Here is a 57,671-nt window from a genome sequence, read left to right as displayed (position 1 = left end):
TTAGATCATTTCCTCGGCGCCTTTGCCGCCAAGCACGATCTCTCCGGCTTCGGCCATGCGTCGGGCAATGGTGAGGATTTCCTTCTGTGCCGCTTCGACATCGCTGACGCGAACCGGCCCCTTGGCCTCAAGGTCGTCACGCAGCAGCTCCGAGGCACGTTTGGACATGTTCTTGAAGACCTTGTCCTTGACCCGCTCATCAGCACCTTTGAGCGAAACCACCAGCACGTCGGAGGACACTTCGCGCAGCAGCGCCTGGATACCACGGTCGTCGACGTCGGCAAGGTTGTTGAAGACGAACATGAGGTCTTCGATCTGCTCGGACAGGTCGCCATCCACATCGCGGATCGCGTCCATGAGCTGGCCTTCGACGGAGCTGTCGAGGAAGTTCATGATGTCCGCAGCACGCTTGATACCACCCAGCGTTGTCCGGGCAGCATTGGAGTTGCCCGAGAACTGCTTCTCGAGGATCTGGTTCAGTTCCTTGAGCGCCGCTGGCTGAACCGTATTCAGTGACGATACGCGCAAGATGATGTCCAGGCGCACCTTGTGGTCGAAGTTGCTCAGCACCTCGCCAGCCTGATCAGGGTCAAGGTAGGCCACGACAATGGCTTGAATCTGCGGGTGCTCGTAACGGATCACATCGGCTACCGCACGCGGCTCCATCCACTTCAGGCTGTCCAGGCCACTGGTGTTGCCGCCCAGCAGAATGCGGTCGATCAGGCCGTTGGCCTTGTCTTCGCCCAACGCCTGGGTGAGCATCTTGCGAATGTAGCCGTCGGAGCCGACGCCGAGGCTGGTCTGGTCGCCGACGATCTCGACGAACTCGCTCATCACCTGCTCGACTTGCTCGCGGTGCACGTTGCCCATTTGCGCCATGGCCACACCGACCCGCTGGACCTCTTTGGGGCCCATGTGCCGCAACACTTGCGCTGCGTCAGTCTCACCCAATGACAACAGCAGAATAGCGGCCTTGTCGACACGGGTCAGTTTGGCGGTAACCGCTCTGTTATCACTCATCGGCGTTGATCCACTCTTTCACGACCTGGGCCACGCGACCCGGGTCTTCGGCCACCAGGCTCTTGATTGCATTGAGCTGAGCATCATAGCCCTCGCTCGGGCTCGGCAAGAGAATGCTTTGCGGACCGCCAAGGGTTACCCGGTCATTGGCCAGTTCGCCATCCAGACCGATCATACCGCCCAGTTCCATGTCGCTATCGCCAGCGGCTTGCTTGCCATTACCGGTGATGTTGTTGAGCACAGGGCGCAACACACCAAATACCAGCACCAGGATAAAGAGCACGCCGAGCACCTGCTTGACGATGTCCCAGAACCAGGGCTGTGAGTAAAACGGAATATCGACGACTTCTTCACCACGGTCGGCAGCGAACGGCACGTTGATCACACTGACGCTGTCACCACGGCTGGCATCAAAGCCCACCGCGTCCTGGACCAGTCGGGTAAAGCGCGCCAAATCTTCGGCACCCCAAGGCGTGCGCGTGGCTTCGCCGGTGGCAGGATCGAGCTTGACCTGATCATCGACCACCACGGCTACCGACAGGCGCGTCAGACGCCCCTGCTGCTGACGGGTATGGCTGATGGAGCGGTCCAGCTCAAAGTTCTTGGTGGACTGCTGACGCTTGTCTGCCGGGTAAGGCGCGAGCATCGGCTGACCGGTTGCAGGGTCCATGACCTGCTGGCCGTTGGCATCAAGCAGCGGCTGCCCTGGTTGAATCATGCCAGCGGCGGCCTGTGCCTGGCCGGTCTGCTGTGGCGCAGAGGCCGGGCCGGGCGGCTGGTTGCTCAGCGCCCCAGGTACGCCTTGCGGCCCCATGCTGCTGGAGCGCTGTTCGTTGACCGACTGCTCGCTGCGCAGGGCGGGCTGGTCCGGATTGAACTGCTCGGAGGTCGACTCGACAGCACTGAAGTCGACGTCGGTGGACACTTCAGCCTTGTAGCGGTCATTGCCCAGCACCGGGTTCAGGATGTTGTGTACGCGCTGGGTCAGCATGCTTTCCATGCGGCGGCTGTAATCGAACTGCTTGCCGGCCATGGTCAGTTCAGAGTTCTGCACCTGATCGGAGAGCAGGTTGCCCTTCTGGTCAACCACGGTGACCTGAGACTTTTCCAGCTCCGGTACGCTGGTTGCTACCAAGTTGATAATGGCCATCACCTGGCCAGGCTCCAGGCCACGCCCAGGGTACAAATCAACCAGAATCGAGGCACTGGGCTTGCGCTCATCGCGCACGAACACCGAGCTTTTCGGGATGGCCAGATGGACCCGCGCACCCTTGACGTTGCTCAGGCTGGAAATGGTCCGTGCCAGCTCACCTTCCAAGCCGCGACGGTAGCGGGTCGCTTCCATGAACTGGCTGGTCCCCAGCCCTTGTTCCTTGTCGAGAATTTCGAAACCGACATTGCCATCGCTCGGGGCTACGCCCGCAGCAGCCAGTTTCATCCGGGCACGGGAAATGTCTTCGGCCTTGACCAGCAATGCGCCCGAATTGGGCTCGACGTTGTACGGAATGTCAGCAGCGGCCAGTGTTTCCATGACCTGCTTGGTGTCCATGCCGGTGAGGCTGCCATACAGCGGACGGTAGTCGGGCTGCTGCGACCAGAGCACCACGGCAAAGCCAATCGCAACGCTCGCGGCAAGGCCGACCAGCAAGCCGACCTGACGCAATACCGGCATCTGCGAAATATTTTCCAGAAACGACAAGCCGAACAGGGGCGGCTTGGGTGCTGGTGGCCTGCTGTTGGCTGGCACGTTATCGACGACTGCTTCGGCCATGACTCAATCTCGCCCTTAAACCGGCATCTGCATGATGTCTTGATAGGCCTGCACCAGCTTGTTGCGCACCTGGGTCAAGGCTTGAAAGGAAACACTGGCTTTCTGCGAAGCGATCATGACGTCGGTGAGGTCGACGCCGCTCTTGCCGACTTCAAACGCGTTGGCCAGTTGCGTAGACGCGTTCTGGGTGTCGCTGACCTTGTTGATCGCCTGGCCGAGCATGTCGGCAAAATTGCTGGAGCCAAGCTCAGACGCTGGCGCAGCAGCCTTGGGCATGGACATCGCGTCCATTTGCATGGCGCGCATGTCCAACATCAATCGATTAAATTCAACACCTTGGCTCATGGACTTCTCTCTCCGACGGCCCGCATTTTTTTGACACTCACGCAGCGGATACGCTGGACTTAGCAACAAGAGTGCCAGCTACGTATGCGAGCCGAATAAAAACTCTAAATAACCGCGACTTTACCCGCCCGAGGCGTACAGGCTGGCCTCGACATCCATCCCCGCATCACGCATTTGCGCAAGCTTGTAACGCAGGGTTCGCGGGCTGATGCCCAATCGCTCGGCGGCCTCTTTGCGGCGACCGCGCTCGGCGCGAAGGGTGTCGATGATCATCTGGAACTCATGCCGACGCAAGTCATCACCCAACCCAGTAGCTTCGGGCGTGCTCAGCGAAGGCGCGCACGACTGCGGCTCGACTGCACTTGGCGTCAGTGCGGGCAAAGCACCGGCCAGGCAAAAATCCTCAGCCTCAATCACGCCACCCTGCTGCAGAATCAGCGCACGCTGGATGGCATTGTCCAGTTCCCGAACGTTGCCAGGCCATGGATACGCTTGCAGGCACGCTTGCGCCCGGGGCGACAGCACCACCGCAGCGTGTTTCATTTTATTGACGTGGCGCGCCAGCAGGCGCTCGGCCAGCGGCAGAATATCGGCGCTGCGCTCACGCAAGGGGCGCCAGGCCAGGGGAAACACCGACAAGCGATAGTAGAGGTCTTCGCGGAACCGTCCAGCCGCCACTTCACCGGCCAAATCACGGTTGGTGGTTGCAACTACGCGAATATCCAGCGCAATCGGCTTACGCCCGCCAACCCGCTCCACCTCGCGCTCCTGCAGCACACGCAAAAGCTTGGCCTGCAGGCCAAGCGGCATTTCGGAAATCTCATCGAGCAGCAAAGTACCGCCATCCGCCTGCTCGAACTTCCCCGCCTGAGCGGCAATGGCCCCGGTAAATGATCCCTTCTCATGCCCGAACAAGGTTGCTTCAAGCATGTTGTCGGGAATCGCCGCACAGTTGATCGCCACAAACGGCTGACTGGCCCGGGGCGACTGCTGATGAATGTAGCGCGCCAGCACCTCTTTGCCGGTACCGGACTCACCAGAAATCAGCACCGTAGAATCACTGCGCGCAACCTTGGCTGCCAACTCCAGCAGTTGCGCACTGGCGGGCTCACGCGCTACCGGGCCATCGCCCTCTGCCTTGTCGAACGCACCCACGGCATGGCGCCCCACCAGATCAAGCAGGGCGCGAGGCTCGAATGGCTTGACCAGGTAATCGACAGCCCCTTGGCGCATGGCCTGCACCGCACGCTCAACAGCGGCATGCGCGGTCATCAACAGTACGGGCAACTGGGGCTGGCGCGCCCGCAACAGCTCCAGCAACTGATGACCATCCATGCCCGGCATGTTCACATCACTGACCACCAGGCTGAAGGCCTGTTCAGCAACCACCGCCAGCGCTTCCTCTGCCGAGCCTACCGCCAGATAGTCGAAACCACCGAGCATCAGGGTATCGCCAAGCGCTTGGCGCAGCACCCGATCATCCTCAACCAGCAACACCTTGATCGCCGTCACGCCATACCCTCCTGCGCACCGATCAACGGCAAGCTGACGCGGGCACAGGTGCCTCGCCCGGGACGAGAGCGCAACTGCAACTCACCCTGGTGCGCTCGCGCCACCGCCTTGACCACCGCCAAGCCCAAACCGGTGCCGGTCGCCTTGGTGGTCAGAAACGGCTCACCCAAGCGAGTGAGCAGCCCCGAATCGATACCAGCCCCGGCATCACTCACGCACACATGCAAAAGTTGCTCTCGGCGGTACAGGTGAATTTTCAAACGGGCCTGGCCCGCACTGGCCTGCACAGCGTTTTCAATCAGGTTGAGCAACGCCCCCACCAAGGTGTCGCGATTGCACAATAGATCGCCCAGATGGCTGTCGCACTGCCAGCGCACAAGATGCCCCTGAACGTGGGGATGTGCCGCCTGCTGCAAGGCCTGAAACAGCGCCTTGGGTGTGAGGCGATCGGTTAACGGCAACTCGCCCCGCGCGAACACCAACATGTCGCGCACCTGATGCTCGAGCTCGTGCAAACGTTCCTTCAGCGTACTGGCGAAACGCTGCTGGGTTTGCGCCGGCAAGGTCTGCTCCGCCAAGTGACTGGCGTAAAGCAGGGCTGCCGACAACGGGGTACGAATCTGATGAGCGAGCGAAGCAACCATGCGCCCCAGCGATGACAGTCGCTGATGACGTGCAAGTTGGTCCTGAAGGTGGCGGGTCTCGGTCAGGTCGTTGAGCAGCACCAACTGACCCGGCTCGGCGTCCAGCGAGCGGGTGGCGATCGACAGACGCCGACCATCACGCAACGATACCTCGTGACCGTCATCTTCACGCGGCGCAAAGCTGCGAGCGATCACGTGACGCCATAGCTCACCGCCCAACGGCTCGCCCAGCAGTTCACGTGCGGCCGGGTTGGCTTCACGCACACGCCCCGCCCCATCGATGACAATGACGCCACCCGGCAGCAAATCCAGGAGATTCTGCAGGCGATTGGCCAAACGCTCTTTCTCGGCCAACTCTGCCATTCGCTGGGCACTGACCACCGCCAACTCACCCTTGAGTTCGGTGACGCGCGCCTCAAGCAGGTTGTAGGATTGACTGAGCTGTGTCGACATCTGATCGAACAGGGCAAAGGCCTGCTCAAGACCATTACGACTGTCCTGCTCAGAGGTGTTCGCTCCCTTCAGCTCAGGGAGACTGGAGATGGTAGCGGCGTGGGGCATCGTGCTCTCTCGCGTGGCTCACCGTCATAAAACGGTATGTTGCCAGCGGTATAGCAATAGCCGTGCCGGATAATTTTCACGACAAGACCACGAGCCCTGAGAGAAACGGCAGGAGCCAACGGTAACGGGCACCACAGCCCTGCAAAAAATAGGGGCATTGGTGGCGACAGCAGGTGCTCTGCCAGTGTCACCACCCGACAGGCGTCAATCTTCTGCCTGCTCGTCCCCCTCACGTCGACTCATGCCGTACTTGCGCATTTTTTCGACCAACGTGGTACGCCGGATACGCAAACGCTCCGCAGCACGTGCCACCACGCCACTGGCATCGTCCAGCGCCTGCTGGATCAAACCCTGCTCGAGGCTGCCGAGGTAATCCTTGAGGTCCAACCCTTCGGGCGGCAGCATGGCGTGATGGGAGAAGTTTGGCGTGTGCCCATTGATTGCCACGCGCTCCTCAAGATCAGAGCGCAAACTGTCGACCAGATGCTCGTCTTCATCATCGACATAACGGAACTTCTTGGGCAGCTCGGAGACCCCGATCACCCCATAAGGGTGCATGATCGCCATGCGCTCGACCAGGTTGGCCAGCTCGCGAACGTTGCCCGGCCAACCATGACGACACAGCGACATGATCGCCGCCGAGTTGAAACGGATAGAGCCACGCTTTTCGTGCTCCATGCGCGAGATCAACTCGTTCATCAACAACGGGATGTCTTCGACACGCTCTCGCAGGGGAGCCATCTCGATCGGGAAAACGTTAAGCCGGTAGTACAGGTCTTCGCGGAAGGAGCCCACCTCGATCATGCTCTCGAGGTTCTTGTGAGTCGCCGCAATGATTCGCACGTCGATGCTCTGGGTCTTGTTACTACCTACGCGTTCGAAGGTTCGCTCCTGCAACACCCGCAGCAACTTGACCTGCATCGGCAGCGGCATGTCGCCAATTTCATCAAGGAACAGGGTGCCGCCATTGGCCAACTCGAAACGCCCGGCACGACTGGTGATAGCGCCGGTGAAAGCCCCCTTCTCATGACCGAACAATTCGCTTTCCAGCAGCTCTGCCGGGATCGCACCGCAGTTGACCGGCACGAAAGGCGCTTCGCGGCGCTTGGAATGATAATGAAGGTTGCGTGCAACCACTTCCTTGCCGGTGCCCGACTCGCCCAGGATCAATACACTGGCGTCGGTATCGGCCACCTGCTGCATCATTTGCCGCACATGCTGGATTGCACGGCTGGTGCCGACCAGGCTGCGAAACAGGTTCGGCTCACGCTGTCGGCCACGCTCACGGGCAGCATCGTACATCTCGCGATACACCTGGGCACGGTGCAACGAGTCCAGCAATTTGCTGTAGCTGGGCGGCATTTCAAGACTGGACAGCACGCGGCGGCGCAACTCTTCGGGCAGGTCGACCGAAGAAATTTCGCCCAATAACAACACGGGAAGGAACTCATCCCAGGCTGCCACTGTCTTAAGCAAGCCCGAAAGACTTGCCGGAGCATTCACAGCACCAATCAGGACGCAAAGTACTTCACGACTGGATGACAACGACTCGACGACCTGCTGCCAGTCCTGGCTTGAGCAGGGCAAATTGTCTTCGCCGAGAAAATTCAGGACCACCGCCAAATCGCGGCGGCGGACACTGTCGTCATCGATCAGGAGAATTTTGGTTTCACGCCACATGCAATAGCAACTTCCCTAGTCAACTCAGCGCCCCACTTTCAGGGCTTGCTCGACATCATTCCGACTGAACTGTCAGTGCTTGGACGTCAACATTTAGAAAACAGCCACTAGTTAAGTCAAAAAGCCGCACACAGTCAAATTTATGGCGCACTTCTTTCTCGAATCGGCCAGCGTCAAGTGAAGAGATGGTATACCTTTGCCGCGTTTTTGGCTTGTCGGATCTGTGCCAGTTCATCGACTATTGTTTGACGCTCACCACTTGCAACCTCAATTAATTGCCGGTAGACACCGAGCAACTCCTCAAGTTTGATGCGCAGCACAGCTTCATCCAGCTCTGGCTCGCCCAGCACATCATCGACGCAAAGACGGCAATTCACATCCAGATCACTGATCGCATCCCAATCACGGTTGGCCAATGCACCCAGCAATGCATCGCGGGTTTGTTCAATACGCTCGAGCACGGCGCTCATCACAACCTCCTCGGCGCAAGCGAATTATTCGCCAATTGCGTCCCAGCCTTCCTTGACGGTAATCAGCAAACGAGCGACCTCGTTGAGGATTTCCGGATCGTTCTGCACATTGGCCTCGACCAGACGCTTGCTCATGTAAGCATACAGGCTGTCCAGGTCCGCCAATGAATCGGCATGGTTTTCCAGATCCAGACCTTCGCGCAAGCCACCGACAATACCGATGACCTTGCCGATCAGGATGCCTTTCTGGGCGATATCATTGCGCGCCATGGCGCCCTTGGCCTGAGCGATACGGTCCAGGCCGCCCTGCATCAACATTTGTACCAAACGGTGCGGGCTAGCCTCGGAGGTTTGCGCCTGGCCGTTAACTTTCTGGTACTGCCGAAGGGCCAACATAGGGTTCATGTTCTACCTCGTCACACAAAAGGGTTCGTATACCGGCTGTATCGACAGCGTGTCAAAAAACTTTAGCCACAACGCAAAAAGCCCGGCACACCCCAAGGGTGACGCCGGGCTTTTGGCACCGCCAATCGATCAGGAGTTCTTCTGCTGCGCAGTGATCGCATCAAAGATCGAGGTGATGCTGTTGGCTTGCGCCTTGAGCTTGCCCACCACGGTATCCATGGCGATGTACTTCTTGGTCAGCGAAGCTGTCAACTGCTCGACACGGCGGTCAAGGTCCGACTGCTGCTGATCGAGTCGTTTCTGCAGCGTATTCAAATTATTGGTACGCGAAGTCAGAATGCCATCGGTCTTGATGTAGGGATCAATGGCCTTGTTCATGCGCTCGAAGACGCCGTTGGTACCCGTGAAGAGCTCCTGCACCTCACTGCCCAGCTTCTTGTCATTCATGGCAGCGGTGAACTTGGTGCTGTTGAACTCAAGCGTGCCATCTCGCTGGGTATTGATGCCCAACTGACTCAACGTGGTCAGACGATCACCAGACCCGACGTTTGCCAACTCCGCACGAATGCCGGACAACAGCGAACGCGTAGTCGGGTCGCCCGTGAGAGAACCGAGTACCGTATTGCCATCGGCGTCCGTACTGGTCGCCGTCAGCGCGTTTACCGCCTTGACCATCGTATTGTAGGCATCGACGAACTGCTGTACAGAAGCCTTCAGCCCGTCATTGTTGGCACCGACCGTTACCTTGGTGGTGGTGGCTGCATCAGCGCTCTTCGCAACGAGATCAAGTGTGATACCGCTGATGGCATCCTTGACGGTATTGGACTTGCTGGTGACTTCCAGGCCATCAATGGTCAGCTTTGCGTCCTGAGCCTTCGCATTGATAAACCCGGCACCGTTCGGGCTGGTCGCCATCGATTGGGTACCATCGATATCAATGCCGGTAGTGCCACCCGTCACCTTGATATCAGAACCCGCACCTGTGGTGGTAGAACCCAGCACCAGGCGCGCACCGCCAGACTCATTGATGATGTTCGCACTGATGCCGTTCACTGCAAGGGCGTCGTTGATCGAGTCACGCACGCTCTGTAGCGTGGCGCCATCACCGATGCTTACCGTATAGGTCTTGCCGTTCTGCTCAATGGTCAGGTCGCCCTTCGGAATCGGGGTCGCAGCACCACCTTCGGCCGTCGTATACAACCTGCTGGCCACCTTGGAGCCCGTCGCCAATTGGGAGACATTGACTTCATAGGTACCGGGAACTGCAGTATTGCTTGCCGTAGCCTTGAGAACACTCTCATTGGCAGACGTGGCAGCATAGGCATTGAATGCAGGCGCCGTGCTGTCATTCAGCTTCTTCATGGAAGCCTGATAAGCTGCCAGCGCACTCTTGAGCGCACCTACACCGGAGATATAGGCCTTGTTGTTGGTCGTCTGCCGGGTAATCTGGGCCTGCTTGGCGGCCGTGTCGGAGTTGACCAGCGCCTCGACGATCGAACTGATATTCAGCCCCGAGCCGATGCCTGTAGTGGAGGTAATTGGACTTGCCATTCTTAATCCCTCTAGGTTTCGCGCTTCCCTAGCCCAGCGAGACTAGCGAACACATGGTAAGTCTGCCAGTTCAGGCCTTCGCGTTGAACAGCAGGCTATTTACATCGCTGAGGCTATTAGCAATCTTCAAGACTTCTTCCGAGGGAATCTGGCGAACCAGTTCACCTGTCTCGCTAGCGATGACTTTGACCACAATCTTGCCGGATTCTTCGTCCGTGGAGAATTCGAGATTTCGTCGGTTTGAGGCCAGGAATTTTTCGATTTCCTTGACAGCGCTCTTCACCTTATCGGTATCGGGCACACCCTTGTCGGCTGTATCCCGCGACGGCTCACTCTGTTTTGCCGTGGCTTTTTCGGCGACCTGCTCGGTGGGTCGCACCGCCGGGTAAGACTGGTTCAGCTTCACGCTCATATCCATGTCTGTCACCTCTTAATGCAAAAGGCGGGGGAGCGCCAAAAACGCACTCCCCCGCCGATAACCATCAGGCGATTACTGAAGCAGCTTCAGTACGGCAGATGGCAGCTGGTTGGCTTGAGCCAGAACCGAAGTCGACGCTTGTTGCAGAGTTTGCTGCTTGGTCAGCTGAGCAGTCTCGGCAGCGAAGTCGGTGTCCTGTACGCGGCCACGAGCAGCTTCGGCGTTTTCGTTGATGTTTTGCAGGTTGTTGATGGTGCTGGTCAGACGGTTCTGCGAAGCACCCAGGTCAGCGCGCTTGTCGTTGATGGTCTGCAGTGCGGTGTCGATTGCAGCGATAGCAGCTTTGAAGTTGGTTTCAGCTTCAGCGCTGTCTGCACCACTGACCGAGATCTGGGTACTGTCAACGTTCAGAGTGGTAGCGTCGAACGAAGTGTCCAGCTTGATGGCGATCTGGTTGTCTGGACCGGAGTTCGAACCAACCTGGAAGGTCATGGTGCTGGCAGTACCGTCGAGCAGGTTCTTGCCGTTGAGCTGGGTGCTCTTGGCGATACGGCTCAGCTCGTCGGACATTGCCTGGAATTCTTTGTCCAGAGCGGTACGGTCGGTGCTGCTGTTGTTGTCGTTTCGCGACTGGACAGCCAGTTCACGCATACGCTGCAGAATGTTGGTCTGCTCTTGCATCGCGCCTTCAGCGGTCTGGGCGATGGAGATACCGTCGTTGGCGTTTTTGATAGCCATGGTCTGACCGCGGATCTGCGAGGTCATACGGGTAGCGATCTGCAGGCCAGCAGCGTCGTCTTTGGCGCTGTTGATTTTCAGGCCGGAAGACAGACGAGTCATCGAGGTGCTCAGCGCGTCGGAAGCACGGTTCAGGTTCTTCTGAACGCCCAGCGAAGTGACGTTGGTGTTTACGGTTAATGCCATGACGAATTCCTCGTTTGTGGGATACTGCGGCTTCCGGCCTTGGCAACCGCCGGGTTTGGCCTAGAGAACCTTCGTAATAGTTATCGTCGTCAAGGCACGTTGCTTTAGGGATTTTTTGAAAATTTTTACTGGCATCGTGCCAGCCCAATGAAATCAAGGGTTTGACGCCATAAAAACAGCGCCGCCCTCCCTCCATCACACCACCCAACGCCCCCGTGAAGCGCTCGCAAGCATGCAGCACCTGCATCGCTGGCAAGCCTGCGCCAGTAAACCTGGAACCCGAAAAAGAACGCCCTGAAAAAACGAACCCCCGCTAAAAAGCGGGGGTTCGTCAACAGTCGCAGTGCTTAGTCTGCACGCTGGAGGATCGCCGACCCCCAGGACAGACCAACACCAAAACCACTCAATGCAACACGTTTGAAACCCGACTCAAGCACGTGCTTTTCCAGCAACAGCGGAATGCTCGACGACACGGTATTACCCGTCTCGACCATGTCTTTGATGAACTTCTCCGGGTCGTCCTCGAAACGTCGCGCAACCGCATCGACGATGGCCGCGCTGCCCTGATGAATACAGAACGCATCGATATCTGCCGGCTGCAGGCCGCTTTCACTCAGCAACTCATGCAGGTGGGCCGGGACCTTGAGCAAGGCAAAGTTGAACACCTGACGCCCGTTCATGAAAAACACACCGTCAGTGACCTTCAGGTGTGCTGCACCAGAACCGTCGGTACCGAACTTGGCTTTACCCAACTGCCACGGTGCATCTTCGCCCATCCAGGTAGCAGTGGCCGCATCACCAAACAGCATGGTGGTATTGCGGTCTTCCGGATCGACGATCTTCGAATAAGGGTCAGCCGTGATCAGCAGGCCGTTCTTCAGGCCTGTGGCTTCCATGAAGCCCTTGAGCGCGTAGATACCATAGACGTAGCCCGAGCAGCCCAGCGAGATATCAAACGCAGCCACATGAGTCGGCAGGCCCAGTTTGTCCTGAACGATGGCAGCGGTATGCGGCAAGCCTTCTTCGTCACCATTCTGAGTGACGACAATCAATGCATCGATGGATTCACGCGAAAGCTGCGGGTTGGCCGCAAACAAGGCATTGGCAGCTTCTACACAGAGGTCCGAGGTTTCCTGAGCGACGTCTTTGCGTGGCAGGAAAGCGGAACCGATCTTGCCCAGGATGAAAGCTTCATCCTTTTCGAATTTTGCGCCTTGAGCGTAGTTGTCCACGCCAGCGGCCGGCACGTAACTGGCGATGCTTTTAATGCCAATCATATGGCTTCCCATTAATTAACAACTGAATACCCGCCGCTCGCACAGTGGAGAGGCACCGACAATCAGGGATGTTTGCCACCAAAAAACGCGGCGAAGCAGGCTGCCAGGCATGCCTGGCAGGCACATACCGGATGGCAGGGCGATTCCCGGTCCTGACAATATACAGTGAAGATGCGCGATATGACTCGCAGGTCACGCTTAATTTGCCGAATTGCTGACAAGCCAACAACACCCAGACCAATGGATTACACATCGAAAAAGCCGAAATTGCCGGCGATGCTTTTCCTTTCTATCGAGATTCAGTCGCTAAAGTCAGCCACCTCGAATCCTTCCGATCCTTCACTTGAATACCCTTCCCAACCTCGCTAACCTTCGCCCTGTCACTGCAAATTCAGTGACCGGGCGTCGCGGCCCGTATAGCAAAAGGCGCTACAGCGCCCCACCAACACAATTCCAGGCGCTTTTTTTGTGCCCGTTTTCTGTGCAATGGCGGCTGTGCGTGGGAGACCTTCGGGTCTGCCGAGTTCCTTTTGCCTCGGTCCGCGAACCCGCGCACAGCTGCCACCCTATCGTTTCGCGGCGATGACTGGCAGCTCCATTGCAAAAGGAGTTCACCATGCACAAAGTCGTCCCTGACCCTCCACCCACCTGCACCTTGCAAAGAACCGCCAGCGCCACTTTCGGCTCTTGCGAAGGTAGCCATGACCCGCTATTCAGCGTTCGCCCCGGCATCAATGCAGAAGATGCGCTGATACACCTGTCCATTCTTCTACGTTCCGCCTACGCCACCAACGCAAAAGCCTGTGAGGTGGTCGACAACCAAACCCGCAGCGTGCTCTGGTCCACCCGCACCAGCATTGAGATGGCACTTGGACTGGTAGAAGCGCTACTCGATGGCATAGAGGTACAACCGCCTCACCCACTACAGAGCGGCTGAGCGCTCTATATGCCCGATCGGAGAGCCGCATTGCATGGGCCATCCGCTCACGCAGTGCAGGTGACTCCGAGCAAGGCCGCTTAGGTCACACCCAGGGCACGCCTATAAAAAAGCCACGAGCGCCCTTAGGCGCTCGTGGCTTTTGATCAGTGGCTTACTGGGCGGTTAACCGACCAGCACCTCCCACTCCACAGCCGTTGGAGCACCCAGGCCAAAGGTTTTGCCCATGCGCGCATGGTTCGCGTTATAAGCCGGATCGTTTTCCAGATAACCCGGCCACTTCTCACGCAACGCCTGCAGAGCCGCTTCCTCATGCATGACCGTGCCGTGATGAATCACCTGCACCTGTGGCGTCCATACCGTCAGGTAACCCGCCTGAGCGGACTTGAGGCACAGATCGACATCGGCGTAATGCGCCATGAACGCGGCTTCATCCAGGCCTTCAAGCGCCAGATAAAGTTCCTTGCGGATCATCAGGCACGCGGCGGATACGGCCGAAACGTTATGTTCGACCTGTAGCCGTCGCATATAGCCTGGCGCCTCCTTGCCTTCACCTGCCAGAGCCGGCGCAACCCCCGGCCCAAAGCCCAACACCAGGCCGGCCTGAGTGACCGTGCCGGCAGCGTCGAGCAACTTGCCACCCACGATACCGACCTCTGGGCGCTGCGCTTGGTTAAGCATGCTTTCCAGCCAATTGGCATTGACCACCTCGCCATCGCTGGCCAGCAACACCAGGTACTCGCCAGCAGCTTGTTGACAGGCCAGATTGGTCATTGCCGACGGGCTGATGGTTCGCTCGCTGCGCACCACCCGAATACGATCACCACCTGCGCTCAGGCTCGCCAACCACGCCAGCAATTGCGGCGACTGGCTGTTGTTGTCGGCAATGACAATCTCGTGACTCCGGTAACGGGTACGCTGCAGCACACTGACCAGGCAGGTCTGCAACTGCTCCATATTGTCCTGGCAGTAAAGGACAATCGATACCAGCGGACGCGCTTCATGACGGTAGTCGATCTGGTAAGTGCCAGGTTTCGCCGAACCGATCTGCGCGGCATAACCACGCTGCGCCACTTGGCGCGCCAGGCTTGCACGCTCATGCTCACTGGCGTCAAAATCTCGCGCTTGGCTGATCAGCAGCGGCTCTGCCAGGTGCGCCAGCCCGGCCAAGCCGTCCTGCCCGATCAGACGGAGCAACAGGTCGAATTCCAGCGCCTGAGCGAACTCGGCGTCATAACCGCCCGCCTCAAGCAGCAACTCGCGGCGCACCAGCCAATGCCGTGCCATCAGCCCAGGCACACTCTGCAGCATGTCGAGGCTGGCGCCTGGGCGCAACACCTCCACCAAGGTTCCGTCGGCCTGACGCATGACCTCGTCCATTGCCACTGCACGGCAGCCGTCGGCCTCCAGCAACTCCAGACTGGCGCGCAGCAGGCCGCCAGCGGTGAAGCGGTCGCCAGCCTCGGCAAGGATCACCCAATCGGTGCCCAGCGTAGTGATCGCCCGGTTGAGTTTGTCGACATGATCCTCAGCCGTGACCTTGACGAAGTGTACGGTCTGCTCCGGTGTCGTGTTGGCGGGCAAATCGCCCGTGGTCAGCACCACAACCTTGAAAGCCTTGCAATGGCCCGCCATCAAGCTGTCGAAGGTCGCCTGCAGCTTGAACATGTCGGCATCCAGGTCCAACAGCAGAATGCCGAAGGTCGGACCACCAGCATGACGAGCCAGACGCTTATTGGCCAGACGAACCTGGACAGCTGTTGGATTGCGCGCTTCCAGCCAGTTCAGCAAACGCCCAGACGCCATGCTGTCGAGCAGCACGCTGCGATCATAAGCGGGCACGCTGCACAAACGCTCAAGCCAACATTGAAGCGGTGCAATTTCTTCATCATCGCCGATGGCACGCAGCGACGTCAGCAAACGCTCTACCACCGTACGGTTGAACGGGCTCAACCCCAAAGCTTCCCATAAGCGACTCGTGATCGTGCGTTCGGTGTCATTCGCATGAACCTGCATCAGTTCCGACTGACGCAGCAAGATCGGCTCCAGCTCCTGAAGCTGCAAGCGACCCGCCGGCATGGAATGAATCAGGAACTCAATACGTGCAAGCAGATCGAACATCGTCTTGTTATAGAACGGCATCTCGACGAACTGTTTCTCGCCAAAGAAGCGCACAGGTTCCGCCCCCGGCTGTGACCACTCGGAACGAACGATCATGCAGGCTTCCAGCGCCCGCCCGCTTTGCAAGCCACTGGCCATTGCGGTGAAGCTCATCAGCGCGATGTGCTTGATCTGATCTGGCGTCTTGTTGCGAAAGCCCATCGGTGTCGACGCCAGGAACTGAGCAAACGCCTCACGCTCGGCCACGGACTTGGCGTCGGTGTAGGTCAATACGGTCAAGACATTGGTATTGTGCTCGGAGCCACCGTAGTTGACCTCTCGCACAGCATAGGGAATGGGCAGGATCCTGGCCTTGGCACAGGCAAGCAGGTAGAACGCGTGACCAATTTCCTGCCATTCAAAACTGGTATTGGCCGGCAACACGGCATACCACTGCTGCAGCAGGTCGGTGCGCGTCACCGCATAGAACGGCGGCAAGAACTGCCCGAGGAAGTCCAGCACCCGCTCTTCGGAAAGATCAGAGTTGTAGTCTTCACAAACCCGCTTGTCTCGGCGATAGAAATTCACCTCGGTGCCACGCGCCAGGTACATCATGCCGTAGCCATGGCATAACCCATACTCGGGATTTGCCTCAAGGAAGGCTACGGATTCAGCCAACGCATCGTGCAGGAGGAAATCGTCGTCAGCAGCAAAAGCCATGTAAGGCGTGTTGACCTGTGCCACGCCGTAGACCAGCTTGTCTTGAAGGCCCTTGTAGCTGAACGCCGGCAGGTGGCGATAATCCACCTCAGGATAATCCTGGACAAGATCGTCTGCCGCCTCGCGCGAAGAGTCCAGTACCAGCACTTTACCGCTAAAGCCTTGGTAGTACTGCAGCGTACGACGCAAGAAAGCCGGCCGTTCATGACTGATAATGACCAGCGTAAAACGCTCTTTCAGCGCTGCGCCTTCTTGTGCAATGTGTTCAACGTGCATATCACTTTCCTGCCGGCCACTGGGGCCTGTGCGCTTTAGACCAGAGAATTCAACGAACCCGACGCAGATAGCCGTCCGGCGCCACACTAATCAGCAATTTGTCGTTCATTTGCTGATCGATTTCGAAATCGCCGTTTTCCTCCAGGTAGGCCCAGACCGCAGTCTTCGGGTTATCACCTGGCCCCCAGGGGCGATCAGGAAAAGCATCGGCCGGCATGTTTTCAACCACCGTGTCCATCACTACGCAGTAGCTGCCCACCGAAACGAGTGGCGCATACAGCCGCAGCTCCTCAAGCACATGCTCATGGGTATGGTTGGAATCGAGTACCAAAATAACCTTCTTGCCCTCCGCAAGCGCACGAACCTGTTCGACGACGCCCAAGTCAACGCTGGACCCCTCGATCATGCGGATCCGCTTGAACATCGGATGGCTTTCGATGGCCTGGCGGTTGTGTGGACGAATATCCCTGTCGATACCGAGCACCTCACCGTGCCCTTGCAGCTCCAGCAGCGAGGCGTAGTAGATAATCGAGCCGCCATGGGCAATACCGCACTCGATCACCAGGTCCGGCTTGATGTTCCAGATCAGCTCCTGCATTGCCATCATGTCCTGAGGCAATTGAATGATGGGGCGCCCCATCCACGAGAAGTGATAACTGTACTTATGCCGGGCCGATTCATTAAAAAAGTCACGCGCCAGGCCTTTTAGCGTTTCGTTCTGGCCCTGAGCTTCAATCTCTGCCTTGCACTCAGCTTCAAAAGCCTGATGTACGTTATTGTTGGTCATGTGAGGTCTCACTGATTGTCATTGAAACGAGGCGCTGTCTACGGCGTGGTAGACATAGCGCTCATCGGTCATGCGCTTGATTTCTTCAAGGTAGTTCGAGTTCATTACAAACAGGTTTGCGCCGTCCGGCAGGCTATCCAGCGCCTCTTGCGGCGATGACACGCGCAAACCACTGAGCGGCAGGTAACGCCCCTGCTTGGCCGGATTGATGTCGACCACATGGTCCACCGCAACGCCAGCGCGCTGCAGGAACAGTGAATAGATGACCCCCTTGGATGAAGCCCCCCAGATCGCTGCGCGCTGATCGGGAGCCTCTTTGATGATCCGTACTGCGCGCTCCAGGCTGGAGGTGAAGCTTGCCGGCATCTGCAGTGCGGATTCGTCAGTAAGTGGCGCGCGCAAACTGGCAAGGTCGGCAACAACATAGAGGTACTGACCGCCAAACAGATGGCCAGCTTCGTGAACGGTGCCAAAGATCCGACGAAGGTCATCGAGCCGGAAGTAATTGACATGCTCGTAAAACACGTCAAACCATGCCTGATGCTTAACGATCCACTCAAAGCACGGTACTTCGATGTAGATTTTTCCACCCTGGTTGGCGGCGGCGATCTCGCTCAGGAACGCCAGCGGATCAGCCATGTGCTCCAGAACATGGCGCAAGACAATACCCTCGGCGGACAGCCCCAACTGACGCGTGAAAGGTGCCTTGATCACATCAGGATTATCACCTTCGTAGGAAGGGTCAACGCCAGTGATGGTGTAGCCCCGCTCGCGCAGCAGCTCCAGGAAGTAACCTTTCCCGCAACCGACCTCAATCAAGCGCTGCCCACTGAAGTGGCGCGCCAGAATCTGTTCGACATCCCCCAGGTGTTTCTGAAACTGTGTCGAATGCGCCTGCTCGTTCTGGTAGTCCGCATCGTAGATCAGCTTGCTGGCATCAAACGCCTGATTGAAGATCAGGCCACTCTGCTCATCCTGAACCAGTACGATATCCGCACATCCACTGGCACGTGCCTCTTCGGCAGTCGCAAAAGTACGGTTCTGCAAAACGGGCAAGCCTTGTGCCCGGTATAGCTCATGCGTCATGCCGCTCTCCTGTCAGGTCTCGCAAACGCTCGGTCGAGCCCCAGAACGCCATTGGTTCATGATGCGAATAGGGGTAATGCCCCAGGTTCAAGGTAATCGCCGAATGGCGCTGGCGAACCCGCTGTTCGACCAGTGCCCGAACCGACACAGGCTTGCCGCTGCAGCAGTTGATCACACCGGAAAACGCTCGCTGTTTCAGCACGCCCAACAGCAGCCCGGCGGCTTCTTCGATTTCCAGATAGTCGCGCAACTGCTCCCCCGCCGACATGTTGAATTGTTCATCGCCGGCATCGATGGCGCGGTCCAGGCTGGCCAACAGGCTGTTGGGGGCTTGTCCGGGGCCATGTAGATAGAACAACCGGGCCCACTGCAGAGTGAATGGCTGCTCACGCTGCAGATTTTCCAGGAACAGCCTCAAGGTATGTTTGGCCAGACCGTACGCCGTATTGGGTTGCGCAGGGCATTGCTCGCTCAACTGACCGTTATGCAGGCCGTATTCAAAACAGGTACCCGTCACCAGGACCTGCTGCACACCCGCCTCGACGACTCGCTTGAGGAAAGCGTAGTCAGCCGGCAAGTTGCGCTCGAAATGAAACAGCGCCTGATAGTTCGGCAAGCCTGGCCAGGCCAGATGGGCAACCGCGTCCACACCCTCGACCAACGCATCGATTTGCAACGACGCGGCATGCACATCGACGGCCAGGAACTCGACCTGATCAAACCAGGGCAATTCCCGCGCCAGCTCGAGTCGCCGGGCAACAGCCCGCACTGCAATGCCTTCAGACAGCAATGCAGCGACCAGATGTCGTCCTACAAATCCGGTAGCACCGGTAACCAGAACCTTCATCGGCCGCTGGCTCACACGCGCACACCCGCAAAGTCGGCATCGAGCAACGGATGCACCGCGTCTTTCGCGGAGAGATTGCACACGGGCAACGGCCAGGAAATAGCCAATGCAGGATCACTCACCAACAACCCAGCCTCATGCGCTGGCGCATAGTCGGCGTCTGTGAAGTAGAGCACTTCAGCCTCATCACTGAGCGCCTGAAAACCATGGGCAAAGCCCGCTGGAATCAACAGGCTACGGCCATCGTCAGCGACCAGTTCCTCAGCATGCCATTGGAGGAACGTTGGCGAATCAGGGCGCAGATCGACAGCCACATCCCAGATAGCACCACGCACGCAGGTGATCAATTTCGCTTCGGCGTAGCCTGCCTGCTGGTAATGCAGACCACGCACACTGCCCTTGCCGAGGGTACGTGAATGGTTGATCTGACGAATCTCGAAGGACCGCCCCTGCACACTGAGCCGGCTCTGGCAAAACAAGCGGGCGAAGCGGCCACGATGGTCATGAAAGACTTTTTGCTGGATCAGGCAAAGCCCTTCAAGCGCCAGCGGTTGCAGATCAAAGTCACTCATGACCAGTCCTTGTAAAGGTTCAGTTGATGAAGCGTTACCGCACGCATGTCCTTGCCCGCTTGCCAGGCCATATGCCAACCCACGGTCTGTTCCAGGCACTCCTGCAACGACCAACGCGGTTGCCAGCCGAGCAACTGCCGAGCGCGGCTACTGTCCAGGCGCAGCAAACCGGCTTCATGCATGTCACTGGGTTCAACGCGTAAACCAGGCGCCTGTGGCCACTGACTGGCAAGCGAAGCAATCACCTCACCCACACTGCACATGTCGGCTTCACCAGGCCCGAAGTTCCATGCACCCGCAAACGCCGGCCCCTGTTCATACAGCGCAGCCGCCAATTGCAAGTAACCCGCCAGGGGCTCCAGCGCGTGCTGCCAGGGCCTCACGGCCTGGGGATAACGCAGCGTCACCGGTTCATCGGCCGACCAGGCCTTGAGCACATCAGGGATCAGGCGCTCGGCCGAAAAATCACCACCGCCCAGAACATTCCCGGCACGCGCAGTCGCCAGGGCCAAGCCATGCTCGGCATACTGCTGTGGATTGAAGAATGATGCTCCATAGGACTGCGCCAGAATTTCGCAGCACGCCTTGCTGCTGCTGTAGGGATCATGCCCCCCCAACGCTTCATCTTCACGATACGGCCACAACCACTCCCGGTTGGCATAGACCTTGTCGGTGGTCACCAGCACGCACGCACGCACGCCACCGACCTGCCGAATCGCTTCCAGCAGATTGAGGGTACCCATGACATTGCTTGAGTACGTACCCAGCGGATCGCGGTAACTTTCACGCACCAGGGGCTGTGCCGCCAAGTGCAGGACAATCTCGGGCTGTACTTCGGCCAGCAGCTCAAGCAGCACCCCCAGGTCGCGCACATCGCCACGGCGATCATCGATCCCCTCGGCCACCCTTGCCAGCGCAAACAGGCTGGGCTCGGTGGCCGGGTCAAGGGCAAAGCCTGTGACCTGGGCACCCATGCTCTGTAACCAAAGCGTCAACCAGCTGCCTTTGAAACCCGTGTGGCCGGTAAGCAACACACGCTTGCCTTCCCAAAACGCGCGGCTTAGTCCCATTGTTTCCATGGGGCCTCCCCGCTCTGCCAGAGGTGTTCCAGGTGATTCTTGTCACGCAGCGTATCCATCGGCTGCCAGAAACCATCATGCTGGAAAGCATGCAACTGGCCTTCACTGGCCAAGCGACTCAGCGGCTCGGCTTCCCAGGAGGTTGCATCGCCCGCAATGTAAGGCAGTACCTTAGGGGATAGAACGAAGAACCCGCCATTGATCCAGCCACCATCACCACGCGGCTTTTCGGTGAAACCCAGCACTTGATTGCCCTCGCGCTGCAACGCGCCATAACGACCTGGCGGCTGCACAGCGGTCACGGTTGCCATCTTGCCATGGGACAGGTGGAAATCGACCAGCGCACCGATGTTCAGGTCAGAGACACCATCGCCGTAGGTAAAGCAGAAGGCTTTTTCGTCCTCAAGGTAACGCCCGGCACGGCGCAAACGGCCACCGGTCATTGTCTCCTCGCCGGTATCCACCAGCGTCACGCGCCACGGCTCGCTGTAGTTCTGATGAACGTCCATGCGGTTGTTGCGCATGTCGAAGGTGACATCGGAGGTATGCAGAAAGTAGTTGGCGAAAAAATCCTTGATCGCATAACCCTTGTAGCCCAGGCAAATCACGAAGTCGTGAATGCCGTGCGCAGAGTACTGCTTCATGATGTGCCAAAGAATTGGCTTGCCACCGATCTCGATCATCGGTTTGGGTTTGAGGTGCGACTCTTCGCTGATCCGCGTGCCGAGACCACCCGCCAAAATGACTGCCTTCATCGGTTTCCTCATGTTCTTCGCACGGCCCATCCAGGCCAGAGTGAAGGATTTATGGCGATATGAAGGAGGGCTTGCAGGAAGTGCGCCAAGTACGCGGAAGGTGTCAGCGGCGCGTTTGCAGCGCCGCCACAGGGAAGGTGTGCAGGATCAGTCGGCCAACCAGCCCCACACCCAGTGCTGCAGGTTGTCCGCACGCAATACAAAGTCGCGCAGCACCGCTTCACGCAACTCATCGCCCATGCGATAGCTGGCTGCCGGGTCAGCCAGGTGCATACGGATCGCCTGCAGCCACTCCTGGGTAGAGTTGCTGCGAACCCGTGTGCAAGGCAAGTAACCCCGGTAGGCCTCGGTATCGGTGCAGACCACCGGATAACCACAGGCGCCATACTCCAGCAGACGCAGGTTGCTCTTGCAGTCGTTGAAGATGTGGAACTCCAACGGTGCCAGCGCCAGGTCCAGGTTCAGACTGGCCAGCTTCGCCGGATAGTTTTCCAACGAAACGCCTGGATGGTACTCGTGGATATAGGGCTTGAGGTTCTCCGGGCACATGCCAAAGAACACCCACTCCACCTCATTGGCCAGCTCGCGTACCACCTCGGCAATGATTTCAAGATCGCCGCTATGGCTGGTACCGCCCCCCCAACCCACCCGTGGCTTGTTCGACGTGCCACGCTTGCTGTTCAGGCCCAGCCACAAATGCGGCGCCAGCATGTTCGGCACCACGCGAATATCTCGGTGCATACTGGAAAGTGCATTGGCCAGGGCGTCCGTGGTGACCACGACGCGATCGCACAAACCTATGCCTCGGCGCAGATGCTGCTCGGTATCACGCGGTTTGTTACGCGCATGGACATTCTTCTTCGGCGCCTCCAGGACGTAGTCGTCGATCTCGTAGATCCGGCGTGCCGAAGCGATATTCTTGACCCGCTCGATGTCATTGACACTTTCCGAGGAGTGGCGAAGCTGGATGACCACCACATCCGGATTCATCCGTGCGATTTCGACCGAAGGCGGTACTTCAAAGCTGATTCGCCCGAACACACGCCCTGCGGCTTCAAGCTCACGCAGCGGCTGATTGACGCGATAATGCCCCACCGCGGTGTTGTTGACCGGCAACGCCAGAATGGAAGGCAGCGTGCGCAGGACCAGAGGGTTCCAACTGTCACGCAAGCTGGGCTCCAGCGTAAACGCCGAGCGGGTCAGACTCAGGCTTGGGTTGTAGGCAGGGTCCCGGATTACACTGGGTAGCCAGCGCTGGATCAACGCTTCCTGCTCTGGCTTCCCAGCCTCCACCCCCAAGTAGCACGGTTTGTCTTCACGCGTTTGAACGACGATTGAATAGGGCGTTCCGACCACCAGGTAACCCGTCTGACCGACCCGCAAACACAAATCAATGTCGGCCAGACTCTGGGCAAATGTGGCCTCATCGAAACCACCCAGATCCTTGAAAACCTGAGTGCGTATCATCAGGCAACTTCCACTCACCGCGCTCCAGTTCTGAGCCACCTGAAGACGCTGCATGTACCCCCGCGCATCCGAAAGCTCGCCGGCAAATGCAGGCCCCGCCGCACCACCCAAGCCGAGAATGACGCCGGTGTTGGCAACCTTGCCTTTGGGATCAACGAGGCGTGCGCCAACGACACCCACTTCCGGTCGCTGCGCATGGTTAAGCAGCTCAGCCAGCCATTGAGCCTGACAAACCAGGTTGTCAGCTGCAAAGAACAGCAAGTACTCGCCGCGCGCCTGCTCGGCAGCAAGGTTGTTGATAGCCGCCACACCGGCACCTTGCGGTGCCTCCAGCACGCGCAAGAGGCCACCGCCCATCTGCGCCATCGCAGCAAGCCAGTCACGCATACCAGCATTGCACTCCGGCCTACCGACAATCAGCAGCTCGTATCGGCTGTATGTGGTGCTCTCCAGCACCCCCTCAACACAGCGCTGTATGGCTGATATGTCATCACCCGCAACGATGATGAGCGAGACCAACGGCTGTTCCGCGTGCAGGTACTCAACGCGATTGAGCAATGGCAACGCGTCATGATGAATCCGATATTCGACCCCCAATCGGTTCAAGTGCGCAGCGAGTAGCGCACTGCTCTGCTCGATCACCGATGGCAACGACAGCCACTGGGCATAGGGGAATGCGGACTCCACCTGAATCTCGGCAATATGCTCGATTGCAGACAGGCCATTGGACTCTGCAATACGCCAGACCATGTCATGGGGCGCAAGCTCACCCAGTGACGACTCGAAACCACCCAGGGCAAGCATCTGTTGACGCTGGAACGCCAAGGTTCGACCCACATAGGGGTAGGCGCGCATCAGATCGAGGTTGAAGTCGGGCTTGAACACCGGGTCACAGGACTCGCCGTCCAACACGGCACCTTCATCGCTGTAGGCGCAACGCATACCGGGTGTTGCAGCAATGCGTTCGGCAAGCAGCAGCAATGCCGACTCACTCAACCGGTCACCAGCCCGCAGCAGGTAGATCCAGTCCACCCCTTCCAGCGCCGGCATCGCATTGTTGACCTGCGCCGCCCAGTTCTCGACAAGCGGCAAATGCACAACATGCGGCTCGACCACACAATCGGTATTGGACAGCAACAACACCGCCGTCGGCGCGTAAAGTTGAGCGGCCAGGCTATCCAGGGTGACGCTCAGCGCGGCCTTATCCTGCTCAAGGTCGACAATAACCGGAACGATTTTCGGCTGCGAAGGCCACTTGACCACCTGCTCGCGCGCAACCCGCCGCTGGACATCCGAGAAGCGTCGCGCCGCAAGCCATTTCTGGTAAAACTCGGCATAACTTTCACAGTCGCTACCCACTCGGCCGTGGATCACGGTGTGCCAGTTACTAAGCGCACGCATCAGATACAGCTCTTTCCAGTCTCGCACCGACTCATTGGCACGAACCAGCTCGACATAGCGAACCCAGCCCCGCGCAGGCGCCCCCTCACCCGTGCGAGCCAAGAGCATCTGATGCAACCAACGCCACTCGACTTTTGCCGCCTTGATGATTTCCGGCTGCTTGCTCAAGCGCCCTGGGTGCAGCCGCTCAACACTGAGCACACGGGTCAGCACCGCCATGTTGCCCCGACGCAACAGGCACACGAACAACGCTTGGTCGAGCAATGCGACAAAGCCCTCACCGGCAGTGGTCAGCGCCTGCAGCAATACCTGGACATCCTGGGTTCGCATCAAGGCCGATGAGAAATTCCCCAGAAAATGGATGGCATTCGCCTCCAGAATGGCCAACAGGTCTTCGCCCTTGAACACGGAGTCAACCAAGGCGAATGGGCAATTTTCAGCACGCATGGGCAACACAAAATCATCGGCATCGGCTTGCAAGCGATGGGCCTGCACCAGATTGACCTCAGGATGCTCGATAAGCACCTGCGCCTGCAGCTCGACACACTGGGCGAACAGTCGGTCATCGTCACAAAGGACCTTGATGTACTCGCCTTGGGCCTCCTCGACACAGCGCAATAGATTGCGCTGAAAACCCAGCCGCTTTGGGTTGCGCAGGTAGCGAATACGGGCATTACCCCGCCCCTCGAAGGAACCGATGATCTGCTCGATTTCCTCATCGCGACTGTCATCACAGACAACGATTTCAAGGTTTTCGTAGGTCTGGCCCAGGGCGCTCTGCAAGGTCATGGAGAAAAAGCGCGCGCTGAAGGCTGGGATAACGATGCTGACGAGGGGAGCTGTAATCACGGCGGAACACTCTCAAACAAAGGGCGCCTGCCATTACCTGGCGAGGCGCCCTAGAAGCAGGAACAGATCCTGGCCCTCTGGGCCAGGAAACTCAGAGCTGATTGAACAGGCTCAACGACGATATCTTGCTGAACGCGAGCTGAGAGGCCTGCAGCATGGTCTGCTGCAAGTTCAGGCGAATCAGCACTTCAGCCGGATCCGCATCACGTATCGAACTCTGTGTCTTGGTGTTGGCCATCTTCAGGCTTTCGTTGGTTTCAGCCTGAACATCCAATGCCGCACCACGCGCACCAATGTCACTGATGGCCGAGGCGATCTGGTTGGAGCCGCTGGCAATGTTACCAATAGCCGAATCCAGTGCAGCCTGGAATTGCTGCTTGGCCAGCGGATCGTTATCCACTGGCAAGGCCAACGCCGTGCGCAACTTGCCAATGGTGTCGAGGATGTTCTGGGTCTGATGGGTGTCGACCTGTATCGAGAACTGATCACCCGCGACGGGTGCGCCGGCCAGGTCAAAGGTCACCCCTGCCGCCGTGGCGGTAGAGCCACTGACCGTACCGGTAGACACCGGCTTGCTGTCGGCAGTTAGCGGCTGCGCATACAGCTCAAAGTCAGTGGCGCTGGTGAACTTCAGAATGGCGCCGCCACCCGGGAAGGCGCTGTTGTAAGCCGTCGAATCGGTGATGGATGCACCGGTGACCTGCGCCGACGAACTGTTGCCTGGGCTGCGTGAACCTGAAATGGCGTCGGGCTTGGCCGCCAACGTGAAGGTGTGCCCCGCAATCGCCGCATCAGGGTTGGCGCTGTCGCCCGGCTGGAAGTTGATATCCAGACGCATATCAACACCACGGAAACTGATCATCTTGTTGCTGGAGGCCGGGTCGAATGTACCACCTTGAGTCGCTTCCAGCGTGACGTCGTTGTTGGATGCATCGGTGATCTTGAACTGCGTGCTGCTGAGGAACGTGATGGTATACGGCTCACCGCTGCGGAAGCGGTCATTATAGGTGGTGCTGCCAGACACCTGACCATCGGACAACTGAACCCGGCCATCATCAACTGCAGGCAAAATCAGGTTCGTCTCGCTACGGCTGGTATTGAGCGCCTGTTCGAACACGGCATAACCGCTTTCATTGGTCGCCATCGTGAGCATGTCGCCCACCTGCAAGTTCAGGGTGCCCTGGTCACCCTGATAGGTGTAGGTGCCATCCGAGTTGCGCACATACGGCTGGGTATCGCCACGCGAGCCGGAGAACAGGTATTTACCGTTCTCGTCACGGCTGTTCATCAGCGAGTAAAGCTGCTCTTCGAGCTGCGCCAGTTCCTGGGCATTGGCCTTGCGATCAGTGTCGGTAAAGCCGGCGTTACCGGAGCTGACGGCCAGTTCGTTGACCCGCTGCAAAATGGCGCTGATGCCGTTGAGAACACCCTCGGAGGCGCCCAACGAGTTACGCACATTGGTGGCATTGTCACCGAACTGGGCCAACAGGTTGCTTTGCTGTTCAAGTTGCAGCAGCCGCGCCGCGCCGACAGGGTCATCCGCGGCGGTACGTATACGCAAGTTGTCACTGACCTGCTCGCCCGACCTCACCGCGTTGGCAAAGTTGCGCTGATAGGTTGAAGTGCTGCTTTCGTAATACTGGGAAGTAGAAATACGCACGGTCTACGACTCCTTAAAGGCTGTTGATCAGCGTGGTAAAGATTTCCTGGGCAGCCTTGATGATTTGCGACGAGGCCGTGTAGTACTGCTGATACTTGATCAGGTTGCTGGCCTCTTCATCGAGCTGGACACCAGAAAGCGAATCACGGCCTGCCTTGGCCGAGGTCTGCAGGGCATTCGTCGCATTGCTGTCCATTTGCGCTTGCGCGGTCTTGCCACCCACGTTTTCAACCAGTTTGCCGTAGGCATCGGTCAGGCTGATGCCCTTACCGTTAGCCCCGACTTCAACCGTGGCCTTGGTTTGCAGGTCGATCACCGCCTGGCCGTTGCGGTTGTCGGCAGAGCCTGCACCGGTCAGCGATACGGTGTAGTTATCGCCCTCTTTCGGTGACCCGGCGACAGTCATTTCAAAATTGAAGGTTTTCTGAGTCGCGCCATCCATGATCGGGTTGCCACTGGCATCGACCATCGGCACGCTCAATTGCAGCGTGTTGCTCTCGCCCGGAATAATGGTCCCGGAGGATAATTCGGTGCCTTTGGCATCGAACAGCTTGTAGGTTTGCGGGTTGGTTGTTTCATCGCCAAAAACCAACTTCACCGGCGTGGAATACTTCAGGCCGTTCTGCAGATCAATGCGCTGGGTCGAATCATAGATATCCAGCTTCGAGGTCAATTCGGGCTGGGTGATAACACCGGTACCCTGATTGCCGGAGCCGCTGACCGCCGACAAGGGCGCCGCAAGGGCAATACGCTTGGGATCGGTCAACACCGTGTCGAGCTTGGCTGCCGCGTTGCGGGTCGGGGTGATCTTGAAGCTGTCACCAGCACTGGGCGCCCCGCCGTTGAGGGCAAGCTTGAAGCCATCAATTTCCTGCGGGGGGGTTGCAGTGATGTCATAAGGCCCTTGGGCATCGCCGTCTGGCAGCTTTTTGACCGTATATTGGGTCGCACTGCTGAAGGTCACCTGGTAATCGGACGTGCTCAGCTTGCCGGTGTCACTGATGGTCACATCCAGATTGCCAGCGCCTGCACTGTTGCCGGCCTGGGCAATACTGCGCTGGCTGATCAAGGCCGCACTGTTGATATCGCCGAACAATGCTGCGCCGAACTCACCGTTCTTGTCGATACCTTGGGCCAACTGCTGGTTGATGCTGTCGGCAACCACCAGGGCAATACGCCCCAGCTCGTTCATCGACGGATCCAGCACCTCGCTGCGGTAGCGCAGCAGGCCGCCCATTTCACCGCCGGTAATGCTGGAGGTGATGTCCATGCTGGTGCTGCCACGGTTGAGCTGAAGGCTCATCCGGGTAGGGTCGGTCTTGCTCGGTACGGTTTCCAGGGTATTGATGGTCTTGCCCAGCACCAGCGGCTGACCATTGGCCAGGTAAACGTCGAAGTTACCCTCACGCTCGACCACCTGAGCACCGACCAACTCGTTGAGCTGGCGCACGGCTTCGTTACGCTGGTCGAGCAGGTCGTTGGGGCTGCCTTGCACGGCCGAAACACGGGAGATCTGATCGTTGTACTGGGCAATGGTGGCCGACAGTTTGTTGACTTGATCAGCCATCGACGCCAGGTTGCCGTTGATGTTGCTGTTCTGCTCGTTGAGCTGCGCGGAAATGGTATTGAAGCGCTTGCTCAGCGACTGGGCACTGGTCAACAGCAACTGCCGCGAGGCGTCTTCGGTCGGCTTGGCCGATGCACTCTGCAGCGCCGTGAAGAAGTTCTTCAACGCTCCGGTGATACCGGTATCGGCATCGGACAACAGGTTATCGATCGGTGAAACCTGATTCAGGTACGCAGATGCGTCGCTGTTCAACGAAGTGGTGGTTCGCAGCTGGTTTTCAAGGAACGCGTTGTACACCCGACGAACATCGGACAGCGTCGTGCCAGTGCCGATGAACACATTACCGCTCTGGATTGAACTCTTGGCGCTTTGTACGTTCTGCTGGCGTGAGTAGCCGGCAACGTCGGCGTTGGCAATGTTGTTACCCGTGGTAAACAGGCCCGACTGCGAGGCTCCAAGCCCCGATACGCCGATGTTGATCAAGCTCGCCATAGTTCAAACCTTATAATTTCGTGGAAGTGTCAATCGCAGCAAAGCTTTCGTACGACTTCATTTGTTTCGCGATCTGCGAGATCTTGCTGGCATAATCAGGATCGGTTGCATAACCGGCCTTCTGCAGCTCTCGCACAAACTGTTCTGGTTTATCGGCAGACTTGATCGCTTCTTGATAGCGCGAATTGTTTTGCAACAGGCTAACCAGGTCATGGAAGCTGTCCTGGAACGAGTCATAGGAACGGAACGCAGCGGTCTCCTTGACCATCTGCCCATTGCGAAACTCGCTGGTGATCGCTCGCGCCTGACCACCTTGCCAATTACCCGTCGCCTTGATGCCAAACAGGTTGTGACTGCTACTGCCATCCGGCTGGCGCATGATCGACTTGCCCCAACCGGTTTCCAGCGCCGCCTGCGCCACCAGGTAACGCGGGTCGATACCAATACGCGCTGCAGCTTGCTCGGCCATTGGCAGCATGGTCGCGACAAATTCATCGGACGAACCGAAGGCACGCTTGGCCGGTGCCAGAGGTGGCTGAGCCATGGCCCGACCATAAATACGCATGCTGCCTGGCGCACCGAAGGATTGTGCCGGCTCCCAGTCACCCTTGATCACCGCATCACCGACGGCCCCCGAGCGATTGGCCAGCGAGTTGCCCGGCGTCGCAGCCGTTGCAGTACCTGCCGACGGCACGATCCCGGCCAGCAGGCGATCCGTGAGTTTGCTGGGCAGATTCAACCGGCGCTGATTGAGCAACGCCATGTCGTTACGCGAAGCCGTTTGCTCTGAGCGCACAGGCTCTGCCACGCGTGCAGCCCACAGTGCGCGCTGCTGCCCTTCCACATGCGGGAACGGGCTGCTGCCTGCGTGCGCCGCAGCCGTCGATTTCGTTTTCGACAGCTGACGCATCAGCACATCCTGCAGACCGATACCGCCGCCCTCCCGAGACAGGCTGACCGACAGTTGCTGGTCGTACATCTGCTGGTACTGCTTGGTGGTCTCAGTGTTGAGGGGGTTGTCCTTGGCCAGCACATCGTTGGCCGAACGCATGGACTTGAGCATCTCGTTGAGAAACAGCGACTCGAATTCCTGCGCCACCTTGCGCAGGTTGGCGTCACTGTCACGGTCGCCGACCTTCAACGAGTTAAGTCGATTGAGGTCGGTGTAGGCCCCGGTATCGGCGCCTGCGGAAACTCCACCCTTGGGCATATCCATAGCCAGCGCCTTAGATCACGATCAGGTCGGCCTGCAACGCGCCGGCCTGTTTCAGGGCTTCAAGAATCGCCATCAGGTCACTTGGGGCTGCGCCCACCTGATTGACCGCACGTACAATCTCATCCAGCGTGGTGCCCGGGCCGAACTTGAACATCGGCTTGGCTTCCTGGTCGGCGTTCACACGCGAACGCGGCACGACCGCTGTCTGGCCATTGGAAAATGGCCCTGGCTGGCTGACCACCGGGTCTTCGGTAATGGTGACCGTCAGGCTACCGTGGGTAACCGCCGCGGGCGATACCTTGACGTTCTGACCGATGACGATCGTACCCGTACGCGAGTTGATAATGACCTTGGCCACCGCCTGGCCTGGATCGATCTCCAGGTTTTCCAGAATCGACAGGTAATCGACCCGCTGACTAGGGTCCATTGGCGCGGTCACCCGCACAGAGCCGCCGTCCAGCGCTTGTGCCACACCCGGCCCCAGCAATTCGTTGACCTTGTCGACAATGCGCTTGGCAGTGGTGAAGTCCGGACGATTGAGGTTCAGGGTCAGGCTGTTGCCCTGGTTGAAACCGCTCGGCACCGCACGCTCAACCGTAGCCCCCCCAGGAATACGACCTGCCGACGGAACGTTGACGGTAATTTTGGAACCATCACGGCCTTCGGCATCAAAACCACCGACCACGAGGTTGCCCTGGGCAATGGCATAGACGTTACCGTCAATACCCTTGAGCGGGGTCATCAACAGGCTACCGCCACGCAGGCTTTTCGAGTTACCAATCGAGGAAACGGTAACGTCCACCGACTGGCCCGGCTTGGCGAACGGTGGCAGGTCGGCGTGAATCGACACCGCAGCCACGTTCTTCAACTGGACGTTACCCGACCCGGCAGGCACCTTGATGCCGAACTGCGACAGCATGTTGTTGAAGGTCTGCAGGGTGAACGGTGTCTGGGTGGTCTGGTCACCCGTACCATTGAGCCCCACCACCAGGCCATAACCAATCAACTGGTTGGTCCGCACCCCGGAAATACTGGCGATGTCCTTCAGGCGTTCGGCCTGAACAGCAAACGCCGTGGACAGCAGGATCGTCGCGGCAATCAGCCGACTGAACTTGAGCATGGTTATCCGAACCTAGAAAGGCCAAAGCGGGCTGATAAAGAAGCGGTCGAGCCACCCTGGCTGACTCGCATCGGCAAACGAACCGGTACCCGAGTAGGTGATGCGGGCGTCGGCGACGCGAGTCGAAGGCACCGTGTTGTCAGTCGCGATATCGTCGGCACGGACCATGCCGGCAATACGCACCAACTCGTCACCGGTGTTCAGCGTCATCCATTTTTCGCCGCGCACAGCGATGATGCCGTTAGGCAGTACATCAGCCACGGTCACGGTAATGGAACCGGTCAAGCTGTTGCCCTGCCCGGCCTTGCTGTCACCCTTGGTGGTGCGGTCACCACTGTAGCCCGCCTCAAGGGACAGGTCGCCAGAACCCAATGGATTATTGGTATTGGGCACAGTCCCGAACAGGGATGTCAGGCCGATGTCGGCCTTGCTGTTCTTGGCGATCTGCGAGTTGGCATTCTTGCTCGCCTGGGTTTTCTCATTCAGGGTGATGGTGATGATGTCACCGACCCGGAACGCCTTGCGGTCGCTATACAGGTTCTGCTCGAAACCGGCCTGGTAGATCGAGCCGTTGTTAGCCGCTGCTGGCAATGGTGTGCGCGGCAATACCGGCGCGTAGTACGGGTCGTTGGGCTTGGGCGTCGGCGCGACGCAACCGGCCAACAACACTACCCCACCCAGGGCAAGTACGGAAAACAAACGACTCATGACTCTAACCTCACGGTGTAACAGGCACTGTACCAGCGCCCCAGTGAACATCACTTACAGGTTCTGGGTAACGAACGACAGCATCTGGTCGGCAGTGGAAATGACCTTGGAGTTCATTTCATAGGCACGCTGTGTGGTGATCATGTTCACCAGCTCTTCCACGGTGCTGACGTTGGAGTTTTCCAGGGTGTTCTGCAGCGTGGTACCGAAGCCGTTCAAACCTGGGGTACCCACCTGTGGCGCGCCACTGGCAGCGGTTTCCAGGAACAGGTTGTTACCCACGGCCTGCAAGCCGGCCGGGTTGATGAAGTCGACGGTCTGGATGTTGCCGATCACCTGTGCAGCCGGGTTGCCTGCGGTGGTGATGGAGACGGTACCGTCAATGCCGACGGTGAAGGTCTGCGCATCAGGCGGCACGACAATCGCCGGCTCAAGGGCGAAGCCATTGGCGGTGACGATCTGACCATCGGAGTTCAGGTGGAACGTACCGTCACGGGTATAGGAAACAGTGCCATCAGGCTGCAGGATCTGGAAGAAACCACGGCCATTGACCGCCATGTCCAGCGGCTGCTCGGTGGTCTGCAGGCTACCGGCATTGAAGTTCTTCTGGGTGCCGACAATACGCACACCCGTACCCAGTTGCAGACCCGACGGCAGTTCGCTGTCCTGAGTGGACTGAGCGCCTGCCTGACGACGGGTTTGATAGAGCAGGTCCTGGAACTCGGCGCGGTCGCGCTTGAAGCCTGTGGTCGAAACGTTGGCCAGGTTGTTGGAAATGGTCGTCAGGTTCATGTCCTGAGCGGCCAGACCTGTTTTACTGACCCAAAGAGCCGGAAGCATGCTGTTCTCCTGAAGCGCCTGTTTTACGGCGCTACGCCTGTGTAATTAGCCGATTTGCAAAACACGCGCCATGGCTTCATCGCCTTCCTTGGCCGTGGTCATCATTTTGACGTGCAGTTCGAATTGACGGGACAGTGCCAACACCGAGGTCATTTCCTCTACCGCGTTGACGTTACTGGCCTCAAGGAAACCCGACACCAGCTGAACCGAGCCATCGGCATCGGCGGGCTGACCACTCTTGGTGTGGATCATGCCGTCCAGGCCTTTGGTCATATTCTTCAGGTCAGGGTTGACCAGCTTGATCCGGTCGACCTCAGCCATGACTCGCGGCCCCTCGCCCATGGCGCGGATACTGACGGTACCGTCCTGGCCGATCTCGACCTTTTGCTCAGGCGGCACGGCAATCGGCCCGCCATTGCCCATGATCGGCATGCCATTACCGGCCCGCAGTACGCCCAGCGCATCGATGTTCATGCTGGCGGTGCGCACGTAGGCTTCGCTGCCATCCGGCGCCTGCACTGCAATCCAGCCGTTGCCGCCGACGGCAACATCCAGGTCACGCCCGGTTTCCTGCAAGGCACCCGGCGTGAAATCCGTCGCCGGACGCTCGCTCATGGCATAGGCTCGCGCCGGAAAGCTGTCGCCGAACACCGGCATCGAACGCGCCTGCTCCAGGTCACGCTGAAAACCGCTGGTGGAAATGTTGGCCAGGTTGTTGGCATGGGCCTTCTGCGCCAGCGCGTTCTGGCTGGCGCCGGTCATGGCCACGTAAAGCATCTTGTCCACAGTCATCCTCCGCTGCGCTGGCGAACATTTGCCGTTCACCGCTGCCCTGCGCTGCTAGAAGCAATTATCGAACCAAGTCCCAACAGACCATCAAAAAGACTGAATTTACGGGGCTTTCCCTCACCTCACGACCACCAGAAAGAAAACAGAAGACAAATTCTCGGCGGCATTCTGCCGGCAGCGGCAAAACCTCGCCTCGTCGCCTGACGGCAACAGGAGAGTCCAGACAGCGCCACCGCATCAGTTATCGCGACAGGCACCATTGTTGTAGGGCCCGGAAAACAGCCGCCAGCCCTCACCAGGCGAGACCTGCGCGCACACCAGTCGGCCAGTAGCCTGGCTTTCCCACCAGTACCAGGCCGCCATACCGGCCCAGGACTGCGCTGCAAGCAGCAGCCCCCCCAGCAAAACGCCCACCCCTACCCATCGTTTCAACATCTTCAGCACCTCAAAAACGACAAACCCCTTCCATGAGAAAGGGGCTTGGCTGTACATCATTGACTCATGCGCCCATCAGGTCATCTGAATGATGGTCTGCATGATGGTGCTTTGAGTCGAGATGGTCTTGGCGTTGGCCTGGTAGTTGCTCTGCGCCTTGATCAACTCGACCAACTCTTGGGTCAGGTTGACGTTGGAGGCTTCCAGCGCGTTGGAGGTGATGGCCCCCAGGGTACCGGTCTTCGGCGCATCAATGCCCGGGATACCCGACGCGAAGGTTTCTTTCCAACGTGTGCCACCCATCTGCTCCAGGCCCTGCTCGTTGGCGAAGCTGGCGATTGCCACCTGACCAATTGCACGGGACTGCTGGTTGCTGAAGCTGGCGAACATGACACCTGTCGAGTCGATGCTCAGGCTGGACAGAATGCCGGTGGCATAACCATCCTGAGATTGCGACAGGCGGGTTGTCTCGGTGTTGTACGAAGTGGTCGAGGTCATGTCGAGGCGAATACCCGTCGCATTCCCCTCGGAACCGTTCGACACCCAGGCACCCGAGGCGTCCTTGGCAGCCGGCACCCAGCCCTTGAGAACAAAGACGTTGTTGGTCACTTCAAAGCTGGTGTCTGGCGTCGGGTAACTTTCACTACCCGTCATGGCCTTGACACTGCCATCAGGATTGAACGTGATAGTGCCCGAGAGCGGATCTGTAGAGGTCGGATCTTGCGGGTTACGCCCATCGATCAAGGTGTATGCAGACCACGAGTTCTGCCCCGTCTTCACGTAGTACTGATCCATGACATGCTCATTACCCTGGCTGTCGTAGATCTTGGTGGCAAAGGTCTTGGTGTAGGTGCTGGTATCAGCCGGATCGAACGTAGCCGTAATGTCGTCCGCCGAGGAGTTCAGGTTGATACCCTGATCAATCAGGCTAGTGGACTTAGGTGCCAGGGCCGAAGTGTCGATTTTCAGGTCAGTCAGTACACCATTGACAATCTTGCCATTGGCATCAGCGGCATAACCCTGCAAACGAATGCCATCGGACGTTACGACATAGTTGTCCTTGTTGGTCTGGAAGGCGCCGGCACGGGTGTAGCTCAGCGAGCCGTTATCGCTCAGTACGAAGAAGCCCTGCCCCTGAATACCCATGTCCAGCACGTTGCCGGTATTGTTGATGTCGCCTTGACCGAACTGCTGAGATACCGCCGCCAGGCGCACACCATTACCCACGGTCTTGCTACCCACGCCCAGCTTGCTTGCCGAGTACACGTCAGAAAACTCTGCGCGCGAGGATTTGAAGCCAGTGGTCGCAACGTTGGCGATGTTGTTGCCCGTTACGTCCAGTTGTTTGTTGGCTGCATAGAGACCGCTAAGGCCGATATTGAATGACATCTTTCACTCCTTGTGCCGTGTACGCCGGCTCTATATACCGATAGTTTGGACTTTGGACAGCGCAATGGTGCCCAGGCCTGCCAGGTTGAGCATCATCTCGCCGCCAGTCTGGCTCAAGGTGACACTGCTGACCGTGGCCGGCAGGTAAGTCGTAAGGGCGGTAGCGGTACCGTCGATCTTGCTGCTGGCAGCAAAGGTGTAGGTACCCGGATCAACCACGTCACCCGCATCATTCTTGCCATCCCAGACGAAGTCGGCCTTGCCCGCCGACTGCTCGCCCAACTCGATGGTCTTGATGGTCTTGCCGTCTTTGTCGGTGATCTTGATCGACAGGTTGCTGACCGACTGCGGAACACTGACGCTACCAGTGAAGCTCTTGGTGGTATCGACCACCGACTTGTCGGTCTGGACGATAACCGAGCGCCCCACCAGCGAAGAGGCCTGCAACGCCTGAGACGATTTGAAGGTGCCGGAGATAGCCGTCACCGACTCGTTCAGCGAGGTAATACCCTCAAGGCTGGAGAACTGCGCCAACTGCGCAACAAACTCGCTGTTGCCCTGCGGCTCAAGCGGATTCTGGTGCTGCATCTGCGTCACCAGCAACTGCAGGAACGCATCCTTGCCGAGCGCCTGGCCAGAGCCAGTCTTGCTGCTGGTAGCCGCAGTAATACCGCTACTGCTGCTGGTGCTCGTCGAGCTGGTACCGGAGGCTTTCAGAACGTCGTTCAGATTCACGCCGGTGGTCGTATCGTTAATGCTGGCCATTGATTTAGTCCTTTATCACTGACCCAGGGTCAGGACCTTCTGCATCATGGTTTTGGCAGTGTTCATCAGCTCAGCATTGGTCTGGAACGAACGGCTGGCGGAAATCATGTCAGCCATTTCCTCGACCACATTGACGTTCGGGTAGTAGACGTAGCCGTCCTTGTTTGCCGCAGGATGATTCGGCTCGTAGCGCGCCTCCAGATTGCTCTGGTCTTCAACCACACCCAACACCTGCACGCCCTGACCTGCAGCATCCTGATCCTGGAACAGCGACTGCCCGACACCGCTCTGCGCCTGCTGGAACGTGGTGGCAAACACCGGATGGCGTGCGCGATAGGTCTGGTCGATGCTCGACGAGACGGTCTCGGCGTTGGCAATGTTACTGGCGACGGTGTTGAGCCGAGTGGTCTGGGCACTCATGCCGCTACCGGCGATATTGAATACACTGGCAAGGGACATGGATTACTCTCCGCGCAGGGCCGATACCAGCCCCTTGAATTTACTGTTGAGCAGCGTGAAGCTGGCCTGGAAACCCACCGCGTTCTCGGCGTAACTGGATTGTTCCAGTTGCGCATCAACGGTGTTCTGGTCAACCGACGGCTGCATTGGGGTGCGGTACTTCAGCGCCTCTTCACCCATGCTCAAACCTTCAGCATCGATATGGCGACTGTTGGTCCGCTCCAACGAAAAGGTGCCGTTTTTAGCCTTGTCGGCCTGCGCCGCCAACACCTCGGAGAAGTCCAGATCACGCGCCTTGTAGTTTGGGGTATCGGCGTTGGTGATGTTGTTGGCCAGCACTTCGGCACGCTGAGCGCGAAAGCCCAATGCCTTTTCGTGAATGCCGAGCGCTTTATCGAAACTGATGCTCATGTCGGGGAAACCTTCGAAGGTTGACCGGATTGTTCGTTGCCTGAGCTAGAGCAAGTCTCATGCCAAAAAACAAAACCCAACAAAACCGGGCACCTCAGCCTATTGCCGGCAGCGGCAATGCCAGAAAAGCGGCAAAGGATTTCCGCTTGGCGCCAGCAAAGCGGCAATGCGGCGGGAGAACGCACGCGGCAAAAACGAAAACAGGCAAGGCCGGAACCCCTGCACCGCAGGTGATACCGAACTTGCCTGTTTTTTGTCGCCGCTGGCTGGGCGTGTTGCTTGACTGGCCTGGTGCTTACTTGGCCTGGTAAATGATACCCGGGCTGCACTGAACCATCTGGTAGTGATCCGGCAGACCGTTGAGCGCCTCGGAAGCCCCCAGGAACAGGTAGCCGCCCGGCTTGAGCGTGCCATGAATACGCATCAGGATGTCTTTTTTGACCTGCGCCGAGAAGTAGATCAGCACGTTACGGCAAAACACGATATCGAACTTGCCCAGGCTTGCATAACTGTCCAGCAGGTTGAACGCACGGAACTCGACACGGCTACGAATCGGCGCCTTGATCGCCCAACGCCCCGCCCCTTTCGGGTCGAAGTAACGCTGCAGACGCTCTTGGGAAAGACCGCGCGCGATAGCCAGGCTGTCGTACTCACCGGTCTTGCAGTTGGCCAACATGGAGCCCGACAAGTCGGTCGCAACGATCTGCGCGCCCATTTTCAATTGGCCAATATTGCTACGCTCGAACTCGTCGATCGCCATTGAAATCGAGTAAGGCTCCTGCCCGGACGAACAGGCTGCCGACCAGATACGCAGACGCTGACCAGGGTTTGCCTTGATCTGCTCGGGCAGTACTTTGTTTTTCAACACTTCGAATGGATAGGTATCACGAAACCAGAGGGTCTCGTTGGTGGTCATCGCATCCACCACCTGCTCGCGCAAACCGCTGCGCGGTTGAGTCTGAATGCGCTGTACCAGCTCCCCCAGGCTCTTGATACCTTGCTGCTCCATCAGCTTGTTGAGACGGCTGGAAACCAGGTACTGCTTATTTTCGCCGAGCAGGATGCCACAGGCTTTTTCCAGGAAGACCCGGAATTGTTCGAAATCCAAATTACCCGTAGACAATGATGCCGCCTCTTACAATCGTGTGTACTGCCAGGGAAAGCCCCTGGCCGTTAATGCGTAGCCTTGATCCGGTCGACAACCCGCTGAGCCAGGTCATCCGGCCTGAACTTGGCAAGAAAATCGTCGGCGCCCACTTTCTTCACCATGGCCTGGTTGAATACGCCAGAAAGTGAAGTATGCAGGATGATGTGCAATTTTTGCATGCGCGGGTCGCTACGAATCTCCGCCGTCAGCGTATAGCCATCCATTTCCGGCATCTCGATATCGGAAATCATCATCAGGAACTCTTCTTCCGGACGCTTGCCTTCGTCCACCAGCTTGCGCAGGTAGTCGAGCGCCTGACGACCATCATTAAGCGCCACCACTTCGACACCGACCGTCTGCAGGCAACGACTGACCTGCTTTCGAGCCACCGAAGAGTCATCCACCGTCAGCACCCGCAGCATGACCGCCTTGTCCTGCACATCGGCATCGACAACACCTTCGGAAATCGCCTCGGACGTCGGCGCGACCTCAGCCAGGATCTTCTCTACGTCGATGATCTCCACCAGCTTGTTGTCGACCCGAGTGACGGCCGTCAGGTAGTGATCACGACCGGTCCCCTTGGGTGGCGGATGAATCTCTTCCCAGTTCATGTTGACGATGCGCTCGACCGAATGCACCAGGAACCCTTGGGTCTTGGTGTTGTACTCCGTGATGATCACGAAACGGTTGCTCATGTCGTCATTCTGACCGGGCAAGCCGGTCGCCATCGCCAAATCAAGAATCGGGATGGTTGCCCCACGAATATTCGCAACACCACGTACTACCGGGCTGGATTTGGGCAACAGGGTCAGGTTCGGGCATTGCAACACTTCCCGCACCTTGAACACGTTGATCCCATACAACTGCTCGCCATTAAGACGAAACAACAGCAGCTCGAGGCGATTCTGCCCCACCAGTTGAGTACGCTGGTTCACCGAATCCATTACACCAGCCATACCAGACTCCTTCACCAAAGCTTGGGGCTTCGTACCTAGTCGGCACGCGCCTTGCTTTTTTTAACTGTATGAACACGAAAACGACATTTTTCCGACGCCTGCCCCACCGCCTGCCCCGCATCCTTGCCGTGCTGTGCCTACTGGCCCCTGGCGTTCGACCTCTGGCTGACAACTTTACCTTGCCTGAACAGCTTATCGGTGTCACCCAAGGCTTTCTTGAATTCTCTGTGGAAGATTATCTGGCAACCAGCCAGACCGAAGGCCGCTACGAGATCCAGGTCAACAACCTGGACCCTAGACTGCGCATGCCCGTATGCGACCAGCAGTTGAACGCCACACTGGAAAGCCCGGCTCAACCCTTGGGCCGTGTGACCGTGCGCGTGCGCTGTGATGGCAGCTCACCTTGGACGGTGTTCGTGCCCGCCCAGGTACGCCTGTTTCGCAACGTGGTCACCGCCACCCGCCCGCTCAAGCGCGAAGGCATCGTTTCAGAAGAGGACGTGGCCCTGCGCGAACGCGATGTAGGCTTGCTGAGCCAAGGCTTTCTCAGCTCACTGGACCAGGCCGTGGGGCAAAAGGTTATCCGACCAGCGGTCATCGACCAGGTGCTCACCCCTGCACACCTTGAACAGGCCGAAGTCGTACGTAAAGGTGACAATGTCGTGATTACCGCACGTAGCGGCACGCTCAGTGTACGCATGCCAGGGGAAGCCCTGAGCAAAGGCGGCCTCAGCGAGCAGATCCGGGTACGCAACCTGAACTCCAAACGCGTGGTAAAAGCGCGGGTAACCGGCCCCGGGCAGGTGGAAGTCGCCATGTAAGGAAACCGAGGCAAGATCAACGCTGGCGATCAAACAGCGCTTTTCCTAAACTATCCTCTGTTCGGGCCAAGGACCTGCCGCGCATGCCGCAGTGCATTTGCGCCTAAAGTTTTTTTCGGGTTGGCCGAAAACAAGGCAAGCGTCCAATACCCAGAGGTTTTCAATCATGATCATCGACTTCAGTCGTTTGAATAATTCCCCGTCCGTGACGGGCGGTGCGCGCACCGGCAGCAGCCAGGAAAACAGTTCAAGCGCTGCATCTGCCAGCACTGCTCCTGCCGCCAGCACCCAGAGCGGGGAAACCGTACACCTGAGCCAAGAGGCACAGCAGTTGCAGAAGATCAGCGAAAAGCTGCGCGAGCAACCCGTTGTCAACAGCGGCCGAGTGGCCGAGTTGAAGCAGGCGATTGCCGACGGCAGCTATAAGATCGACAGCAACCGTATCGCCAGCAAACTGCTTAATTTCGAAGCACAGCGCTAGCCCTCTGGCGCGCTGACTTCAGGACGCTGAATACCAAGAGCCAGCCATGCACGACATTACTCTGCTGCAACTGATCGAAGACGATATTGCTCCAGCGCAAGAACTGCTCGAGTTACTGCAAACCGAGCTGATAGCGTTGCACGGCCGCGATATGTCGCTGCTGGAGAACATCCTGGCCCGCAAGCAATCGCTGGTGGTGCTGCTTGATCAGCAGGGGCGTCGGCGCAGCCAGGCCCTCGCCAACCTCGGCCTGAGCCCTGACCGCAGCGGTTTCGAGACCCTTGCCAGTCAGTCGTCGCTCGGCAAGCAGATGTTGGAAAAACTCGAAGAGTTGGCAAAGATCATGGCCCAGTGCCAGGCTGCCAACGAGATCAATGGTCGCTCCATCCAGATTCAGCAAGCGACCACGGCCAACCAGATTAGAATTCTCAATGGTGGCGAATCACCGTCACTGTATGACAGCCGCGGATCCACCTCGCCCCTCGCAAAACCTCGCACACTCAGCCAAGTGTGATTAACCTATACCAAGGTGCGAAGCATGCTGGCAGAATGCCTGCGCTTGCGTGTGTGTTTTAGTCTGGAGATTGATCAACCGTGTTGAATGAAGTAGATGCTCCGCAGCCACCCAAGGTGTTGACCACCCCAATGGAAATCGCCGCCAACCTGCGGCAGCTGCAAGAGAGCCATGATCCGCTGATCATTACTTTTCATGAGCGTAGCCAGCGCTTCCAGAGCTACGTGGTAGAAGTCGACCGGGAGACCAATAAACTGGCGCTGGACGAAATGATCCCGCGTGACGGCGAACGCTTTTTGCAAAATGGCGAGCCGTTTCGTGTCGAAGGTTTTCATGACGGTGTACGCATTGCCTGGGAATCCAGCACGCCGCTGACCATCCAGGAAACTGATGGCCACCGTAGCTATCACGGCGCCCTGCCGTTGGAAGTCACCTACCACCAGCGTCGCAATGCCTTCCGCGCAGCGTTGAAGCTATCGCAGTTGGTGGATGTATTACTGAGCGGTGACAAGCTCAAGGGTGAAGGTGCTCTCAAGGGCAAGCTTTTGGACATCTCGGCCACGGGCTGCAAACTGCGCTTCGAAGGCAATGTCGAAGAGCGCCTGCAACTCGGCCAAGTGTACGAAAAATTCAGCGCCAGCCAATTGTTTGGCACCACTACGACGGCGGTTGAACTGCGTCACCTGCACTTTGAAGAACGCTTCAACACCACGTTTGCAGGCGTGCGCTTCCACAACCTGAATGGGCAAATGCAACGCAAGGTAGAGAGCTTTGTTTACCAGTTGCAGCGTGAAGCGCGTCGTTTCGATAAAGACGACTACTAAGTAGCACTTGCACAAGCCGGTGCTACCGGCAACGGCATTGACCGGGTGCGAGCTCAGTACTCGACACCCGGATCGTCAGCAACACTGGCACCTACACAGGCTTTGCCGGCTCCCCTCTTCCCTCCTCCGCCTGCTGCTCCTCAGCTTCGGTGTCTTCTGCTGCTACAGGCGCCTGCATTTGATCCTGGACGTCCTGCTCAGTCACCCGCGGGTCAAGTGCCGCGGCCAAGGGTGAGCTGGCTGCTGGCATCGCTACGTGCAGCAATGGCGCGTCATCGACCTGATGCAGGTTGGTGACGGCCTGAGGCCGAATCCGCCAAACCAGTACCAGCGAGAAGAATGTAAAGAAGGCGTAGAGCATCTGATCGCCCAACTGCTGCATCAGCACGCCGGCGACCAGCGGACCGATACTGGCGCCGACGCCATAGGTCACCAACAGCATCGCGGTCAGTGAAACACGCCGCTCACTCTCGACATGGTCATTGGAGAATGCCACTGCCAGTGGGTACAGGCAAAACTGCAGCAGCGACACCAGGAAACCGGCAGCAAATAGCACCACCATCGGCACACTCGGCCAAATCGCCAACGGCAACGCCGCTACCGCCAAGCCGATTGCCACACCACGAATCAGCACGGCGCGGTCATAACGATCAGACAACCAGCCCAGCGGCCATTGCACGAGCAACCCGGCAAAAATACAGCACCCCATGAAGATACCAACCTGCTCGGTACTCAAGCCCTGCTTGGCCGCATACAAAGGCGCCAAACCGTAGAACGAGCCAACGATCAGGCCTGACCCCAGCACGGTACTGAGCGACTGCGGTACGCGCTTGATGAAAAAGCGCGGGTCCAGCGGCGCCGGACGCAGCGGCGCCGGGTGAATGCGACGGGTCAGTGCCACCGGCACCAGGCACAGGGCAAAACACATCGCCACCAGCATCAGGAGCTCCAGCCCCAGCTGCGGATGGGCGACCAGAATCAACTGACCCAGCACCAACCCCAGGTACGACGCGATCATGTAACCGCTGAATACGGCTCCCCGCTGCTTGGCATCGGCCTGCTCATTGAGCCAGCTTTCGATGACCATGTACTGGCACATCATGCCCAAACCGACGATGACCCGCAGAAGGAGCCAGGCTGGCAGCCAACTGACCAGGCCATGGCCCAGCACCGCTGCCCCCACAATACCGGCGCACGTGGCGTAGGCCCGAATATGCCCGACGCGGGCAATCAGCCGGTGACCGATCTTGCCGCCCAGGGCAAGACCGAAATAGTTCGCCGCCATCAAGGCACCGACCCACAGGCTGTCAACCTGATCGGCCGCCAGGCGCAGGGCCAGGTAGGTACTTAACAGGCCCGAACCGATCAACATCATCAGAGCGGCAAAATACAGCGCGCGGAAAGACTTCCAGATCTGTCGCATCGGCGTCCCGGTTGGCTCCTTTAGCAGGTGGAAAAACTGGCTGAAAGCATAAGTGAAAAAGCACCGACGGCGCAGCAACAACAGTAGACACAAAAACAGGTGGGAAACACCGCCGACAAATCGTCAAACATTGTTTCGCCACCTGCTATTCCCCAAGCGCCTTAAAAGGCGCGATTTACGCCTGGGATGCCAGCACTCGGCGCTCCCACGGGGTAATTTCATCGAAGAAGCTGGTCAGCTCCAGGGTCTTGGAGGCGATATAGCCTTCGATGAACTCCTTGCCAAACAGCTCGCGAGCCAGCGCACTGCGCTTCAGGCGCTCCAGCGCCGCATGCAAGGTACACGGCAACGACAGGTTGTCCGGCACCTCAAATTCACCCTGAATCGCCGGGGCGGGCGCCAACCGTTGCTCGATACCGTGCAGGCCCGCCGCCAGGCTGGCCGCCAGTGCCAGGTAAGGGTTGGTATCTGCCCCCGGCAAACGGTTCTCGACCCGCCGAGCAGCCGGGCCGCTCGCCGGAATACGCAAGCCAGCAGCACGGTTGTCTTCGGACCAACACGCATTGTTCGGTGAGGCGTACGGATGGCATAGGCGTTGGTAGGAGTTCACATTAGGCGCGAACAGCGCCGTAAAGTCGGCCATGCATGCCTGCAAGCCGCCAATGAAATGATAGAAGGTATCTGTCGCTTGACCCTCGGCGTCACTGAACACGTTACGCCCACTGTCGATGTCCACCAGGCTTTGGTGGATATGCATGGAGCTGCCTGGGGTTTTGGCCAGTGGCTTGGCCATGCAAACGACCGTCAGGCCATGTTTGAGTGCGACTTCCTTGAGCAGGTGCTTGAAGAGGAAGGTCTGGTCGGCTAACAGCAGCGGGTCACCGTGCAACAGGTTGATCTCGAACTGACTGACACCCATTTCATGCATGAAGGTATCGCGCGGTAGCCCAAGGGCTTCCATGCAGCGATAGACCTCATTGAAGAACGGACGCAAACCATTGTTGGAGCTGATGCTGAAGGCTGAAGCGCCATCTTCGCGTCGACCATCCAGGCCAACAGGCGGCTGGAAGGGTTGAGTCGGGTCGCTGCTCGGTGCAAAGACGAAAAACTCAAGCTCGGTCGCAACCACGGGTTTCAAGCCATGCGCCGCATAACGTGCAATCACCGCCTTGAGTTGTGCCCGGGTAGACAATCTGCAGCCTTCGCCGCTCAAGTCATCCGCATCACAAATGGCCAAGGCACGCGGTGTATCGCTCCACGGCAAGCGATGAATCTGCTGAGGATCAGGAACAAGTGCCAGGTCACCATCATCGCTGCCGTAGAAACGGGTTGGTGGGTATCCCCCCATGATGCACTGCAACAACACCCCGCGAGCCATCTGCAAGCGCCGCCCCTCAAGGAAACCTTCGGCGGTCATTACCTTCCCGCGAGGCACACCGTTCAGGTCCGGAGTGACGCATTCGATTTCATCAATGCCCATCAATCGCTCGGCGAGTGAACGTTGGCCATTGCTCGTCATGACTTGATCCTTATTGTTTTAGCAAGCCGCGAACGGCGACGTGTACAAAATAAGCACCAGCCGTTCAAAATATCAAGCACTTAAGCGCAGCTGCCTTGAGCAATAGCGATAAAAAGCGGCATTGCCTTTGATCAAATCGACGAAGTGTCAATTATTACGCTACACCTACCCGCGCAGGGTCAGGCCGTTGGCAGGCAATGGCAAGGCGGTCTTGTAGCGCACCTGCTTGAGGGCAAAGCTGGAGCGAATGTTGGCCACGCCCGGCAGGCGCGTCAGGTAATCGAGAAAGCGCTCCAGCGCCTGGATGCTGGGCAACAACACCCGCAATAGATAGTCAGGATCGCCGGTCATCAAGTAGCACTCCATGACCTCCGGGCGCTCGGCGATCTCCTCTTCAAAGCGATGCAGCGCCTGCTCCACCTGCTTCTCCAGGCTGACGTGGATGAACACATTGACATCCAGCCCCAACACCTCGGGCGCCAGCAAGGTCACCTGCTGGCGAATCACCCCCAACTCTTCCATCGCCTTGACCCGGTTGAAGCAGGGTGTCGGGGAGAGATTCACCGAGCGGGCAAGCTCGGCGTTGGTGATACGAGCATTTTCCTGGAGGCTGTTGAGAATGCCGATATCGGTGCGATCCAGTTTACGCATGAGAAAAACTCACCTGATTTTTATCTTTATAAAGAATATTTATCCGCAAGCTATCGTAAAGGCAATGAACATCAGAAAAATATTCTTCAGGCTCGGGAATATGATGTAGGACAAGACTGACTGCCTGGTCACAAGCCAACGTCAGTAGCGACCGCTTCAAAGCTCACAAAAACACAAGACAGAGCGAGCGTAAAAAAGCATGAACGAGTACGCCCCCCTGCGTTTGCATGTGCCCGAGCCTACAGGCCGGCCAGGCTGCCAGACCGACTTTTCCTACCTGCGCCTGAACGACGCCGGAAAGGTTCGCAAACCCCCTATCGATGTTGAAGCAGCTGACACTGCAGACCTGGCGTATAGCCTGATCCGCGTGCTCGACGACCAAGGCAACGCACTCGGCCCATGGGCTGAAGGCATTGAGCCGCAGGTCTTGCGCCAAGGCATGCGGACCATGCTCAAGACGCGGTTGTTCGACAACCGCATGGTGGTTGCCCAGCGCCAGAAGAAAATGTCCTTTTATATGCAGAGCCTCGGCGAGGAAGCCATCGGCAGCGCCCAGGCCCTGGCCTTGAACCGCACCGACATGTGCTTTCCGACCTACCGTCAGCAAAGCATCCTGATGGCGCGTGATGTATCGCTGGTAGACATGATCTGCCAGCTGCTGTCCAACGAGCGCGACCCGCTCAAGGGCCGTCAACTGCCGATCATGTATTCGGTGCGTGACGCCGGCTTCTTCAGCATCAGCGGCAACCTCGCGACCCAGTTCGTGCAGGCCGTAGGCTGGGCCATGGCGTCGGCCATCAAGGGCGACACCAAGATCGCATCCGCCTGGATCGGCGACGGGGCTACCGCCGAGTCGGATTTCCACACGGCCTTGACGTTTGCCCACGTCTACCGTGCACCCGTGATCCTCAACGTAGTGAACAATCAGTGGGCTATCTCGACCTTCCAGGCCATCGCCGGGGGCGAATCCACCACCTTCGCCGGCCGTGGCGTGGGTTGCGGGATTGCCTCACTGCGGGTCGACGGTAACGACTTCATTGCTGTCTACGCGGCCTCGCAATGGGCCGCAGAACGTGCGCGGCGCGGCATGGGACCGAGCCTGATCGAATGGGTGACCTACCGTGCCGGCCCACACTCGACGTCGGACGATCCCTCCAAGTACCGTCCGGCCGACGACTGGAGCCACTTCCCGCTGGGCGACCCGATCATGCGCCTGAAACAACACCTGATCGCCATCGGCCAATGGTCCGAGAAAGAGCATCAGGAAGTCAGCGCCGAACTGGAAGCCGAGATCATCGCCGCGCAGAAAGAGGCTGAGCAGTATGGCACCCTTGCGGGCGGCCAGATGCCAAGCCCGGCGTCCATCTTCGAGGACGTCTATAAGGAAATGCCTGAGCACCTGCGTCGGCAACGCCAGGAACTGGGGATCTGACATGAACGATCACAACAACAATATCCAGTTGGAAACGGCCATGGCGACGACCACAATGACCATGATCCAGGCCCTGCGCTCGGCCATGGACATCATGCTAGAGCGCGATGACAACGTGGTGATCTACGGCCAGGACGTCGGCTACTTCGGCGGCGTGTTCCGCTGCACCGAAGGCCTGCAGAACAAGTACGGCAAATCCCGCGTTTTTGATGCGCCGATCTCCGAGAGCGGCATCGTCGGTACCGCCGTGGGCATGGGTGCCTATGGCCTGCGCCCGGTCGTGGAGATTCAGTTCGCCGACTACTTCTACCCCGCCTCCGACCAGATCGTGTCGGAAATGGCCCGCCTGCGCTACCGGTCGGCCGGCGAGTTCATCGCCCCACTGACCCTGCGCATGCCCTGTGGTGGCGGTATCTACGGCGGCCAGACTCACAGCCAGAGCCCTGAGGCGATGTTCACTCAGGTGTGTGGGCTGCGCACCGTCATGCCATCCAACCCGTACGACGCCAAGGGCCTGTTGATCGCCTCGATCGAGAACGATGACCCGGTGATTTTCCTCGAGCCCAAGCGCCTGTACAACGGCCCGTTCGACGGCCATCACGACCGTCCGGTAACCCCGTGGTCAAAACACCCGGCCAGCGCCGTGCCGGACGGTTACTACACCGTCCCACTGGACAAGGCCGCCATCACCCGTCCAGGCAAAGCCGTTACCGTACTGACCTACGGCACCACGGTGTATGTGTCCCAGGTGGCCGCCGAAGAAGTGGGGATCGACGCCGAGGTCATCGACCTGCGCAGCCTATGGCCGCTGGACCTGGAAACTATCGTCAACTCCGTGAAGAAGACCGGTCGCTGCGTAGTCGTGCATGAAGCCACCCGCACCTGTGGTTTTGGCGCCGAGCTGGTCGCTCTGATCCAGGAGCATTGCTTCCATTACCTTGAAGCGCCGATCGAACGCGTCACCGGTTGGGACACCCCCTACCCGCACGCACAGGAGTGGGCGTACTTCCCCGGCCCATCACGAGTGGGCGCGGCATTGAAACGGGTCATGGAGGTCTGAATGGGCACGCACGTCATCAAGATGCCGGACATCGGCGAAGGCATCGCACAAGTTGAGCTGGTGGAGTGGTTCGTCAAAGTCGGCGACACCATCACCGAAGATCAGGTCGTCGCTGACGTCATGACTGACAAGGCGACAGTGGAGATTCCCTCTCCTGTCAGCGGCAAGGTGCTGGCCCTTGGCGGTCAGCCCGGTGAAGTCATGGCCGTGGGCAGCGAGCTGATACGCATCGAAGTCGAGGGGGCCGGCAACCTGCAAGAAGCCACTTCGGCACCTGCTGCGGCGCCCCAGGCAACCGTGGCCCCGGCGGTGCCTGCCCCTGCCCCTGCCCCTGAAGCAGCAGCTACAGCTCCCAAAGCCCCGACTGCTGCAGCGGCATCGTACGAACCGGCGCCGTTTGTTGCGCGTGAGGCCAACGAGCGGCCACTCGCATCACCCGCCGTACGCAAACGCGCGCTGGATGCCGGTATCGAGCTGCGCTACGTTCAGGGCAGTGGCCCTGCCGGACGTATCCTGCATGAAGACCTGGATGCGTTTTTGGCGCAGCCGACCACAACCTCCGCCTCCGTACCTGGCGGCTACGCCAAGCGCACCGATGCCGAACAAATTCCGGTGATCGGCCTGCGCCGCAAGATCGCCCAACGCATGCAGGATGCCAAGCGTCGGGTAGCACACTTCAGCTACGTCGAGGAAATCGACGTCACAGCGCTGGAAGAACTGCGCGTCCATCTCAATGAAAAATGGGGCGACAGCCGCGGCAAACTGACTCTGCTGCCGTTCCTGGTCCGCGCCATGGTCGTGGCCTTGCGTGATTTCCCGCAAATCAATGCGCACTACGACGATGAAGCACAGGTCATTACCCGCCACGGTGCCGTGCATGTTGGCATCGCGACCCAAGGCGACAACGGCCTGATGGTGCCGGTGTTACGCCACGCAGAAGCCGGCAGCCTGTGGACCAATGCCAGCGAAATCGTTCGGCTGGCTACCGCTGCGCGCACCAACAAGGCCAGCCGTGAGGAGCTTTCCGGCTCGACCATCACCCTGACCAGCCTCGGCGCATTAGGCGGGATCGTCAGCACCCCGGTGGTCAACACCCCAGAGGTGGCCATTGTCGGTGTCAACCGCATTGTCGAACGCCCCATGGTCGTCAAGGGCCAGATCGTTGTGCGCAAAATGATGAACCTCTCCAGTTCGTTCGATCACCGGGTGGTCGACGGCATGGACGCAGCGCTCTTCATTCAGGCCATTCGTGGCCTGCTCGAACAACCCGCCAGCCTGTTTGTGGAGTGACCATGCAACAGACCCTGAACACCACCCTGCTGATCATTGGTGGCGGCCCCGGCGGCTATGTGGCGGCGATTCGTGCCGGCCAGCTGGGCATCCCGACCGTACTGATCGAAGGTCAGGCACTGGGCGGAACCTGCCTGAACATCGGCTGCATTCCGTCCAAGGCGCTGATCCATGTCGCCGAGCAGTTCCACCAAACCCACGCCCACAGTCAGCACTCAGCACTGGGTATCCATGTCGCACCGCCGATTCTGGACATCACGCAAAGCGTTGCCTGGAAAGACGGTATCGTCGATCGCCTGACCAGCGGGGTCGCGGCCCTGCTGAAAAAGCATGGCGTGAAGGTGATCCACGGCTGGGCGCGCATCCTTGACGGCAAAACGGTCGAGGTTGATGGCCAGGACCTGCGCGTCCAGTGCGAGCACCTGCTGCTCGCCACCGGTTCCAGCAGCGTCGAACTGCCCATACTGCCGTTGGGCGGCCCGATTGTTTCGTCCACCGAAGCCTTGGCGCCCACTCATCTGCCCAAGCGCCTGACTGTCGTCGGGGCCGGCTACATTGGCCTTGAGCTGGGTATTGCTTACCGCAAACTGGGCGTCGAAGTCAGCGTGGTCGAAGCCCGTGAGCGGATCCTGCCCACCTACGACAGCGAACTCACACAGCCAGTAGCCGAGTCGCTGAAAAAGCTCGGTATTACCCTGTACCTCAAGCACAGCGTCGAAGGCTTTGATGCTGCCACGCAGAGCCTGAATGTGCGCGACCCGGCCGGTGAGCCACTGTCATTGGCTACCGATCAGGTACTGGTGGCTGTTGGTCGCCGTCCACGGACTCAGGGCTTCAATCTGGAGTCCCTCGACCTGAAAATGAACGGCAGCGCCATTGCCATCGACGCACATTGCCAAACCAGCATGCGCAATGTCTGGGCGATTGGCGACCTGAGCGGTGAACCGATGCTCGCGCACCGCGCAATGGCACAAGGCGAAATGGTTGCCGAACTGATTGCAGGCAAGCAACGCCGCTTCGAGCCGGTAGCCATTGCCGCCGTGTGTTTCACCGATCCGGAGCTGGTAGTGGTCGGCAAAACGCCTGAGAACGTGCAACAGGAAGGTCTGGACTGCATCGTTGCGCAATTCCCCTTCGCAGCCAACGGTCGCGCCATGACCCTGGAATCGAAAAGTGGCTTCGTACGCGTGGTTGCGCGCCGCGACAACCACCTGATTCTTGGCTGGCAAGCGGTGGGCGTGGGCGTTTCGGAGCTGTCCACAGCCTTCGCGCAGTCACTGGAGATGGGCGCCTGCCTTGAAGATGTCGCTGGCACCATTCACGCACACCCGACCTTGGGTGAAGCCGTACAGGAAGCAGCATTGCGCGCACTGGGGCACGCTCTGCATTTGTAACCCAGCACTGCGTCACACGTGTTAACGCCCACCGCAAGGTGGGCGTTTTACGTTCCAGATACCGGCAGGCTCAACCGACCCGGTTCTTACCTGCAGCTTTGGCACTGTACAACACTTGATCGGCGCGGTTGACCAATTGCTCTGGCAGTTCTTCATTCGCCCATTCAGCCACACCGAAACTGGCAGTCAATCGATACTCCCCCACAGCGGGAAGCTGACTCAATTGCTGCAGGATGCACTCCGCCCGCTCACGGGCAAGCGCTTGCGTGCTGTGGGGCATGACAATCATGAACTCATCGCCGCCCCAACGCGCGAGCAGGTCCTGTGAGCGCAAACAGGTCTTGATGCACTCGACCACCTGAAGGAGTACCCGGTCGCCTCGGACATGGCCATATCGGTCATTGATCAGCTTGAAGTCATCCAGATCGATGACGACCAATGAAAGCGGCTGGCGAAACCGTCGAGAGCGCTCACACTCTTGGCGCAGCACCTTTTCCAGGCGATAACGGTTGGCAACCAGCGTCAGCGCGTCGCGCTCGGCCAGAACGCGATTATCTTCGAGCTGGCGCTGCAGTTGCTCATTGACCCAGGACAACTCGCGGGTTCGCGCAGCAACCAGGGCTTCCAGTGAGTGATTCTTCTGCTCGAGTTGCTGCACCAGGCGCTTGCGATCATCGATATCGCGATGGGCGCCAAGCATCCGCGCAACCGAACCGTCAGCGTTACGTGCGATCACACGGCCACGGTCTTCGACCCACAGGTAACTGCCATCCCGACGACGACAACGGTACTCAATGCGGTACTCATCGACCTGCTGGTTCAGGTAGGCCTCAAAATGCGCCATCACCCGTGGATAGTCCTCCGGGTGAATGAGACGTTCCCAGGTGAACACCGTGTTGTCCAGCGAATGGCTGGCATGGCCAAGCATCCGGTACCAACCCGGGTTGCGGTAGACATGACCTGTGTTGGCATTCCAGTCCCAGATACCATCGCTGATCAGATCCAGCAGCGTGTTCAGTTGCTCTTCAGCAAATTCGCCAGGCACTACCTTCGTGTGTGTGGATTCATGACTCACCGCCATTCCCCCTGTTTACCGCTTGTTCCACTGAACTGAATAGACTAAAGCACAGTACCGACGCTGGTACGGGATCAACGGTTATGGCGCTTGATAATGTCTGCCAGTGTGGCGGTCATCATTGCCGTCGAGACACCGAACATCAGAATGCCGTTACCAGCCTCCAGCGGGCTGAGCAGGCGCCAATGTTCTGACAACACCACATCGCCATAACCGACCGTGGAAAAGGTTACGCCAGAGAAATAAACCGCTGTAGAAAAGTCGGTGAACTCGCCTAGCAGCAGATACAGCACGGCCCACAGGGCCATCTGGATGAAGTTGCCAAACAGCATCAGCGACATCACCAGCGACAACAACATGATGCTGGTCACAGGGCCGATTTTGCCACTCTGCGGCCGCAGGCGCAGGTAAAGACGTAGCGTGAGCACAACAAACAGTGCCTGCAGAATCAGGCACAACAGCATTACCGGTAAGCCTGTCAGCATGTTGTGCAACATAGTGATGCCCCAAGAATGGCAAACCTGCTGCCCCTTGCAACTGATCCATACAACCGCATGGCACCGTGATTTTAGCTTTTCAAATAGGTTCTGCACGAACACGGTGACAGCAGGGCAACATGGAAAACAGGTGCAGTGCGCACGCACCGATGCGCATCCTACGCACCCGATCCAAGCTGCTACGCTTGAGTGAGGCGCCCCCCAAACGGCTCCTCGCGATGCCGCATTTACCATACTGGAAGGTTGATTCAGGGGTAACAAGCCAGGCTGACTGGTGACTTCAAGAGTGTTGCGCACAGGAGTAAAAATGCCTTCCAACAAGAAATCATCGACCAAACGCGCAGCGAAAAAATCGGCAACCCATGTATTGGAGCCCAGCTTCCGCTCACGCAAAGAACGCCTTCACCAGGGCGAAAGCCTGCGTGAGAAAGTACCGCTGTCCAGCCATGCGGTATGGAAACCACCACGCAAGCACCGCAACCCTATCGACATTCTCGAAACCTCCAACCGCTACCGCCTTGCCAGCCTGGTACCCATTCGTTATGGACGCATGCTACGCAGCGCGTTTACCTTCCTGCGTGGTTCGGCCGGCCTGATGGCCCACGACCTGGCCATGACCCCGAGTACCGGCATCCACGTCCAGGCTTGCGGCGATTGTCATCTATTGAATTTCGGACTGTTTGCGACCCCCGAGCGCAACCTGATTTTCGACATCAACGACTTCGACGAAACACTTCCTGCGCCATGGGAGTGGGATGTCAAACGTCTGGCGATCAGCTTTGCGGTAGCGGCACGCGATAACCAGTTCAGCGCCAAGGAAGCTGAAGCCTGCGCAGTCGAATGTGTTCGGGCTTACCGTGAGCGCCTGCGTGAATGTTCAAAAATGAGCCCGCTGGAAGTCTGGTATGACCGTCTCGATGCCCAAACGATTCTTGAGATGTCACCCAACTCAAAAATCAGAAGGAATCGGGAAGAATTGATTGCAAAAGCCAAGACCCGTGTCGGCGACTACCTCTATCCGACCATCAGCAGCGAGGTTGGTGGACGGCGACGCCTGATCGATCAACCGCCCATACTGTTTCACGTTTATGAAAAGGACTTTGAGCAGAACGTCAAAATAGCACTGGACGATTACAGAATTTCTCTACCCCATGAACGCCGGGTGCTTTTCGATCGTTACCGCATGGAAGATATTGCGGTCAAAGCCGTTGGTATCGGCAGTGTCGGTACCTACTGTTTTGTCGGCCTGTTCTTTTCTGCGGAAAACCACCCACTGCTCCTGCAGTTCAAGGAAGCGAGCCCTTCCGTCCTTGAACCTTATGCGGGCAAGAGCACCTACGCAAACAACGGTCAGCGCGTGGTTACCGGGCAGCGCTTGATGCAGTCTTCCAGCGATATATTTCTGGGGTGGACTCAAGGCAAAAATGGTCGCCACTTTTTTGTTCGGCAGTTGCGGGACATGAAAATGTCGGCACCTATTGAACGCGCGACAGCAGCACAGCTGAAGATGTACGCAGAGATGTGCGGTATGACACTGGCCCGATCACATGCCAAATCGGGCGATGCCGCAATGATCAGCGGCTATCTGGGCAAATCGGATGAATTCGACAAAGCCATCGGCAAATTTGCCATGGCCTATGCCAATCAAAACGCCAAAGACCATGCCGCGCTGGTGGCGGCAGAAAGATCCGGGCGGATCAAAGCGCTGATCGAGGAGGAGTAATGCCCCCCTCTGCACCGAAAATCAAGTGCTTACTGAGCCCCACCCGTATCGCTACGCTGCTCGCCGCAGCGTTCTACATCGCGGGGTGCACCACCCTGGGGCCGGCCTCGGTGCAACGTGATCGAACCGACTATGGCGGTGCACTGGCCACGACCTGGAAGGAGCAAACGCTGCTCAACATCGTCAAGCTGCGCTATGGCGATGCTCCGGTCTATCTGGATGTGTCATCCGTGATCAGTTCCAGCGCCATGGAGAGCCAGGTCAGCCTGGGAGCCAGTTGGTTTTCCGGATGGCCCAATGACGGAAACAGCCAGGCAATCGGTGCCTATGGCCGTTATACCGATCGCCCAACCATCAGCTATACCCCCATCTCAGGGGAGAAGTTCTCCCGCTACCTGTTACAACCCCTTTCCCCTGCCGCAGTATTTTCTCTGATCCAGGCGGGCTACCCCATTGATCGGGTATTGCAACTGACCACACGAGCGGTGAACGGTGTATACAACCGGTCGGCCTCCACTGTCCGCGCACGCGCAGCAGATCCACGCTTTTATCAGATGCTTGAAACCCTCAGGCGAATACAACGCTCAGAAGCCTTGGGGATGCGAATCAACCAGCCTGGTGACAAAGAAAATACGCTGATCATTGTCAACCGTGGCGTGCCTGACGCAGTCAGCAACGACAGTCGTGCCGTAAGGGAAATCCTGAATTTGCGTCCCGATGCGACTGAGCTGGCACTGACCTTCGGCATGGTGCAACGCAACGACACCGAGGTAGCGTTACTCACCCGCTCCATGTCGGAAATATTCGTGGAGCTCGCCGCAACAGCCGAAGTACCGCCGATTCATTTGCAGGAGGGCCGGGCGAACCCGGCGCCTCCCGAGCCAGACCCGAATAGCCTGTGGGACCAGCCACTGGTACGTATCCATTCAAGTGCGACCCGCCCAGCAGATGCCTATGCCGCCGTACCCTATCGCGGCTATTGGTTCTGGATCGACGACCGAGACATGCGTTCCAAATCAGAGTTCCTGTTTATCCTCGTCCTGTTCTCGTTGGCCGAGACGGGGGTAGCACCACAGGCGCCTGTCATAACCGTGCCGGCTAACTGATAGGGTTGCGATACAAGGTAAGCAAACCTGCTGTCTGTAGGTGGCAAGGTCTAACTGGATTGAGCAATGCTCTCCTCCGAAACCTCATCCAGCCCCTCCTGCTGCGCCGTTGACTCAGTGACAACAGTGAAGTCGCTCACCTCAACAGCCCCCTGCCCGTACCCCAGAAGATGGAAGGAAAATGCCTTGCGCGGTTCCGGGTTGTAGAAACTGAAATCCATCTCCAGCGGTTGATCCGGTGTAACGAGCATTTCCGCAGGCAGCGCCAGTGGCACATCCTGCTCCAACTGCTTGGCCTTGAGCAGGATGTAGGCGTTGTGCTGTGGGTCCGCAGAGCGCACAGTCAGGCGCACACGCGTATGTGACCCCTTCGGCATTTCCAGATACTGGGCACCGATCAGGTTATCTGCCCAATCATCGTCGATCTGTGCTTTAAGCGGGATGATGGCTGCACTGCCGAACTGGTAGTGCTGATTCAATGGCGTGCGCAGCAACGTCTGATCCAGGGCAGCAGCCCGTGCCGCGATCTGTCGTGCACGCTGGCCGCCATATTGTCCGAGTAAGGTTACCCGATCCACAATGAAGCCTGGGCTGGCGTAGTAGCGGCAGCGTTGTTGAAAATCGCACTCGGTCAACGTCCCCTGGCCATCGTGATAACGCAGCTTGCCATTGGTGAATGACATGATCTCACGACCCGTCTCATAGTTTCGAAACAGCGAACGACCACTCAGGGCCTCCGGTACAGGCAACGCAAAATAGTCGAGTATCGAGGCACTCAGGTCGACATGCCCATAAACCCCGGTGTTCACCTTGGGCAGTTGCTCCTGTTCAGGTGCCAGCATCAGGTTGAACCCCCAGGATGAAGCCAGCCGCACCCCATCGATACCGTGGGATTCGTCCGAGGTGATAACCACCAGTGTGTCTTTCAAGATGCCTTGGCGCTCCAGGCCCGCAAGGAACTGCCCAAGCGCATCATCCAGATAACCCACAGCAGCCTGCTTGGGTGTTTCATAACGCTGTAGGTAATCCTCGGGCGCGGAGTACGGCTGGTGCGTACCGACGGTCAGCAGGGTGAGCATCCAGGGCTTCGGCTGTTTCTGTAACTGCCCAACGTAATCCAGTGCGCCCTCGAAAAACGCCTTGTCATCCTTACCCCAAGGAAAATCCAGGTACGAGGCGTTGGTAAACCAATCTAGGCCCAGCGTAGTCTCGAAGCCGATGTGCGGCATGATCTTGTCTTTAGCCATGAAACGCAGACCTGCACCTTGCAGGTAGTGCGTGGCAAAACCGTGCTTGCGTAGCTGAGCAGGCAGGCACGCCTGGTTACGCTCGCTCTGAGTCAGCATCTCGACTCCCTTCGGGGTACCATTGTCGAGCTTGTCGTAATCACCGCACAGCATGGCGTACAGACCCCGAATCGTCTGGTGGCTGTGCAGCACATAGTCCGGCGTGTTCATCCCGCGCTCTGACCAGCGCGTCAAATTAGGCATCAGGTTTTCCTGATAGCGGCTGTGCAACGCCTGACGATTGACCCCAACATAGGCGCCAGGAATACCTTCCAGCGCGATAATCAGCACGTTGCGTGCGCGCCCCGCGGCTGGCAGCAACCTTTCGCCATTCAGATCCAACTGCGTAAGCCCTGCCATCTGGGGAGCAACCTCGGTAACGTCGCCCTCCCACCACTCTTGCGCTCGCGTCTGAAGATCACCAGCACTGGCAGCCAAAAGCTGATGCGGCAGATTGAACAGATGCCATTGATCTGCATCGGAGGCATGCAGGTGCTGTCCCCCCCAGTGGGTAACCAATAGCAATACTGGTGCAGCCCAGGCTTTGCCAGACCAACGAGGGGACAACGCCGAAGGTGCTGCCCATTGGGTGATGAGCCATACCGTAAGGCCGATCAACAACGCGGCAGCAAGCCAGGGTTGAGCGAAACCGCCTCCGGTGGAATTCTCCAGGAACTGAGGATCGACCAGGTAGTGCAGGTCTGTAATGTTCGGCAGCCGCCCCACTGCACTGACCAGCTCGGCAGCAGCCAGTGTCAACAGGCTCCACACCAGCAACACCGGAAGCGCCAACCACCACGGTCGCTGATGCAGCAACACAATGAGTAGACTGCCGATGGCCATGTCGGACAGGTATCCAAATACATCAGACCAACCTAACGCTGCACGCAGGCACAACGGCATGAGCAGCACCAGCCCGACCAGAGCAGTTAGACGAGCATGCGGGTGCTGTAGCCAGCGACGTATAACATTCACAAAAACCTTCCAGCCATCAAAGCGTCATAAACATGTGCTGAATGGTACCAAGCGAAAGGCAAGAAAGGGGGAGCAACTACAGGAGGCGGCATCACTGGCGACGTTTCCAGGCCAGAAAGACAAAACCCCTACCTGCATGTGCAGATAGGGGTTTCGGAATTTAATCTTGACGATGACCTACTCTCACATGGG

52 protein-coding genes are annotated in these 57,671 nt (G+C 58.4%); 12 read left to right on the top strand and 40 right to left on the bottom strand.

The window, feature by feature from the left end:
- The 12 genes from fliG to UIA24_RS15430 form a co-directional block, all read right to left on the bottom strand.
- A complete protein-coding gene (fliG, locus tag UIA24_RS15485) occupies positions 1–1,020 on the bottom strand; it encodes a flagellar motor switch protein FliG (protein ID WP_065759987.1) in 1,020 nt (339 codons plus the stop codon).
- Positions 1,013–2,791 (bottom strand): flagellar basal-body MS-ring/collar protein FliF, encoded by a 1,779-nt coding sequence (gene fliF, locus UIA24_RS15480; protein ID WP_330523228.1) that lies wholly within the window; start codon positions 2,789–2,791, stop codon positions 1,013–1,015. Before fliF ends, fliG begins: the two co-directional genes overlap by 8 nt.
- A 15-nt stretch (positions 2,792–2,806) precedes the next feature.
- On the bottom strand, positions 2,807–3,136 hold the full coding sequence (gene fliE / locus UIA24_RS15475; RefSeq protein WP_065759985.1) for a flagellar hook-basal body complex protein FliE: 330 nt from the start codon (positions 3,134–3,136) through the stop codon (positions 2,807–2,809).
- A gap of 120 nt (positions 3,137–3,256) precedes the next feature.
- On the bottom strand, positions 3,257–4,648 hold the full coding sequence (locus UIA24_RS15470) for a sigma-54-dependent transcriptional regulator (protein WP_330523227.1): 1,392 nt from the start codon (positions 4,646–4,648) through the stop codon (positions 3,257–3,259).
- Positions 4,645–5,853 carry a sensor histidine kinase gene (locus tag UIA24_RS15465; protein ID WP_330523226.1) on the bottom strand — a complete coding sequence of 403 codons (1,209 nt, stop codon included), beginning with the start codon at positions 5,851–5,853 and terminating at the stop codon, positions 4,645–4,647. The genes UIA24_RS15470 and UIA24_RS15465 overlap by 4 nt, the downstream gene beginning before the upstream one ends.
- Positions 5,854–6,057: 204 nt before the next feature.
- Positions 6,058–7,533 carry a sigma-54 dependent transcriptional regulator gene (locus UIA24_RS15460; protein ID WP_330523225.1) on the bottom strand — a complete coding sequence of 492 codons (1,476 nt, stop codon included), beginning with the start codon at positions 7,531–7,533 and terminating at the stop codon, positions 6,058–6,060.
- 173 nt (positions 7,534–7,706) lie between these two features.
- Positions 7,707–8,003, bottom strand: coding sequence for a flagellar protein FliT (locus UIA24_RS15455; RefSeq protein WP_099773916.1), 297 nt, complete (start codon positions 8,001–8,003; stop codon positions 7,707–7,709).
- A gap of 24 nt (positions 8,004–8,027) precedes the next feature.
- Positions 8,028–8,408 carry a flagellar export chaperone FliS gene (fliS, locus tag UIA24_RS15450; protein WP_065759980.1) on the bottom strand — a complete coding sequence of 127 codons (381 nt, stop codon included), beginning with the start codon at positions 8,406–8,408 and terminating at the stop codon, positions 8,028–8,030.
- Between the two features lie 129 nt (positions 8,409–8,537).
- Positions 8,538–9,959, bottom strand: a complete 1,422-nt coding sequence (gene fliD, locus UIA24_RS15445) for a flagellar filament capping protein FliD (RefSeq protein ID WP_330523224.1) — start codon at positions 9,957–9,959, stop codon at positions 8,538–8,540.
- 70 nt (positions 9,960–10,029) lie between these two features.
- Positions 10,030–10,377, bottom strand: a complete 348-nt coding sequence (locus UIA24_RS15440; protein ID WP_099773913.1) for a flagellar protein FlaG — start codon at positions 10,375–10,377, stop codon at positions 10,030–10,032.
- 72 nt (positions 10,378–10,449) lie between these two features.
- Positions 10,450–11,301: a flagellin domain-containing protein gene (locus UIA24_RS15435; RefSeq protein WP_330523223.1), complete on the bottom strand. Its 852-nt coding sequence runs from the start codon at positions 11,299–11,301 to the stop codon at positions 10,450–10,452.
- Between the two features lie 347 nt (positions 11,302–11,648).
- Positions 11,649–12,578, bottom strand: coding sequence for a ketoacyl-ACP synthase III (locus UIA24_RS15430; RefSeq protein WP_330523222.1), 930 nt, complete (start codon positions 12,576–12,578; stop codon positions 11,649–11,651).
- A gap of 616 nt (positions 12,579–13,194) precedes the next feature.
- On the opposite strand from UIA24_RS15430, the gene UIA24_RS15425 reads away from it, so the two are divergent.
- Positions 13,195–13,515 (top strand): DUF6124 family protein, encoded by a 321-nt coding sequence (locus UIA24_RS15425; RefSeq protein WP_330523221.1) that lies wholly within the window; start codon positions 13,195–13,197, stop codon positions 13,513–13,515.
- A gap of 165 nt (positions 13,516–13,680) precedes the next feature.
- On the opposite strand, the gene UIA24_RS15420 is transcribed toward UIA24_RS15425, so the two are convergent.
- The 20 genes from UIA24_RS15420 to flgB form a co-directional block, all read right to left on the bottom strand.
- The gene (locus tag UIA24_RS15420; protein WP_330523220.1) at positions 13,681–16,611 is read right to left on the bottom strand and encodes a TIGR00180 family glycosyltransferase; all 2,931 of its coding nucleotides are present in this window, start codon (positions 16,609–16,611) and stop codon (positions 13,681–13,683) included.
- 49 nt (positions 16,612–16,660) lie between these two features.
- Positions 16,661–17,398: a cephalosporin hydroxylase family protein gene (locus UIA24_RS15415; RefSeq protein WP_330523219.1), complete on the bottom strand. Its 738-nt coding sequence runs from the start codon at positions 17,396–17,398 to the stop codon at positions 16,661–16,663.
- A gap of 18 nt (positions 17,399–17,416) precedes the next feature.
- Positions 17,417–18,484 (bottom strand): class I SAM-dependent methyltransferase, encoded by a 1,068-nt coding sequence (locus UIA24_RS15410; protein WP_330523218.1) that lies wholly within the window; start codon positions 18,482–18,484, stop codon positions 17,417–17,419.
- Positions 18,474–19,331: an NAD-dependent epimerase/dehydratase family protein gene (locus UIA24_RS15405; RefSeq protein ID WP_330523217.1), complete on the bottom strand. Its 858-nt coding sequence runs from the start codon at positions 19,329–19,331 to the stop codon at positions 18,474–18,476. Before UIA24_RS15405 ends, UIA24_RS15410 begins: the two co-directional genes overlap by 11 nt.
- Before the next feature lie 11 nt (positions 19,332–19,342).
- A complete protein-coding gene (gene rfbC, locus UIA24_RS15400) occupies positions 19,343–19,903 on the bottom strand; it encodes a dTDP-4-dehydrorhamnose 3,5-epimerase (RefSeq protein WP_163939308.1) in 561 nt (186 codons plus the stop codon).
- Positions 19,900–20,982, bottom strand: coding sequence for a CDP-glucose 4,6-dehydratase (gene rfbG / locus UIA24_RS15395; RefSeq protein WP_330523216.1), 1,083 nt, complete (start codon positions 20,980–20,982; stop codon positions 19,900–19,902). Before rfbG ends, rfbC begins: the two co-directional genes overlap by 4 nt.
- On the bottom strand, positions 20,964–21,737 hold the full coding sequence (gene rfbF, locus UIA24_RS15390) for a glucose-1-phosphate cytidylyltransferase (protein ID WP_330523215.1): 774 nt from the start codon (positions 21,735–21,737) through the stop codon (positions 20,964–20,966). Before rfbF ends, rfbG begins: the two co-directional genes overlap by 19 nt.
- Positions 21,738–21,884: 147 nt before the next feature.
- Entirely contained in the window at positions 21,885–25,454 is a 3,570-nt protein-coding gene (locus UIA24_RS15385; RefSeq protein ID WP_330523214.1) for a glycosyltransferase, read from the bottom strand.
- A gap of 91 nt (positions 25,455–25,545) precedes the next feature.
- Positions 25,546–27,114, bottom strand: a complete 1,569-nt coding sequence (locus UIA24_RS15380; protein ID WP_330523213.1) for a flagellar hook-associated protein 3 — start codon at positions 27,112–27,114, stop codon at positions 25,546–25,548.
- A gap of 13 nt (positions 27,115–27,127) precedes the next feature.
- On the bottom strand, positions 27,128–29,173 hold the full coding sequence (gene flgK / locus UIA24_RS15375) for a flagellar hook-associated protein FlgK (protein ID WP_330523212.1): 2,046 nt from the start codon (positions 29,171–29,173) through the stop codon (positions 27,128–27,130).
- A gap of 10 nt (positions 29,174–29,183) precedes the next feature.
- Complete coding sequence (gene flgJ / locus UIA24_RS15370; RefSeq protein WP_330523211.1) at positions 29,184–30,389, bottom strand: flagellar assembly peptidoglycan hydrolase FlgJ; 1,206 nt, start codon at positions 30,387–30,389, stop codon at positions 29,184–29,186.
- A gap of 10 nt (positions 30,390–30,399) precedes the next feature.
- Positions 30,400–31,509, bottom strand: a complete 1,110-nt coding sequence (locus tag UIA24_RS15365; RefSeq protein ID WP_065759722.1) for a flagellar basal body P-ring protein FlgI — start codon at positions 31,507–31,509, stop codon at positions 30,400–30,402.
- Positions 31,510–31,521: 12 nt separating this feature from the next.
- Positions 31,522–32,217: a flagellar basal body L-ring protein FlgH gene (gene flgH, locus UIA24_RS15360; protein ID WP_065759721.1), complete on the bottom strand. Its 696-nt coding sequence runs from the start codon at positions 32,215–32,217 to the stop codon at positions 31,522–31,524.
- 54 nt (positions 32,218–32,271) lie between these two features.
- Positions 32,272–33,057, bottom strand: a complete 786-nt coding sequence (gene flgG / locus UIA24_RS15355) for a flagellar basal-body rod protein FlgG (protein ID WP_330523210.1) — start codon at positions 33,055–33,057, stop codon at positions 32,272–32,274.
- Between the two features lie 45 nt (positions 33,058–33,102).
- Entirely contained in the window at positions 33,103–33,843 is a 741-nt protein-coding gene (locus UIA24_RS15350) for a flagellar basal body rod protein FlgF (protein WP_099773898.1), read from the bottom strand.
- Positions 33,844–34,083: 240 nt separating this feature from the next.
- Complete coding sequence (locus UIA24_RS15345) at positions 34,084–34,281, bottom strand: hypothetical protein (RefSeq protein ID WP_099773897.1); 198 nt, start codon at positions 34,279–34,281, stop codon at positions 34,084–34,086.
- 75 nt (positions 34,282–34,356) lie between these two features.
- A complete protein-coding gene (gene flgE / locus UIA24_RS15340) occupies positions 34,357–35,670 on the bottom strand; it encodes a flagellar hook protein FlgE (RefSeq protein WP_065759717.1) in 1,314 nt (437 codons plus the stop codon).
- 30 nt (positions 35,671–35,700) lie between these two features.
- Entirely contained in the window at positions 35,701–36,435 is a 735-nt protein-coding gene (gene flgD, locus UIA24_RS15335) for a flagellar hook assembly protein FlgD (protein WP_099773895.1), read from the bottom strand.
- 15 nt (positions 36,436–36,450) lie between these two features.
- On the bottom strand, positions 36,451–36,894 hold the full coding sequence (gene flgC, locus UIA24_RS15330) for a flagellar basal body rod protein FlgC (RefSeq protein WP_065759715.1): 444 nt from the start codon (positions 36,892–36,894) through the stop codon (positions 36,451–36,453).
- Between the two features lie 3 nt (positions 36,895–36,897).
- Positions 36,898–37,305 (bottom strand): flagellar basal body rod protein FlgB, encoded by a 408-nt coding sequence (gene flgB, locus UIA24_RS15325; protein WP_065759714.1) that lies wholly within the window; start codon positions 37,303–37,305, stop codon positions 36,898–36,900.
- A gap of 59 nt (positions 37,306–37,364) precedes the next feature.
- Between flgB and UIA24_RS15320 the strand changes: the two genes are divergently transcribed.
- Positions 37,365–37,616 (top strand): hypothetical protein, encoded by a 252-nt coding sequence (locus UIA24_RS15320; protein WP_330523209.1) that lies wholly within the window; start codon positions 37,365–37,367, stop codon positions 37,614–37,616.
- Here UIA24_RS15320 and cheR read toward each other — a convergent pair.
- Together cheR and UIA24_RS15310 are read right to left on the bottom strand one after the other, a co-directional pair.
- Complete coding sequence (gene cheR / locus UIA24_RS15315) at positions 37,601–38,428, bottom strand: protein-glutamate O-methyltransferase CheR (RefSeq protein WP_065759713.1); 828 nt, start codon at positions 38,426–38,428, stop codon at positions 37,601–37,603. The genes UIA24_RS15320 and cheR overlap by 16 nt on opposite strands.
- Positions 38,429–38,478: 50 nt before the next feature.
- Complete coding sequence (locus UIA24_RS15310; RefSeq protein WP_065759712.1) at positions 38,479–39,408, bottom strand: chemotaxis protein CheV; 930 nt, start codon at positions 39,406–39,408, stop codon at positions 38,479–38,481.
- Between the two features lie 68 nt (positions 39,409–39,476).
- Between UIA24_RS15310 and flgA the strand changes: the two genes are divergently transcribed.
- The 4 genes from flgA (at position 39,477) to UIA24_RS15290 (ending at position 42,048) form a co-directional block, all read left to right on the top strand.
- On the top strand, positions 39,477–40,229 hold the full coding sequence (gene flgA, locus UIA24_RS15305; RefSeq protein ID WP_065759711.1) for a flagellar basal body P-ring formation chaperone FlgA: 753 nt from the start codon (positions 39,477–39,479) through the stop codon (positions 40,227–40,229).
- 166 nt (positions 40,230–40,395) lie between these two features.
- Positions 40,396–40,710, top strand: a complete 315-nt coding sequence (gene flgM, locus UIA24_RS15300) for a flagellar biosynthesis anti-sigma factor FlgM (RefSeq protein WP_330523208.1) — start codon at positions 40,396–40,398, stop codon at positions 40,708–40,710.
- A 46-nt stretch (positions 40,711–40,756) separates the two neighbouring features.
- On the top strand, positions 40,757–41,224 hold the full coding sequence (locus tag UIA24_RS15295) for a flagella synthesis protein FlgN (RefSeq protein ID WP_065759709.1): 468 nt from the start codon (positions 40,757–40,759) through the stop codon (positions 41,222–41,224).
- Positions 41,225–41,355: 131 nt separating this feature from the next.
- Complete coding sequence (locus UIA24_RS15290) at positions 41,356–42,048, top strand: flagellar brake protein (RefSeq protein WP_099776569.1); 693 nt, start codon at positions 41,356–41,358, stop codon at positions 42,046–42,048.
- Between the two features lie 91 nt (positions 42,049–42,139).
- Here the strand turns inward: UIA24_RS15290 and UIA24_RS15285 are convergent, their stop codons facing one another.
- The 3 genes from UIA24_RS15285 to bkdR all read right to left on the bottom strand — a co-directional run bounded on the left by UIA24_RS15285 (position 42,140) and on the right by bkdR (position 45,641).
- Positions 42,140–43,471, bottom strand: coding sequence for an MFS transporter (locus tag UIA24_RS15285; RefSeq protein ID WP_065759707.1), 1,332 nt, complete (start codon positions 43,469–43,471; stop codon positions 42,140–42,142).
- Positions 43,472–43,646: 175 nt separating this feature from the next.
- Positions 43,647–44,888, bottom strand: a complete 1,242-nt coding sequence (locus UIA24_RS15280; RefSeq protein ID WP_330523282.1) for a glutamine synthetase family protein — start codon at positions 44,886–44,888, stop codon at positions 43,647–43,649.
- A 267-nt stretch (positions 44,889–45,155) separates the two neighbouring features.
- Positions 45,156–45,641, bottom strand: coding sequence for a Bkd operon transcriptional regulator BkdR (gene bkdR / locus UIA24_RS15275; RefSeq protein ID WP_065759705.1), 486 nt, complete (start codon positions 45,639–45,641; stop codon positions 45,156–45,158).
- Between the two features lie 199 nt (positions 45,642–45,840).
- On the opposite strand from bkdR, the gene UIA24_RS15270 reads away from it, so the two are divergent.
- Genes UIA24_RS15270 through lpdA form a run of 4 tightly spaced genes read left to right on the top strand, consistent with a single transcriptional unit; the run spans position 45,841 to position 50,817 of the window.
- Entirely contained in the window at positions 45,841–47,073 is a 1,233-nt protein-coding gene (locus tag UIA24_RS15270; RefSeq protein WP_065759704.1) for a 3-methyl-2-oxobutanoate dehydrogenase (2-methylpropanoyl-transferring) subunit alpha, read from the top strand.
- 1 nt (position 47,074) lies between these two features.
- On the top strand, positions 47,075–48,133 hold the full coding sequence (locus UIA24_RS15265) for an alpha-ketoacid dehydrogenase subunit beta (protein WP_065759703.1): 1,059 nt from the start codon (positions 47,075–47,077) through the stop codon (positions 48,131–48,133).
- Positions 48,134–49,423, top strand: coding sequence for a dihydrolipoamide acetyltransferase family protein (locus UIA24_RS15260; protein ID WP_330523207.1), 1,290 nt, complete (start codon positions 48,134–48,136; stop codon positions 49,421–49,423).
- A gap of 2 nt (positions 49,424–49,425) precedes the next feature.
- Positions 49,426–50,817 (top strand): dihydrolipoyl dehydrogenase, encoded by a 1,392-nt coding sequence (lpdA, locus tag UIA24_RS15255; RefSeq protein WP_330523206.1) that lies wholly within the window; start codon positions 49,426–49,428, stop codon positions 50,815–50,817.
- 70 nt (positions 50,818–50,887) lie between these two features.
- Here lpdA and UIA24_RS15250 read toward each other — a convergent pair whose 3' ends face one another.
- A complete protein-coding gene (locus UIA24_RS15250; RefSeq protein WP_442963037.1) occupies positions 50,888–51,898 on the bottom strand; it encodes a sensor domain-containing diguanylate cyclase in 1,011 nt (336 codons plus the stop codon).
- A gap of 68 nt (positions 51,899–51,966) precedes the next feature.
- Positions 51,967–52,389 carry a potassium channel family protein gene (locus tag UIA24_RS15245; RefSeq protein ID WP_099773887.1) on the bottom strand — a complete coding sequence of 141 codons (423 nt, stop codon included), beginning with the start codon at positions 52,387–52,389 and terminating at the stop codon, positions 51,967–51,969.
- Between the two features lie 550 nt (positions 52,390–52,939).
- On the opposite strand from UIA24_RS15245, the gene UIA24_RS15240 reads away from it, so the two are divergent.
- Together UIA24_RS15240 and UIA24_RS15235 are read left to right on the top strand one after the other, a co-directional pair.
- Positions 52,940–54,112 carry a DUF2252 domain-containing protein gene (locus UIA24_RS15240; RefSeq protein WP_330523204.1) on the top strand — a complete coding sequence of 391 codons (1,173 nt, stop codon included), beginning with the start codon at positions 52,940–52,942 and terminating at the stop codon, positions 54,110–54,112.
- Positions 54,112–55,218: a hypothetical protein gene (locus tag UIA24_RS15235; RefSeq protein ID WP_330523203.1), complete on the top strand. Its 1,107-nt coding sequence runs from the start codon at positions 54,112–54,114 to the stop codon at positions 55,216–55,218. Before UIA24_RS15240 ends, UIA24_RS15235 begins: the two co-directional genes overlap by 1 nt.
- 50 nt (positions 55,219–55,268) lie before the next feature.
- On the opposite strand, the gene UIA24_RS15230 is transcribed toward UIA24_RS15235, so the two are convergent.
- Entirely contained in the window at positions 55,269–57,479 is a 2,211-nt protein-coding gene (locus tag UIA24_RS15230; RefSeq protein ID WP_330523202.1) for an LTA synthase family protein, read from the bottom strand.
- Between the last annotated feature and the right edge of the window lie 192 nt (positions 57,480–57,671).

It is taken from the genome of Pseudomonas sp. AL 58, from assembly GCF_036348395.1.
In the GTDB taxonomy this organism is placed as follows: domain Bacteria; phylum Pseudomonadota; class Gammaproteobacteria; order Pseudomonadales; family Pseudomonadaceae; genus Aquipseudomonas; species Aquipseudomonas defluvii.
Note: the sequence above shows the minus strand (reverse complement) of the source record. Positions and strands in the feature narration are given on the sequence as shown.

Coding starts and splice junctions, on each gene's coding strand:
- UIA24_RS15365 (WP_065759722.1), bottom strand. CDS start 31,509: ATGCTCAAGTTCAGTCGGCTGATTGCCGCGACGATCCTGCTGTCCACG.
- flgJ (WP_330523211.1), bottom strand. CDS start 30,389: ATGGATATGCCCAAGGGTGGAGTTTCCGCAGGCGCCGATACCGGGGCC.
- fliE (WP_065759985.1), bottom strand. CDS start 3,136: ATGAGCCAAGGTGTTGAATTTAATCGATTGATGTTGGACATGCGCGCC.
- UIA24_RS15280 (WP_330523282.1), bottom strand. CDS start 44,888: ATGACCGCCGAAGGTTTCCTTGAGGGGCGGCGCTTGCAGATGGCTCGC.
- fliF (WP_330523228.1), bottom strand. CDS start 2,791: ATGGCCGAAGCAGTCGTCGATAACGTGCCAGCCAACAGCAGGCCACCA.
- UIA24_RS15465 (WP_330523226.1), bottom strand. CDS start 5,853: ATGCCCCACGCCGCTACCATCTCCAGTCTCCCTGAGCTGAAGGGAGCG.
- rfbG (WP_330523216.1), bottom strand. CDS start 20,982: ATGGAAACAATGGGACTAAGCCGCGCGTTTTGGGAAGGCAAGCGTGTG.
- UIA24_RS15285 (WP_065759707.1), bottom strand. CDS start 43,471: ATGCGACAGATCTGGAAGTCTTTCCGCGCGCTGTATTTTGCCGCTCTG.
- flgA (WP_065759711.1), top strand. CDS start 39,477: ATGAACACGAAAACGACATTTTTCCGACGCCTGCCCCACCGCCTGCCC.
- UIA24_RS15290 (WP_099776569.1), top strand. CDS start 41,356: ATGGAAATCGCCGCCAACCTGCGGCAGCTGCAAGAGAGCCATGATCCG.
- flgE (WP_065759717.1), bottom strand. CDS start 35,670: ATGTCATTCAATATCGGCCTTAGCGGTCTCTATGCAGCCAACAAACAA.
- UIA24_RS15260 (WP_330523207.1), top strand. CDS start 48,134: ATGGGCACGCACGTCATCAAGATGCCGGACATCGGCGAAGGCATCGCA.
- rfbC (WP_163939308.1), bottom strand. CDS start 19,903: ATGAGTGACTTTGATCTGCAACCGCTGGCGCTTGAAGGGCTTTGCCTG.
- UIA24_RS15405 (WP_330523217.1), bottom strand. CDS start 19,331: ATGAAGGTTCTGGTTACCGGTGCTACCGGATTTGTAGGACGACATCTG.
- flgM (WP_330523208.1), top strand. CDS start 40,396: ATGATCATCGACTTCAGTCGTTTGAATAATTCCCCGTCCGTGACGGGC.
- UIA24_RS15440 (WP_099773913.1), bottom strand. CDS start 10,377: ATGGATATGAGCGTGAAGCTGAACCAGTCTTACCCGGCGGTGCGACCC.
- UIA24_RS15455 (WP_099773916.1), bottom strand. CDS start 8,003: ATGAGCGCCGTGCTCGAGCGTATTGAACAAACCCGCGATGCATTGCTG.
- UIA24_RS15420 (WP_330523220.1), bottom strand. CDS start 16,611: ATGCACGTTGAACACATTGCACAAGAAGGCGCAGCGCTGAAAGAGCGT.
- rfbF (WP_330523215.1), bottom strand. CDS start 21,737: ATGAAGGCAGTCATTTTGGCGGGTGGTCTCGGCACGCGGATCAGCGAA.
- UIA24_RS15295 (WP_065759709.1), top strand. CDS start 40,757: ATGCACGACATTACTCTGCTGCAACTGATCGAAGACGATATTGCTCCA.
- lpdA (WP_330523206.1), top strand. CDS start 49,426: ATGCAACAGACCCTGAACACCACCCTGCTGATCATTGGTGGCGGCCCC.
- UIA24_RS15425 (WP_330523221.1), top strand. CDS start 13,195: ATGCACAAAGTCGTCCCTGACCCTCCACCCACCTGCACCTTGCAAAGA.
- flgB (WP_065759714.1), bottom strand. CDS start 37,305: ATGAGCATCAGTTTCGATAAAGCGCTCGGCATTCACGAAAAGGCATTG.
- UIA24_RS15270 (WP_065759704.1), top strand. CDS start 45,841: ATGAACGAGTACGCCCCCCTGCGTTTGCATGTGCCCGAGCCTACAGGC.
- flgK (WP_330523212.1), bottom strand. CDS start 29,173: ATGGCGAGCTTGATCAACATCGGCGTATCGGGGCTTGGAGCCTCGCAG.
- UIA24_RS15265 (WP_065759703.1), top strand. CDS start 47,075: ATGAACGATCACAACAACAATATCCAGTTGGAAACGGCCATGGCGACG.
- flgC (WP_065759715.1), bottom strand. CDS start 36,894: ATGTCCCTTGCCAGTGTATTCAATATCGCCGGTAGCGGCATGAGTGCC.
- UIA24_RS15240 (WP_330523204.1), top strand. CDS start 52,940: ATGCTACGCAGCGCGTTTACCTTCCTGCGTGGTTCGGCCGGCCTGATG.
- UIA24_RS15235 (WP_330523203.1), top strand. CDS start 54,112: ATGCCCCCCTCTGCACCGAAAATCAAGTGCTTACTGAGCCCCACCCGT.
- UIA24_RS15320 (WP_330523209.1), top strand. CDS start 37,365: ATGCCAAAAAACAAAACCCAACAAAACCGGGCACCTCAGCCTATTGCC.
- UIA24_RS15345 (WP_099773897.1), bottom strand. CDS start 34,281: ATGTTGAAACGATGGGTAGGGGTGGGCGTTTTGCTGGGGGGGCTGCTG.
- fliG (WP_065759987.1), bottom strand. CDS start 1,020: ATGAGTGATAACAGAGCGGTTACCGCCAAACTGACCCGTGTCGACAAG.
- UIA24_RS15250 (WP_442963037.1), bottom strand. CDS start 51,898: ATGGCGGTGAGTCATGAATCCACACACACGAAGGTAGTGCCTGGCGAA.
- flgG (WP_330523210.1), bottom strand. CDS start 33,057: ATGCTTCCGGCTCTTTGGGTCAGTAAAACAGGTCTGGCCGCTCAGGAC.
- flgH (WP_065759721.1), bottom strand. CDS start 32,217: ATGAGTCGTTTGTTTTCCGTACTTGCCCTGGGTGGGGTAGTGTTGTTG.
- bkdR (WP_065759705.1), bottom strand. CDS start 45,641: ATGCGTAAACTGGATCGCACCGATATCGGCATTCTCAACAGCCTCCAG.
- UIA24_RS15310 (WP_065759712.1), bottom strand. CDS start 39,408: ATGGCTGGTGTAATGGATTCGGTGAACCAGCGTACTCAACTGGTGGGG.
- UIA24_RS15245 (WP_099773887.1), bottom strand. CDS start 52,389: ATGTTGCACAACATGCTGACAGGCTTACCGGTAATGCTGTTGTGCCTG.
- UIA24_RS15415 (WP_330523219.1), bottom strand. CDS start 17,398: ATGACCAACAATAACGTACATCAGGCTTTTGAAGCTGAGTGCAAGGCA.
- UIA24_RS15430 (WP_330523222.1), bottom strand. CDS start 12,578: ATGATTGGCATTAAAAGCATCGCCAGTTACGTGCCGGCCGCTGGCGTG.
- UIA24_RS15460 (WP_330523225.1), bottom strand. CDS start 7,533: ATGTGGCGTGAAACCAAAATTCTCCTGATCGATGACGACAGTGTCCGC.
- fliS (WP_065759980.1), bottom strand. CDS start 8,408: ATGAACCCTATGTTGGCCCTTCGGCAGTACCAGAAAGTTAACGGCCAG.
- UIA24_RS15435 (WP_330523223.1), bottom strand. CDS start 11,301: ATGGCATTAACCGTAAACACCAACGTCACTTCGCTGGGCGTTCAGAAG.
- flgD (WP_099773895.1), bottom strand. CDS start 36,435: ATGGCCAGCATTAACGATACGACCACCGGCGTGAATCTGAACGACGTT.
- UIA24_RS15410 (WP_330523218.1), bottom strand. CDS start 18,484: ATGACGCATGAGCTATACCGGGCACAAGGCTTGCCCGTTTTGCAGAAC.
- fliD (WP_330523224.1), bottom strand. CDS start 9,959: ATGGCAAGTCCAATTACCTCCACTACAGGCATCGGCTCGGGGCTGAAT.